We start from the raw sequence: 56,149 nt of genomic DNA, 5'->3' as shown, positions 1-56,149 counted from the left end.
TCGGCGCTCCCGACGTCGCCTTCCCGCGGCTGAACATGTTCGCCTACTGGCTCTACCTGTTCGGCTCGCTCATCGCGGTCGGCGGCTTCCTCACCCCGGACGGGGCCGCCAGCTTCGGCTGGTTCGCCTACTCCCCGCTGTCGGACGCCATCCGCTCGCCGGGTGTCGGCGCCGACATGTGGATCATGGGTCTGGCGCTCTCCGGCTTCGGCACGATCCTCGGCGCGGTCAACTTCATCACCACGATCATCTGCATGCGCGCTCCCGGCATGACGATGTTCCGCATGCCGATCTTCACCTGGAACGTGCTGCTGACCGGTGTGCTGGTCCTGCTCGCCTTCCCGGTGCTCGCGGCGGCGCTGTTCGCGCTGGAGGTGGACCGGAAGTTCGGGGCGCACATCTTCGACCCGGCCAACGGCGGGTCGCTGCTCTGGCAGCACCTGTTCTGGTTCTTCGGCCATCCAGAGGTGTACATCATCGCGCTGCCGTTCTTCGGCATCGTCTCCGAGATCATCCCGGTCTTCTCCCGCAAGCCGATCTTCGGTTACATGGGTCTGATCGGCGCGACGATCGCGATCGCGGGTCTGTCGGTGACGGTGTGGGCGCACCACATGTACGTCACGGGCGGTGTGCTGCTGCCGTTCTTCTCCTTCATGACCTTCCTGATCGCGGTCCCCACCGGGGTGAAGTTCTTCAACTGGCTGGGCACCATGTGGAAGGGGTCACTGAGCTTCGAGACACCGATGCTCTGGTCGGCGGGCTTCCTGGTGACCTTCCTCTTCGGTGGTCTGACCGGTGTCATCCTGGCCTCGCCGCCGCTGGACTTCCACGTCTCGGACTCGTACTTCGTGGTGGCGCACTTCCACTACGTGGTGTTCGGCACGGTCGTCTTCGCGATGTTCGCCGGCTTCCACTTCTGGTGGCCGAAGTTCACCGGCAAGATGCTCGACGAACGGCTCGGAAAGATCACCTTCTGGACGCTGTTCGCCGGCTTCCACGGCACGTTCCTCGTCCAGCACTGGCTGGGTGCCGAGGGCATGCCGCGCCGTTACTCGGACTACCTGGCGGCCGACGGCTTCACCGCGCTGAACACGGTCTCGACCATCGCGTCGTTCCTGCTCGGCATGTCGATGCTGCCGTTCCTCTACAACGTCTGGAAGACGGCCAAGTACGGCAGGAAGGTCGAGGCCGACGACCCGTGGGGCTACGGCCGTTCGCTCGAATGGGCGACGTCCTGCCCGCCGCCGCGGCACAACTTCCTCACCCTGCCGCGGATCCGCAGCGAATCCCCGGCGTTCGACCTGCACCACCCGGAGATCGCCGCGCTCGACCAGCTCGAGAACACCGGTCACGGTGAGAAGGTCCTCTCCGGTGGCAAGGAGGCCGGCAAGTGAAGATCCAGGGCAAGATGTTCGTCTGGCTGAGCGCCTTCCTGCTCGCCGTGGCGGTCGTCTACGGTGTGTGGGCGAAGGAGCCGGTCGGTACCACGGCCCTCTTCCTGGCCTTCGGCCTGAGCATCATGATCGGCTTCTACCTGGGCTTCACCGCCCGGCGGGTCGACGTGGGTCCTCAGGACGACAAGGAGGCGGACGTCGCCGACGACGCCGGCGAGGTCGGGTTCTTCAGCCCGCACAGCTGGCAGCCGCTCGGCCTCGGCCTCGGTGGCGCGATCGCCTTCCTGTCCGTCGCCGTCGGCTGGTGGCTGATGTACTTCGCGGCACCGCTGGTCCTGCTCGGCCTCTGGGGCTGGGTCTTCGAGTACTACCGCGGTGAGAACCGCACCCAGTAGTACGCACCGGCAGTACGCATCAGCAGGACGGGCGACACGCGCAGGGCCCGGACACTCCGTCAGGAGCGTCCGGGCCCTGCGTCGCGTCTGCCGCAATGTGCATCACTCGTTCGAGTTATTCAGCGCGCCACAGTTGACGAGTCTCCCTAACGTGAGGTCATGAGACGTGATCCGCGAAACCGCACTGTCGTCGGCTGCGCGTTGCTGGTGACCGCCCTCGGCGCGGGCGTCACCGGCTGCTCCTCCGGCGCCGACCCGCTGTCCGCCGAGCCCTACGACGCGGCGGACCGGATCAGCTTCAGCGGTCCCTCCGAAGGGAAGAAGGCCGACCCGGACAAGCCCCTGGAGATCGTCACCGAGGACCCCGACGGGCGCATCACCGACGTCACGGCCGTGGACGCCGACGGCCGCCACGTGGCGGGCGAGCTCGCCGCCGACGGCAGCCGCTGGCACAGCACCTCCCCGCTCGTCGCCGACGCCGACTACACGGTCCGGGTCAGCACCGAGGACGAGGACGGGGCGCGGGGCCGCAAGGTTCTCACCTTCACCACCGGCAAGCCCACCGCCACCAAGAGCCTCGGTGTCGCCTTCGGCCCCGGAAAGGGCACCTACGGCGTCGGCCAGCCGCTCACCGCCGAGCTGACCGCGCCGGTCCGGGATCCCGTCCAGCGCGCCGTCGTGGAGCGCGGCCTGAAGGTGTCCTCCACGCCCGCGGTGGACGGCGCCTGGCACTGGGTGGACGACAAGTCGCTCCACTTCCGCCCGAAGGACTACTGGCCCGAGAACGCCACCGTCAGGATGCGCAGCACCCTGGAGGGCATCCGCATCGGAGACCGGCTGAGGGGCGGCAAGGCCGCGTCACTGACCCTCAGCACCGGCGACCGGGTCATAGCCGTCACCGACGCCGCCGCACACCGGCTGAAGGTCTACAAGAGCGGCGAGGAGATCAGGACGATCCCCGTCACCGCCGGCAAGCCCGGCTTCGAGACCCGCAACGGCGTCAAGGTCGTCCTCGGCAAGGAACGCCTCGTACGTATGCGCAGTACCAGCATCGGCATCGCCGAGGGCTCCTCCGAGTCGTACGACATGCCGGTCCACTTCGCCACCAGGGTGACCTGGAGCGGCGAGTACGTGCACGCCGCCCCCTGGTCCGTCGGCTCCCAGGGCTACGCCAACGTCAGCCACGGCTGCGTCGGCATGAGCACCGGCGACGCCGAGTGGTTCTTCGACACGTTCGGCCAGGGCGACCTCGTCGAGGTCGTCAACTCGGACGGCGAGACCATGGAACCGTTCGGCAACGGCTTCGGAGACTGGAACCTCAGCTGGGACCAATGGCGCGAGGGCAGCGCCCTGACGGGCGGCACCGGGGCCGGCCCCGCCCCCGAGGAGAAGGCACGCCTGCGTCCCCGGTCGGCATGATCCGCCGGACAGCTCCTAAGCGTTCAGGGAGTGCTTCTCCCGCAGCAGGGAGGCGAGGGCCGAGGCGAACTCCACCGGCTCCACCGGCAGCGTCACAGCGGCCTCCGCACGGCTCCAGGTGGCCAGCCAGGCGTCCTGGGGCCGGCCGATGAGCAGCAGCACCGGCGGGCACCCGAAGATCTCGTCCTTGATCTGCCGGCACACGCCCATGCCGCCCGCCGGCGTCGCCTCGCCGTCCAGGACGCAGACGTCGATCCCGCCCCGCTCCAGCTCCTTGAGGACGGCCGGGAGGGTCGCGCACTCCACGAACTCCACGACGGGCACGTCCGGGGCGGGCCGCCGGCCGGTGGCGAGCCGCACCTGCTCCCGGGTGCCGGAGTTGTCGCTGTAGACCAGCACCGTGGCGGTCGCCTGCATTGTTCCTCCACGCTTGTGAGGGGGCACGGCATCGTCGGGCACCAGTGGTGCCGATGGCGCGGATGCTACCCCTTCCGGCCGCTTGTCAACACTGGTTCGGACACCGCTTCGATGGGCCATCCGGGCAGTACAGGAGGGGCGGACACTCCGAACAGCACCCCCCGGGGTGAGGGCGGGATAAGCGACCGACATAATGTCGGCGTGGCGACAGCAACGACAGTAGACACCGGGCACGCGCACCCGTCGGTCAATCGACCGAACCTCACCAGCGTCGGAACCATCATCTGGCTGAGTTCCGAGCTGATGTTCTTCGCGGCCCTCTTCGCGATGTACTTCACCCTGCGATCGGTGACCGGCCCCGACTTCTGGTCGGAGAAGGCCGACACGCTGAACTTCCCGTTCGCGTTGACGAACACCACGATCCTGGTGCTCTCCTCCCTCACCTGCCAGCTCGGCGTCTTCGCCGCCGAGCGCGGTGACGTGAAGAAGCTCCGGGCGTGGTTCATCGTCACGTTCGTCATGGGTGCGGTCTTCATCGGCGGTCAGGTCATCGAGTACACCGAGCTGGTCAAGCACGAGGGCCTGTCCCTCTCCTCCGACCCCTACGGCTCGGTCTTCTACCTGACCACCGGCTTCCACGGCCTGCACGTGCTGGGCGGTCTCTTCGCCTTCCTGCTCGTCCTGGGCCGGACCTACGCGGCTCGGAGGTTCACCCATGACCAGGCGACGGCGGCCATCGTCGTGTCCTACTACTGGCATTTCGTCGATGTCGTCTGGATCGGTCTCTTCGCCACGATCTACATGATCAAGTAGGCGGACCCGAATCCGCGCGCTCGAAGAAGCGCACCTACCAGAAGCATCGACGCAGAAGATCCTGACACCGGGGTAATCCGTGAAAAAGCTCTCCGCACGACGACGCCACCCGTTGGCGGCGCTCGTCGTCCTGCTCCTCGCGCTGGCATGCACCGGGGGGCTGTACGCCGTGTTCGCACCCGCGAGCAAGGCGCAGGCCGACGAAACCGCCCAATCCCTCACCATCGAGGAGGGCAAGAAGCTCTACGCGGTCGGCTGTGCCAGCTGCCACGGCACCGGTGGGCAGGGCGCCAGCGACGGCCCGAGCCTGGTGGGCGTGGGCGCGGCGGCCGTCGACTTCCAGGTGGGCACCGGCCGTATGCCGGCCGCCACCTCGCAGGCCGCGCAGATTCCGCAGAAGAAGGTCGTCTACACCCAGGCCGAGATCGACCAGCTGGCGGCGTACATCGCCTCCCTGGGCGCCGGCCCGGCTGTTCCCACCGAGGAGCAGTACGGCCCCGAGGGCGCCGACATCGCCAAGGGCGGCGAGCTGTTCCGCAACAACTGCGCGCAGTGCCACAACTTCACGGGCAAGGGCGGTGCGCTCACGCACGGAAAGTACGCCCCGAACCTCGAGGACGTGGACCCCAAGCACATCTACCAGGCCATGCTCACCGGCCCGCAGAACATGCCTTCCTTCCCCGACGGTTCGCTGTCGGAGCAGAACAAGAAGGACATCATCGCCTACGTCAAGACGGTCAACAGCAGTGACAGCGTGAGCCCCGGCGGTATGTCGCTGGGCGGGCTCGGCCCGGTCAGCGAAGGCCTCTTCGGCTGGATCTTCGGCCTCGGCACCTGCATCGCCGTCGCCGTGTGGGTCGCAGCCCGGACCGCAAAGGCCAAGAAGTCATGAGTAGCCAAGAGACTCCCGAAGAGAAGATGCCTGCCGCGCAGGACACCCCGCACGGCGCGGTACGCGTCGCGGACGAGGAGAACCCGCTCGCGGACCCGGGCCTGCCGCCCCACGAGCACAGGATCCAGGACATCGACGAGCGGGCCGCCAAGCGGTCCGAGCGTACGGTCGCCCTCCTGTTCACGCTGTCGATGCTGGCCACCGTCGGCTTCATCGTCTCGTTCGTGACGATCCCGCACGACGAGTCGATCTACGTCTTCACGATCGGGCACATCAACGCGTTGAACTTCGCGCTGGGCCTGACCCTGGGCGTGGCACTGTTCACCATCGGCGCCGGCGCGGTCCACTGGGCCCGCACGCTGATGTCGGACCACGAGCTCACCGACGAGCGGCACCCGGTCTCCGCGCCGCCGGAGGTCCGTGCGCAGGTCATGGACGACTTCCGCCAGGGCGCGAAGGAGTCCGTGATCGGCCGGCGCAAGCTGATCCGCAACACGATGTTCGGCGCGCTGGCCCTGTTCCCGCTCTCCGGCGTGGTCCTGCTGCGCGACCTCGGGCCGCTGCCCGAGAACAAGCTCCGCCACACCCTGTGGGCCAAGGGCAAGCTGCTCATCAACATGAACACGGACGAGCCCATGCGGCCGTCCGACATCCTCGTGGGCTCGCTGACCTTCGCCAAGCCCGAGGGCCTGGACGAGCACGAGCACGGGTTCATGAACGAGATCGCCAAGGCCGCCCTGATGCTCGTCCGTATCGAGCCGGAGGACATCAAGGACAAGCGCGAGCTCGAGTGGTCGCACGAGGGCATCGTCGCGTACTCGAAGATCTGCACCCACGTCGGCTGCCCGGTCTCCCTGTACGAGCAGCAGACGCACCACGTGCTGTGCCCCTGCCACCAGTCCACCTTCGACCTTGCCGACGGGGCCCGGGTCATCTTCGGTCCCGCCGGTCACGCCCTGCCGCAGCTGCGCATCGGTGTGAACGACGAGGGCTATCTCGAAGCGCTCGGCGACTTCGAAGAGCCCGTCGGTCCTTCGTTCTGGGAGCGCGGATGAGTACTACGACCAGCACCACGAATCCGTCGGGCGCCGACCGGCCGGGCCGCTCCCGCGGAAAGGCCCCGGCCGGCGAACGCGTCGCCGACTGGGCCGACGGCCGGCTGGGGATCTACTCCCTGGCCAAGGCCAACATGCGCAAGATCTTCCCCGACCACTGGTCGTTCATGCTGGGTGAGATCTGCCTCTACAGCTTCCTCATCATCATCCTCACGGGTGTGTACCTGACCCTGTTCTTCCACCCGTCGATGAACGAGGTGGAGTACCACGGCAGCTACATCCCGATGCAGGGCCAGCTGATGAGCGAGGCGTACAAGTCGACGCTCGACATCAGCTTCGACGTCCGCGGCGGCCTGCTGATCCGGCAGATCCACCACTGGGCCGCGGTCGTCTTCATCGCCGGCATGTTCGTGCACATGATGCGCGTCTTCTTCACCGGCGCGTTCCGCAAGCCGCGTGAGATCAACTGGCTGTTCGGCTTCCTGCTGCTCGTCCTCGGCATGTTCACCGGCTTCACCGGTTACTCGCTCCCGGACGACCTGCTCTCCGGTACCGGTGTCCGGTTCACGCAGGGCGCGATCCTGTCCGTGCCGATCGTCGGCACGTACATCTCGATGTTCCTGTTCGGCGGAGAGTTCCCGGGGGACGACTTCGTCGCCCGGTTCTACTCGATCCACATCCTGCTGTTGCCGGGCATCATGCTCGGCCTCGTGGTGGCGCACCTGATCCTGGTCTTCTACCACAAGCACACGCAGTTCGCGGGCCCGGGCAAGACCAACAACAACGTCGTGGGCATGCCGCTGCTGCCGGTGTACATGGCGAAGGCCGGAGGCTTCTTCTTCCTGGTCTTCGGTGTGCTGGCCGTCGTCTCGGCGATCGCCACGATCAACCCGATCTGGAACATCGGCCCCTACCGGCCGGACATGGTCTCCACCGGAGCCCAGCCCGACTGGTACATGGGCTTCGCCGAGGGTCTGGTCCGTGCCATGCCCGGCTGGGAGATCAACTTCTGGGGTCACACGCTGGCCCTGGGCGTCTTCGTCCCACTCGTGATCTTCGGAGTCTTCCTCGGGGCGATCGCGCTCTACCCGTTCATCGAATCCTGGGTGACCGGGGACAAGCGCGAGCACCACATCCTGGACCGGCCGCGCAACGCCCCGACCCGGACGGCGTTGGGTGTCGCCTGGGTCACCGGCTACATGGTCACGCTGATCGGCGGCGGCAACGACATCATCGCCACGCACTTCAACCTCTCGATCAACGCGGTCACCTGGTTCGTCCGGATCGGGTTCTTCGTCGGACCGGTCATCGCGTTCGTCGTCACCAAGCGGATCTGCCTCGGCCTCCAGCGCCGGGACCGGGACAAGGTGCTGCACGGCCGTGAGTCGGGCATCATCAAGCGCCTGCCGCACGGTGAGTTCATCGAGGTCCACGAGCCGCTCAGCCAGGAGCAGCTGCACACCCTCACGGCGCACGAGCAGTACGAGCCGGCCGAGATCGGCCCGCTCGTCGACGAGAACGGTGTCGAGCGCAAGGTGAAGCCGCTGGAGAAGCTGCGCGCCAAGCTCAGCAAGGGCTACTACGGCGAGGAGTCCCAGATTCCGAAGCCGACCGTCGAGGAGTACAAGGAGATCACGAGCGGCCACGGCCACCACTGATCCCCTCACCGCCTCAACCGCCCTCCCAGGCAACCGAGTCGCCACACGACTGCGAAGGGCCCCCGTCCGAGGACCGGACGGGGGCCCTTCGTCGTGCCCCGGGATCGATAGGGTGGGGGCGAAACCCCCAGCCATCCGTCCGTCGAAGACCCATCCGTCTGTCGAGGACGTCGAGGACCCAGGAGCGGCCGATGAGCGCTGTGACCCCCGCAGGAGGCGACACCGCGGCGGGCCGCTCCTGGCCCGCCCTGCTGAACGGCCTGCTCGACGGCCACGACCTGTCCGCCGACGACACCGCCTGGGCGATGGACCTGATCATGCGCGGTGAGGCCACCGACGCGCAGATCGCCGGATTCGCCGTGTCCCTGCGGGCCAAGGGCGAGACCGTCGAGGAGATCACCGGCTGCGTCCGGGCGATGTACGACCACGCCATCGGCATCGAGGTGCCCGGCGAGACCGTCGACATCGTCGGCACCGGCGGCGACGGCGCCAAGACGGTGAACATCTCCACGATGTCCTCCATCGTCATCGCCGGCACCGGGGCGAAGGTCGTCAAGCACGGCAACCGGGCCGCCTCCTCCGCGTCCGGCGCCTCCGACGTCCTCGAGAAGCTCGGCGTCAACCTGGAGCTGACCCCGCAGCGGGTCGCCGAGGTCGCCGAGGAGGCCGGGATCACCTTCTGCTTCGCGGTGAAGTTCCACCCGGCGCTGCGCCATGTGGCGGCGGCGCGAGGACAGCTGGGCATCCGGACGGTGTTCAACTTCCTCGGCCCGCTGGCCAACCCGGCCCGGGTCCGGGCCCAGGCCGTCGGGGTCGCCGACCCGAGGATGGCCCCGATCATGGCCGGCGTGTTCGCCGGGCGCGGCCACTCCTCGCTGGTGTTCCGCGGAGACGACGGCCTCGACGAGCTGACCACCACCGGCCCCTCGACGGTGTGGGTGGTCCGGGACGGCAAGGTGACCGAGGAGCGCTTCGACCCGCGCGACGTCGGCATCGAGCCCGTACCCCTGGAGGCCCTGCGCGGCGCCGACGCCTCGTACAACGCGGAGGTCGCCCGGCGGGTGCTGGACGGCGAGCACGGCCCGGTGCGGGACGCGGTGCTGCTGAACTCGGCGGCGGCGCTGGTGGCGCTCGAGCCGGGCACGGGGACGCTGGCGGAGCAGATCCGGGCCGGGATGGCCAGGGCCGCCGAATCGATCGACTCGGGCACCGCCCGGCGGGTTCTGGAGCGCTGGGTGCTGGTCAGCAACGCGTGAGCCGCGTACGAGCGGTACGGCAGGTGTGAGAGCGCGGTCCGGTCCGTCCAGGATCCGGACCGCGCCTTGCGCGTGCCGCGGGCCCGTGTGGCAGGATGTGGGACCAGGTCATGAGCGACAGCCATCAGGCCCCGGCCGGCTGTCCGGCAACCCTCCGTCCGTGGCGGGGTGCCCCGGGTGAGGACCAGGCCGTGAGCAGCAGGGCTCGCGGCAAGCGCGGGCCCCTCGCACTCGATCGAGTGAGACACCAGGGGTCCTGGTCGTTCGAGGGAGCCTTCCGTTGAGCAAGCGAATGCGTTAGGGCGCTTCTGACGGGCCTTTCCAGGCCGCAGAGCCCCGCCTCCGCAGATTCCTCTCCACCTTCTCCCACGCTCGAGCCGTGTGCGCTCGCGTGGTGGTTCCGCCTGCTGTCACGGGAGTCCAGCCATGTCTGTTTCCACCCTTTCCGCCGTTTCCTCTCTTTCCTCTCTTTCCGCTGTTCCCGCTGTTCCCGTTGTCCCCGCCGCCGATGCCGTCGCCCCGTCCGGCTGCGCCCCGCTGCCCGTGCTCGGCCGGGACGTCACCGTTCCGCTCGTCACCGGCGGGGAGGTCGCCTACGCCGCGCTCGACTACGCCGCCAGCGCCCCGGCGCTCCAGCGCGTGTGGGACGACGTGGCCGCGTACGCGCCGTACTACGGCAGCGTCCACCGCGGCGCCGGGTACCTCTCCCAGCTCTCCACCGAGCTGTTCGAGAACGCCCGCAGGACCGTCGCCGAGTTCCTCGACTGCCGTGAGCAGGACCAGGTGGTCTTCACCCGGTCCACCACCGACTCGCTCAACCTGCTGGCCGCCGCCCTCCCGGACGACTGCCAGGTCTTCGTCTTCGAGACCGAGCACCACGCCGCCCTGCTGCCCTGGAACGCCGCCCGCGTCACCTTCCTCGACGCCCCGGACAGCCCGGAGCAGGCCGTACGGTCCCTGGAACACGCCCTCGCCGCCCGCGCCTCTTCCCCGAGCTCTCGGCTTCGCTCGAGCGGGGGAGGCCCCAATGGCCCCGCCCTGGTCTGCGTCACCGGCGCGTCCAACGTCACCGGCGAGCTGTGGCCCGTACGGGAGCTGGCCGCCGTCGCCCACGCGCACGGCGCCCGGATCGTCCTGGACGCCGCCCAGCTCGCCCCGCACCGCGCGGTGAGCCTGCGCGAACTGGACGTCGACTGGGTCGCCTTCTCCGGGCACAAGCTGTACGCCCCGTTCGGCGCCGGCGTCCTGGCCGGCCGCGCCGACTGGCTGCGGGCGGCCGAGCCCTACCTCGCGGGCGGCGGCGCCAGCCGCAAGGTCGCCCGGCGCGAGGACGGGGGAGTGGACGTCCAGTGGCACGACGGCGCCGCCCGCCACGAGGCCGGCTCGCCCAACGTCATCGGCGCCTATGCCGTCGCCTCGGCCTGCAAGGCACTCGGCGAGGCCGGGTTCGGTGCGCTGGCCGCCCGTGAGGAGCGGCTGATCCGCACCGTACGGGACGGACTCGCGGACGTGCCCGAGGTGCGGTTCCTGTCCCTGTTCGGGGACGGCGCGCCGCGCGTCGGGGTGCTCTCCTTCGTCGTCGACGGCTGGAACGGCTCCCACTTCGCCGCGGCCCTCTCCGCCGAGTACGGCATCGGCGTACGGGACGGACTGTTCTGCGCCCACCCGCTGCTGCGCGTCCTGCTCGGCGCCGGCCCGCAGGACCGGGGCGAGTGCGGTGCCCCCGGGGCGGCGCCCGGTGAGACGTCCCTCGACGCGATCCGCGTCAGCTTCGGCGCGGGCACCCCCGACGAGCACGTGGAGCGCTTCGTCCGCGCCGTCCGCGAGCTCGTGCGCGACGGCGCCCGCTGGAGCTACCGCACGGTCGACGGCCGCTGCGTGCCGGACACCTCCGCCTGAGCCCCGGTCACCTGCCCCGGTACGTGCGTCCCCCGTGGCCCCCTCTGCCGTACCGGGCGGTCCGGGCGCCCCGGGCCGGCCCGCTCAGCTGTCCAGGCCGATCGCGAACGCGGCCTCCAGGTCGTGCTGCGAGTACGTACGGAACGCCACGTGCGTGTCCGTGCCCTCCACCCCCGGGATCTTGTTGATCCGGCCCGGGATGACCTCCGCCAGGTCCTCGTGCTCCCTGACCCGGACCATGGCGATCAGATCGTAGGTGCCGGTGACGGAGAAGACCTCGCTGACGCTGTCCAGAGCGGCGATCCGCTCCGCGATCTCGGGGATCCGGTCCACGCTGGTCTTGATGAGGACGATCGCGGTGATCACTGCTGGTTCTCTCCCTCGGGGGCCGGAGCTGGGGCTGTTCCCACTGTAGTCGCCGCTGTGAACCGCACCCACGCCCAGCAGAAGCCCAGCACGAAGCCCACCAGGTGGGCCAGGTACGCCACCCCCGGCCCGTCGGAGGCCCGTCCCGCCGCCAGCCACTGCAGCGCCGCCCAGAACGGCAGCACCACCCAGGCCGGGAAGCGCACCGGCAGGAAGAACAGGAACGGCAGCAGACTGGTCACCCGCGCCCGGGGGAAGAGGAAGAGGAACGCGCCGAGGACCCCCGAGATCGCCCCCGAGGCACCGACCAGGGACTGCGTCGCGTCCGCGTTGGCGGCGGCGTACCCGAGCAGGGCGAGGTAGCCGCAGCCGACGTAGAACAGGAAGAACCGCAGATGACCCATCCGTGCCTCGGTCATCGTCCCGAAGACATGGAGGAAGAGCATGTTGCCGAGCAGATGCACCCAGTTGCCGTGGACGAACAGGGCCGTGGCGGGAGTGAGGACGCTCCAGAGGGATCCTTCGAACACGTCTGCGGGGATCACGCCCCAGTGGCGGAAATAGCCGCGCTGCGCGGCGAGCAGCTCGTCCCCGGTCCCGTACCCCGGATCGAGCCCCGACGCCGGCCCGATCAGGAAGACCAGACAGCATGCGGCGATGAGGGCGCGGGTCACCGGTGCCGACGGGTGCTTCAGTGCCCCGGCAGCCGTCGCGCCCCAGTTGCGGATCATGGACACAGAGCATGACGCAACCGGACGCAACCGTACAGACCGCCTCGCCGCCGTGGACGGGCGGGCGGCGAAGACCTCCCAGGCCGTAGGGTTACGTGCCACACGCGCCGGGTGCCCGGCGCGTCACGGATACTGGAAGGAAGGCGAACAGCCACGATGACGGTTCCCCTGCCCACTGCCTCGACGCGGTGGCGCTGCACCCTCTGCGGCAACCTCACCCGGTTCGACGTGACCCGCTCGTCCAAGGTCGTGGAGTACGTCCACCTCGACCTGGCCGGGGAGCCGAAGGTCGAGGAGCGCGAGGTCCTCGGTGAGACGATCGAGTCGGTGCGGTGCCGCTGGTGCAACGCCGTGGACCAGGTGGAACTCGTCGACAGGCCGGGCGCCGGCTCCTGAGTGGAGCGGGCCCCGCCCAGGGGACCCCGTAGGCGGGGTCGGACACAGGCATGGGGATGTGACGGATGGTGGAGACCGCGGACGGAGGGCCGAAGGACGGCGCCGCTGAGGTGTTCGACCGTCCGCTGCCCGACGGCGTGCGCCGCCGGGTCGTCCAGATCGTCTCCGACGGCTTCGGCCGACTGACCGTCTCCGAGCTGCCCGCCCAGCTCAGGCAGTACGCCCGGTTCACCCCGAGCCGCCGCGCCAAGTTCGCCGGCAACGCGATGGCCGCCGCCCTGGAGACCGATCCGCTGTTCCGCCAGCGCATCGGGGAGCAGCTGAGAGAGGCCCAGCCGGAACTGGCCGGCGTCCTCGGATCAGGCTCCCCGCCCCCGGCCGCGGACCCGCTGGACGTGGCGGCCGCGGCCTACGTCATGCGGCCGCCCGGCTGGGTGAAACTGGTGACCGCCGCCGGCGAGGAGGCCCAGCGGGCCGACGCCGAGCGCGCCGACGAGGAGACCCGGGCCGAGCTGGAACGGCTGCGCGGCGAACTCGCCCGCGCCCGCGAGCACACCAGGGCCGAGACCGAGCGGCTGCGCACCGACCTGGAAGCGGCCAGGAAGGAAGCGGACTCCCTGCACCGCAAGCTGCGGTCCGCGCTCAGCGACGTCAAGCGCGGTGCGGCGGCGCTGCGCAAACTGCAGGGAGAGATGGACGCCGTCCGTGCCGACGGGCAGGCCCAGGTGTCCGCCGCCGAGAGCGAGTCCCGGCGGCTCAAGGCACGCCTCGGCGAGTCCGAGGCCGCCCTCGAAGCCGCCCGCCGGGCCGCCCGTGAGGGCCGCAGCGTGGAGGACATGAGGGTACGGCTGCTCCTGGACACCGTGCTGGACGCCGCCCAGGGGCTCCGTCGCGAGCTCGCGCTGCCTCCCGTGTCCGTCCGGCCCGCCGAGACCGTGGACGCCGTCGAGCCCGGCAGCATGACCCCCAAGGACATCGCCGCCCGCGCGCTGTCCGAGGACGACCCGGCCATCCTCGACCAGCTGCTGGCGCTGCCGCAGGCGCATCTCGTCGTCGACGGCTACAACGTCACCAAGACCGGCTATCCCCAGATGCCCCTGGAGAAGCAGCGCCTGCGGCTCCTGGGCCAGCTCGCCCAGCTCGCCGCGCAGACCGGCGCCGAGGTCACCTGCGTCTTCGACGGGGCCGAACTGGCCGCCCCCGTCCTGCTCGCGCCGCCACGCGGGGTGCGCGTGCTGTTCTCCAAGCCGGGTGTCACCGCCGACGAGCTGATCCGCCAGCTGGTCCGCGCCGAGCCGCCGGGGCGGCCCGTCATCGTCGTCTCCACCGACCGCGAGGTCGCCGACGGCATCGCCCGCGCGGGCGCCCGCCCGGTCGCGTCCGCGGTCCTGCTGAGGCGCTTCTCCCGGGCGTAGGCCGCAAAGCGAGCTACGCCCCCATCCGGAACGTACGCCCCATCCGTAACGCATCCGCCGATTGACCGAATTGGCGCGATAGTGGCGCGACGTAGCGTCATCCCGACGTCACTGCAGGTGAGTTGATGGCAAAGAAACCCGATGTGGCCGAGAATTCACGTCCGGGGATTTGAACTGATCACAAGAGAATCACTAGGGTCAGGCCTCGAACCTCCGCTCGGTCGATCGTTCACATGGGGTGGCGACGGCGGAGGCCCCGCCCACCGGCGTGTCGGTAGGCGGCTGGAGGAAGAAGGAGCTCGCCTCCGTGGCGTCCCACCGTCGTCCCAAGCAGCCGAACCGGGCACGTGTCACTGTGCTCACCACCGCTGCCGCAGCTGCCGTCGTCCTGAGCTCGCAGGCCGCCAACGCGGCCCCCAGCGAGAAGCCGAGCAAGGACGAGGTGAAGGCCAAGGTCGACAAGCTCTACGAGCAGGCTGAGCAGGCCACCGAGAAGTACAACGGCGCCAAGGAGAAGCAGGAGAAGCTCCAGAAGGAGATCTCCACGATCCAGGACAACGTCGCCAAGGGCCAGCAGGACCTCAACGAGCTGCGTGACGACCTCGGCTCGATGGCCAGCGCCCAGTACCGCAGCGGCGGCATGGACCCCTCGATCCAGCTCTTCCTCTCCGCGGACCCGGACGACTACCTCGACAAGGCGTCCGCCCTCGACCAGTTGAGCACCCAGCAGGTCGACGCGCTGAAGGAGATCCAGGAGAAGCAGCGCGAGCTCGCCCAGCAGCGCTCCGAGGCCTCCGGGAAGCTCGAGGACCTCGCCTCCACCCGCACCGAACTGGGCAAGAAGAAGACGGAAGTCCAGAGCAAGCTCGGCGCCGCGCAGAAGCTGCTCAACACCCTCACCGCCGAGGAGAAGGCGCAGCTCGCCGAAGAGGAGGACCGCGCCACCCGCGCCAGCGAGCGGGAGGTCCTCAAGGCCACCAACACCGACACCGGCAGCTCCGCCCCGGTCGGCAGCGGCTCCGGCCGCGCCGGTGCCGCCTTCGCCGCCGCCCAGAGCAAGCTCGGCTCCCCGTACGTCTACGGTGCCACCGGCCCGTCCTCCTACGACTGCTCGGGCCTCACCTCCTGGGCCTACGCCCAGGCCGGCGTCGCCATCCCGCGCACCTCCGAGGCACAGACCGGCGCGGGCACCAAGATCTACTCGGTGAGCCAGCTCCAGGTCGGCGACCTGGTCTTCTTCTTCAACGACCTGCACCACGTGGGTCTCTACGCGGGCAACGGCCAGATCATCCACGCCCCGCGCAGCGGCACCGTCGTCCGCTACGAGTCGATGAACACCATCGGCGGCCCGTTCATGTTCGGCGTCCGCGTCTGACGCTGCGTCGCGTGCCCCCGTTCGGGGGAATCGCGGCACCGCCGACCGGCCCCACGCCCCGCCTGTGACCTGCGTCAGAGGCGGGGCGTCACGGTGCGTGGCCGCCGAGGCCGTTGGTTGCCCGCCCGTCCCACGGCTACTGTCTCCCGCGTTTCTTGTCCGTCAGCGGAAGGAGCGCGGTTCCCCGTGGGGTCCCATCGCCGCCTTGCACCGTCCCCCGGCCCCGGCCGGGGCACCACCGTCACCGTCGGTCTCCTGTCCGCGGCGGCAGCCGCCCTCGGAGCCGTACCGGCCACGGCCACCCCGCACGAAGACCCCAGGGCCACGGTGGACCGCCTCTACGAGGAGGCCGAGCGGGCGACCGAGGCGTACAACAAGGCCGACGAGCGCGCGGACACCCTGCGGGGGGAGGCCAACGCGGTCCAGGACGAGATCGCCCGGCAGCAGGAGCGCGTCAACACCATGCGGGAGTCGCTCGGTTCGCTGGCCGGCGCCCAGTACCGCTCCGGCGGGCTCGACCCGTTCCTCGCGCTGCTGTTCTCCGACGACCCCGAGGACTACCTCGAGCGGGCCTCGGTGCTCGACCGCCTCACCGCCCGCCAGGCCGGTGAGCTGAGGCAGCTCCAAGAGGCTGTGCGCTCCCTGGACCAGGACCGCGCGGAGGCCTCCCGCAAGCTGGGCGAGCTGGACCGCAGCCGCAAGGCGGTCGCCGCCCACAAGAAGACCGTCGAGCGCAAACTCGCCCAGGCACGGCGGCTGCTCAACGCCCTCCCCGACGACGAGCGCGCCGCACACGGGCGGAGCGCCCGCTCCGGCCGCGGCGGCCTGCCCGTCCCGGACGGCGCCACCGCCGTCTCCGGCCGTGCGGCGGACGCCGTCGCCGCCGCCCGCTCCGCCCTCGGCAAGCCCTATGTCTGGGGCGCCAACGGGCCCTCCGGCTTCGACTGCTCCGGCCTGATGCAGTGGTCGTACGCGCAGGCGGGGATCGCCCTCCCGCGCACCTCGCAGGCCCAGCGGCACGCGGGCACGCAGGTCCCGCTCGCCCAGGCCCGGCCCGGCGACCTGGTCGTCTACCGGCCCGACGGCAGCCACGTCGGCATGTACATGGGTAACGGCCAGGTGATCCACGCCCCTTACCCCGGCGCACCCGTGCGCTACGACCCGGTCGGCATGATGCCCGTCTCGTCGGTCACGAGGGTCTGAAGCGGGGCGGGCGGGCGCGAGGGCCGAAGGGGGCGGTCGGCCGGAGGGTCCCGGCCGGGGTGGTGCGGCCGTGCGGTTCCGGGGCGGGTGCGGCCACGGTCCGGCGGGGGTGGCCGGGTACGAGGTCCGACGGGGGCAGGGGGTGCGGGGTTCCCGGCCGTGGTGGTCTGCCGAGGCGGTCTGACCCCAGCGGTCCGGCGGCCGTACCCTCACAAGGGTGGCTGGTCGAAGGCGGGCGCCCGGGGTGCCGGTGGAGGTGGGGCAGTGTCTGCTGCTCGTCGCCCTGCTCATCGTCCTGGTCGCGTGCGGTCAGGGGCCGGCCGTCGACAGCGTCCGCGCCGAGGTGCAGGCGCTGCTCGACCGGCGGGCCGACGCCGTCCTCGGCCGTGACGCCGCCGCCTACGCCCGTACCGGCACCCGGGCCGGGTACGACAGCCTGCGCGAGGTGCCCCTGGCCGACTGGAGCTACCGGGTCACCGACGTGCACCGCACCGGCGACACCGTCACCGCCGGCGCCGACCTCGGCTACCGCGTCGAAGGCTACGACCCGGCCCCCGTCACCGCCGCCCGCACCCTGCGCCTGAGCCGGGACGAGGACGGCCGGTGGGCCGTCGACTCCGACCGGCCCGCCGGGAAGTCCGGCCGCCAGCTGTGGGACCAGGGCACGGTGCGCGCCGTACACGGCGAACGGAGCCTGGTGCTCGGCGTCGGCCAGCCCGGCGCGAAGCTGCGCGACTACGCCGCACTGGCCGACCACGCGGTACCCGCCGTGTCGGACGGATGGGGACCCGACTGGGCGCGGCGCGTCGTCGTCCTGGTCCCGGGGTCCCTGGAGGACATGGCAGGGCTGCTGGGCTCGCCCGCCTCCTCCTACCGGGGGATCGCGGCCGTCACCACCGGCGAGACCGGCGCCGGCGCGCAGGCGCCCGCGGACCGCGTCATCGTCAACCCGGACGCCTTCGGAATGCTCGGCGACCCGGGCCGGCAGGTCGTCGTCACCCACGAGACCACCCATGTCGCGACCCGCGCCCACACCACCGCCGCGACCCCGCTGTGGCTGTCGGAGGGCTTCGCCGACTGGGTCGGCTACCGGGACGGCGACCGCCTCCCGGCCGAGGCGGCGCCGGAACTCGCCCGCGCGGTGAGCCACGGCGAGGTGCCCACCGGGCTGCCGGCCGACGACGACTTCGGCTTCACCGACGACGCCGACGGCCTCGCCCGCGCCTACGAGAGCGGCTGGATGGCCTGCCGGCTCATCGCCGAGCGCTGGGGCGAGGAACGCCTCGGTGCGTTCTACCGGGCGGTGGGCGCGCACGGGCAGCGGGACGGTGCGGTTCAGGACGCGATGCAGCGGGTCCTCGGCACCACCCCGGAGGAGTTCACCGCGGGGTGGCAGAACTACCTGCGCGAGCAGTTCGGCTGAGGCACAGGGGCCAGGACCAGGGGCGGGGCCAGGGGCGGGATCAGGGGGAGACCGGGGCCTTCGCGGTGCGGGCCGCCGGAGCGGGGACCGGGGCGGCCGGGAGCCCGGGCGTGACCGTCGAGCGCCACAGTGTGCGGGCGGCGAGGAAGGCGGCCGCCACCAGCAGGCCGTTGCGCACGAACAGCAGGGTGACGCCGAGCGCGTCACTGGCCACCACGTGCCCGAACCACACCGGGAACTCGAGCACCGTCACGAACGACGCGACCAGCACCAGGGCCACCGGCCACCGCATCCGGCTCTCACGACGGCACAGGCAGACCGCGGCGAGCCCGACCAGCCACACCATGTACTGAGGGCTGATCACCCGGCTGGTGGTGGTGAACATCAGCACCGCCACGAACGCGGCGTCGACGAAGGTGTGCGCCTCGAAACGGCGGGCCAGCAGCCGCCACAGCAGCAGCCAGGCCAGCGCCGCCCCGCTCAGGAACATCGCGCCCGCGCTGACCCACTCCACGTACGGGCCGAGGAACTCCACCGAGCCGTAGTTCAGCAACACCTCGCCGTCCCAGCCGTGGTGCCGGGCGACGTGGAAGACCAGCGCGCCCAGCGACTCCACCTCCGTACCCCGGTCGCGCTGGAACCCCAGGAACGCGAACGCACCCGGCATCAACGCCGCGAACACGGCCGCCACACCGACCCCGGTCACCACGGCGGACACCCACGCGGAACGCCGGCGGACACCGAGCAGCAGCATCGCCGGCCACACCTTCAGCAGCGCGCCGAACGCCGCCAGCGCCCCCAGCAGCCGGGGATGCCGGGTCCCGGCCAGCAGCGCGGCCACCGCCACCGCGGTCACCATCACGTCGTAGCGGGCGTACACCGTCGGCCCGAGCAGCGGCACGCCCGCCACCCACACCCAGGCACCGAGCCGGGTCCGGCCCGGCCGCCCGCCCGCGTACAGCAGCAGGGCCAGGGTGGCCAGGTCGGCGAGGAACACCAGGACGAAGAACGCGGTCGCGTACGGCAGGAACGGCAGCAGGCCGGGAGAGAGGATCGCCAGCGCCGCCGCGGGCGGGTACTGCCAGGTGACGTCGTCCAGCGGGAACGTTCCGGCGCGCAGGACCTCGTACCAGCCCTGGTAGATCACGGACACGTCGCTGGTGACGTCCGGGCCGGGGAAGACGATCACCTTCAGGACGCACAGCAGCAGCAGCGCTCTCGTCAGTCCCCACACCAGCAGAGGCCGGAACAGCGCCTGCCGGCGCACCGGCAGTCCGGCGGCGAGGGAGCCGCGCGAGCCCACCGTGTCCACCGCGTCCACCGCGTCCACCGCGTCCACCGTGTCCACGTGATCCCTGCCCGTCCGTGCGCGTCCGTGTGCGGCCCTGAAGGGGCCATGATGTCCCGCGCCCCGGTGAGATGCCACAGCGGCCCGCCGTGGCCGCGGCCGGAGGCACCGGTTCGGTAGGGTCTGCCTCGATGCACAAGACCTTGATCGTGACCAACGACTTCCCGCCCAGGCCGGGCGGTATCCAGGCGTTTCTGCACAACATGGCGCTGCGCCTCGATCCCGCACGGCTCGTCGTACACGCCTCGACCTGGAAACGCTCCGGGGAGGGCGTCCGGGCGACGGCCGCCTTCGACGCCGAGCAGCCCTTCACCGTCGTACGCGCCCGTACGACGATGCTGCTGCCGACCCCGCAGGCGACCCGGCAGGCCGTCGGGCTGCTGCGCGAACACGGGTGCACCTCGGTCTGGTTCGGGGCGGCCGCACCGCTCGGACTGATGGCGCCGGCACTGCGCAGGGCGGGCGCCGAGCGGATCGTGGCCACCACCCACGGCCACGAGGCGGGCTGGGCCCAGCTGCCCGCGGCCCGGCAGCTGCTGCGCCGGATCGGCGAGTCCACGGACACGATCACCTACCTCGGCGAGTACACGCGCTCGCGGACCGCCGGTGCGCTCACGCCCGAGGCGGCCGCGCGGATGGTGCAGCTGCCGCCCGGGGTCGACGAGAAGACCTTCCACCCCGGCTCCGGCGGCGACGAGGTCCGGGCCAGGCTCGGCCTGACGGACCGGCCGGTGGTCGTCTGCGTCTCCCGGCTCGTGCCGCGCAAGGGGCAGGACACGCTGATCCGGGCGATGCCCGCGATCCTCGCCGCCGAGCCGGACGCCGTGCTGCTGATCGTCGGCGGCGGGCCCTACGAGAAGGACCTGCGCCGGCTGGCGCACGACACCGGGGTGGCCGGCTCCGTACGTTTCACCGGCGCCGTGCCCTGGTCCGAGCTGCCCGCCCACTACGGTGCCGGCGACGTCTTCGCGATGCCGTGCAGGACCCGGCGCGGGGGACTGGACGTCGAAGGGCTCGGGATCGTCTACCTGGAGGCCTCCGCGACCGGCCTGCCCGTCGTCGCCGGCGACTCGGGCGGTGCTCCCGACGCGGTCCTCGACGGCGAGACCGGCTGGGTCGTCCGCGGCGACACCCCCGCGGAGTCCGCCGACCGCATCGTCGCCCTCCTCGCCGACCCCGAGCTCCGCCGCCGCATGGGCGAACGGGGCCGGGCCTGGGTCGAGGAGAAGTGGCGCTGGGACCTCCTGGCGGAAACCCTGAAGACCCTGCTGTAGACAAAAAACGGCCCCTCCGGCCGAAACCGGCCCCTCCGGCGTTCGAGGAGCGCGGGAGGAGCATGGGTCCGGGGGCAGTGCCCCCGGGGCCGGGGAGGGAAGGGACGGCGGGGGCAGGGGCGGAAAATCCCTACTTCGAGTAGATCGCCTCGACCTCGTGGGCGAAGTCCTTCGCCACCACGTTCCGCTTCAGCTTCAGCGACGGAGTCAGATGCCCCGAATCCTCCGTGAACTGAGAAGGCAGCACCCGGAACTTCCGCACCGACTCCGCCTTGGAAACCGCCGCGTTCCCGTCGTCCACGGCATCCTGGATCGCGGCCAGCAGCTCGGGGTCCTCGCTCAGCGACGCCGCCGTCGCCCCCTCCGGCTTCCCGTGCTCCGCCGCCCAGCGCCCCAGGAACTCCTCGTCGAGCGTGATCAGCGCGCCCACGAACGGCCGTCCGTCGCCGACGACCATGCACTCCGCGACCAGGGCGTGCGCGCGGATCCGGTCCTCGATCACCGCCGGGGCGACGTTCTTGCCGCCCGCCGTGACGAGTATCTCCTTCTTGCGGCCGGTGATCCGCAGATACCCGTCCTCGTCGAGGGTGCCGATGTCACCGGTGTGGAACCAGCCGTCGGCGAGCGCCTCCGCGGTCGCGGCCGGCTGGTTCCAGTACTCCTTGAACAGGTGCTCGCCGTGCAGCAGCACCTCGCCGTCGTCGGCGATGCGGACCACCGAGCCGGGCAGCGGCTGCCCGACCGTACCGATCTTCTGCCGGTCCCAGGGGTTGAACGTGGTGGCCGCGCAGGACTCGGTGAGCCCGTAGCCCTCCAGCACCGTGAAACCGATGCCGCGGAAGAAGTGGCCGAGGCGCTCGCCCAGCGGGGCGCCGCCGGAGATGGCGGCCTCGCCGCGCCCGCCGAGCACCGCGCGCAGCTTGCCGTACACGAGTTTGTCGAACACCTTGTACTTGATCTTCAGGCCGAGGGACGGCCCCGACGGCGTGTCCAGCGCCTTGCTGTACGCGATCGCGGTGTCCGCCGCCCTGTCGAAGATCTGGCCCTTGCCGTCGGCCTGGGCCTTGGCGCGCGCCGAGTTGTAGACCTTCTCGAAGACCCGCGGCACGCCCAGGATCAGCGTCGGCCGGAACGCGGCCAGTTCGTCGGTGAGCTGCTTGACGTCGGGGACACAGCCCAGCTTGATCGGCGCGATCATCGGCGCGATCTGCACCAGCCGGCCGAAGACGTGCGCGAGCGGAAGGAAGAGCAGGACCGAGCACTCGCCGGTCCGGAACAGGGGACGCAGCCGCTCCACGACGTTGCCGCACTCGGCGAAGAAGCTGCGGTGGGTGAGCACACAGCCCTTGGGACGGCCGGTGGTGCCGGAGGTGTAGATGATGGTCGCCGGATCGTCGGCCCCGGCGACGGAGCTGCGTTCCTCGACCGTCTCGTCGGTGACGTCCCGGCCGAGGCGGCCCAGCTCCTCGACCGCGCCGCCCTCACCGGCCTCGCCCGTACCGCGGTCGATCTGCCACACGTGCTTCAGCGTGGGCAGCCGGTCGCGCACCGAGTCGACCGTGGCCGCGTGACCGTCCGACTCCACCACACAGGCGGTGGCGCCGGAGTCGCCGAGGATCCAGGCCACCTGCTCCGGTGAGCTCGTCTCGTACACCGGCACCGTGACCGCGCCGGCGCTCCAGATCGCGAAGTCGAGCAGCGTCCACTCGTAACGGGTGCGCGACATCAGGGCGACCCGCTCGCCGGGCCGGATCCCGGAGGCGATGAGCCCCTTGGCGGCCGCCCGCACCTCGGCGAGGAAGGCGGTGGCCGTCACGTCCTGCCACACGCCACCGACCTTGCGGGCGACGACGGCCACATCGGGGTGCTGCGCGGCGTTTCTGCGGACTATGTCGGTCAGATTGCCGTCCGCAGGGACCTCGTACAAAGCCGGAAGGCTGAACTCGCGCAAGACTGCTGCTCCTCTTAGGGCGCCGGCGCCACGACGGTGTGCGATGCGACGACAGTGCGGTCCAAGGCTCGGGCGGGTGCTCAAAAATTCACCTGTTGAAATCCTGAGCACGACTGGACTGCCCGGACGTTACCCGCCGGTATGGCTGGAACGACAGGGGGTCCCGACGAGATGTTCGCTGCGTCACACAAGTGGGTGAACGGGTTGGTTGCCATCGCGCACAGTAGTCCACGCCCTTGAAAGGGAGCCAGTAACCGCAGGTAGGGCCGCCACTGTTCACAGGGGCCGCCCTCTGGCTACGCTTGATCGCCATGGCATCCACACCGGCCGGAAACCGCCGTACGCGCGTTCATGTGGTCAGCGACGTCCACGGCAACGCCCGCGACCTGGCCACGGCCGGTGAGGGCGCCGACGCCCTGATCTGCCTCGGCGACCTGGTGCTCTTCCTGGACTACGCCGACCACTCGCGCGGCATCTTCCCCGACCTGTTCGGCACCGAGAACGCCGACCGCATCGTGGAACTGCGCACCGCGCGGCGCTTCGAGGAGGCGCGCGCCTTCCAGGCCCGGCTGTGGGAGGGCATCGGCGCGGACCGCGCCGCGGCGATCCGGAAGGCGGTGCGGGGGCAGTACGCCGAGATGTTCGCCGCCTTCCCCACCCCTACGTACGCCACGTACGGCAATGTCGACATACCGGCCTTGTGGCCGGAGTACGCGGGGCCGGGCACCACCGTCCTCGACGGCGAGCGGGTGGAGATCGGCGGCCGGGTCTTCGGCTTCGTCGGCGGCGGACTGCGCACGCCCATGCGCACGCCGTACGAGATCGGCGACGAGGAGTACGCGGCGAAGATCGAGGCCGTCGGCGAGGTCGACGTGCTGTGCACGCACATTCCGCCGGAGGTTCCGGAGCTGGTGTACGACACCGTCGCGCGCCGTTTCGAGCGCGGCAGCCGCGCCCTGCTGGACGCCATCCACCGCACCCGGCCCCGGTACGCGCTGTTCGGGCATGTGCACCAGCCGCTGGTCCGTCGCATGCGGGTGGGGGCCACCGAATGCGTGAACGTGGGTCACTTCGCGAGCCGCGGCCGGCCCTGGGCGCTCGAGTGGTGAGGATGTCCCAGGTCGGGTGACGTGCCCCGGCGGGGTGCGCGATAGCCTTCCGCTGCACGGGCGTGCGCGTGGGCCGCGCACGGCGATCCGACCACGGCCCGCATCTGGAGGAGCCACGGCGATGGCGGAACACACCAGCTCGAGCATCACGATCGAGGCGGAACCGGCCGAGGTCATGGAGGTGATCGCCGACTTCGCCCGCTATCCGGACTGGACCGGCGAGGTGAAGGAGGCGGAAGTCCTCGCGACCGACGGCCAGGGCCGTGCCGAGCAGGTACGCCTCGTCATGGACGCCGGCGCGATCAAGGACGACCAGACCCTCGCGTACACCTGGGCCGGCGGGCACGAGGTGTCCTGGACGCTGGTGAAGTCCCAGATGCTGCGCTCCCTGGACGGCTCCTACCTCCTGAAGGCGGCCGGTGCGGGCACCACCGAGGTCACCTACCGGCTCACCGTCGACGTCAAGATCCCGATGCTCGGCATGATCAAGCGCAAGGCCGAGAAGGTCATCATCGACCGGGCCCTGGCGGGACTGAAGAAGCGGGTGGAGTCCGGCGAGGCGCCGGGGGCCGCGTAGCACCGGTCGCGGGGACAACGGCGCCGGTCGGACGCGGGTGCGTGCACCGGTACCGTTCATCCTCATGCGTACCCTCCTGATCACGGGCCCCGGTGGCAACGGACGTACCACCGTCGCGGCGGCCACCGCGCTCGCCGCCGCCCGCGCGGGCGCCCGCGTCCTGCTGCTCGGCACCGACCGGACGGACACGCTGGGAACGGTGCTGGGCACGCCCGTCGGCACCGCGCCCGCCGAGGTCGTCCCGGGCCTCACCGCACGACGGGTCGACGCCGGCGAGGACTTCCGCGCCGGCCTGGCCGCACTGCAGGAACGGGCCGCCTCGGCGTTCGACCTGCTCGGCGCGTCCCGGCTCGATCCCGAGGAGTTCGGCCCGCTGCCCGGCGCCGAGGAACTCGCCGTGCTGCGCGCCCTGCGGGACGCCGCGCTGTCGGACGTGTACGACCTGCTCGTCGTCGACCTGCCGCCCGCCGAGCGGGCCCTCGCCCTGTTCGCCCTCCCCGAGGACCTCCGCCGCGGCATGCGCAGGCTGCTCCCGCCCGAACGCCAGGCCGCCCGCGCCCTGCGCCCCGTGCTCGGCCGCCTCGCCGGGGTCCCCATGCCCGCGGAATGGCTGTACGGCACGGCCGCCCGGTGGGACGCCGAACTGGCCGCCGTCGAGGCCGTCCTCGCCGACCGGGACACCGCCGTACGGCTGGTCGCCGAACCCGGCCCCGCGGGCGCCGACGCCGTACGCACCGCGGGTCTCGGCCTCGCCCTGCGCGGACTGCGCACCGACGTGCTGGTCGCGGGCCGGACACTGCCCGAGAGCGTCGGGGACAGCTGGCTCGCCGGCCCGGTCGCCCAGCAGCGCAAGACGCTGGACGAGTGGCGCCAGACGTACGACGTCCACCCCGTCGCCCACCTGGGCCGCGACCCGCGCGGCCCGGACGACCTGACCGCGCTCGCCGTCCCGGGCGTGCCCGCCGCATCCGGCGCGTCCTGCGCACCCGGCGTCAAGGCGGGGCCCGCCACGGTGGGGTGGCCCGTCACCGACCGGCTCGCCGACGACGGCGTCCTGGTCTGGCACATCCCGCTGCCCGGCGCCCGGCGCGAGGAACTGGACCTGATCCGGCACGGCGACGAACTCGCCGTCACCGCGGGGCCGTTCCGGCGGACGGTCCCGCTGCCCTCCGCGCTGCGCCGCTGCACCGTCGACGGCGCGGCCCTGCGCGATGAGGAGCTGCGCATCCGGTTCCGGCCGGATCCGCGGCTGTGGCCGCGCACCCCGTGAAGCCGGTACCCCTGTTCGGGTACCGTCGGAAGGGCCGACCGTAGTCAGGAGTCCGTCATGAGCGAACAGCTCCCCCCGCCCGACGACACCGGGAACGCGCCCGTGGGCGATTCCGCGTCCGACGCGCGCACGGCCCCCACCGACGACGTACGGACCGTCGACGCGGACGCCTGGGCGACGGCGTGCGCCGAGGACCTCGAGGCGGAGAAGGCCCGCCGCCGCGCCCGGTACGGACCGCCCCCCGCCTCGGCCGCCGAGGAGCTGCGCAAGCTCGTCGACGTGGTCGCCGAGAAGTTCGACCAGCTCACCGGGGGCCGGTCACCGCTGTTCGGCGCGGTCGCCGGACCGGCCGCGCAGCAGATGGTGCGCCAGGTCGTCCAGCAGGCCAAGGAGGCCGTGGAACCGGTCGTCGAACGCAACCCGGACGTCTTCGACCACCTCGCCGCCGCCGGCAGCGAACTCCTCGCCGCCTACCGCTCCGCGGTCCAGGACCAGGAGCGCCGCTGGACCACCCGCGACCCCCGCCCCTGGGACCCGGACGCGGCCAAGGACACCTCCGACGCCAAGAACGCCAAGGACACTCCCGACGCCGAGGACACCCCCGACTCCGAGGGTCCCGAGGACGGGAGCCGGAAGCACGACCGCGGCAGCGACGGCGACGCGGGCGACGACCGCCGCCGCAACCGTGGCGACGAGCCCGGACCCGGCGGGGAACGCATCGACCTGGACTGAGGGTGCCCGATACCGGGAAGCCGGTGCCAGGGCCTCGGGTACCGTGGACGGTAGCGGGGCTCGACCGGAACTGAGGGATTCATGGGACTCACCATCGGCGTCGACATCGGCGGCACCAAGATCGCGGCCGGCGTGGTCGATGAGGACGGCAACATCCTCTCGGTCCACAAGGTGCCGACCCCGGGCACGCCCGACGGCATCGTGGACGCCATCGCCTCCGCGGTGGACGGAGCACGCACGGGGAACGAGATCGTCGGCGTGGGAATCGGTGCGGCCGGATACGTCAACCGCCAGCGCTCGACGGTGTACTTCGCCCCCAACATCGACTGGCGCCAGGAGCCGCTGAAGGAGAAGGTCGAAGCCCGCGTGGGTCTCCCGGTCGTCGTGGAGAACGACGCGAACGCGGCGGCCTGGGGCGAGTACAAGTTCGGCGCCGGCAAGGGCCACCGCAACGTCATCTGCATCACGCTCGGCACCGGTCTCGGCGGCGGCGTCATCATCGGCAACAAGCTGCGCCGGGGCCACTTCGGTGTGGCCGCCGAGTTCGGGCACATCCGGATGGTCCCGGACGGTCTGCTGTGCGGCTGCGGTTCGCAGGGCTGCTGGGAGCAGTACGCCTCCGGCCGCGCCCTCGTCCGGTACGCCACCCAGCGCGCCAACGCGACCCCGGAGAACGCGGAGACGCTGCTCGCCCTCGGCGACGGCACCCCCGACGGCATCGAGGGCAAGCACGTCTCCATGGCCGCCCGTCAGGGCGACCCGGTGGCCGTCGACTCCTACCGGGAGCTCGCCCGGTGGGTCGGCGCCGGCCTCGCCGACCTGGCCTCCCTCTTCGACCCCTCCGCCTTCATCGTCGGCGGCGGTCTCTCCGACGAGGGGGAACTGCTCCTCGACCCGATCCGCAAGTCGTACAAGCGCTGGCTGGTGGGCGGCAACTGGCGCCCGGTCGCCGACGTCCGGGCCGCCGAGCTCGGCAACAAGGCCGGCCTGGTGGGCGCGGCCGACCTGGCCCGGGAACCCGACCCCATCATGTGACGCCTCCTCACTCCGGCGCCGCCCGCCTGCTCCCTCCCCGGGACCACGGCGGGCGCCGTCGTCGAGGGGCGGGGGAGGAACCGGCGTATCTTGATCCGTATGGCGACGACTGGGCCACTGCCCGACTCCCGGACCGAGGCCGACGGTTCGGCCGTCATCAGGGTGCTGAGTTACAACGTCCGTTCCCTGCGCGACGACACCGACGCGCTGGCCCGGATCATCGGTGCGTGCGCGGCCGATCTGGTGCTCGTCCAGGAGGCGCCGCGGTTCTTCCGGTGGCGCAAGAAGCTGGCGCGGCTCGCGTCGCAGACCGGGCTGGTCGTGCTGTCCGGGGGTGCCACGGCCGCCGGGCCCGCGATCCTGTGCTCGCTGCGGGCGACCGTCGAGCGCACCGAGGACGTGCTGCTGCCGCTCACCCCGGGACTGCACCGGCGCGGCTTCGCCACCGCTGTCGTACGGTTCGGCGGTGCCCGGCTGGGCGTGCTGAGCTGCCATCTGTCGCTGGCGAAGGACGAGCGGTACGCGCAGGGCGGCATGCTTCTCGACCGGCTCGCCGGGATGGGCGTGGAGCACGCGGTCGCGGGCGGTGACGTCAACGAGCGGCCGGACGGCCGCACCTTCCGGTGGCTGGGCGACTCCCTCACGGACTGCTGGGCCGCCGAGCCCTGGGGCGGTGAGTACACCTCGACGCCCACCGCGCCGCATCAGCGCATCGACGCCCTGTTCGCCACGAAGGGCGTCGAGGTTCTGGGCTGCGGTGTCCCGCTCGACCAGCCGGGGGTGACCGAGGCCGACCTGAGGGCGGCCACCGATCACCTGCCGGTCCTGGCCGCGCTCAGAGTGCCGGCCGCGTAGTGTGCGTGGGCACGGTGGCCCGCTCTCAGACCACCGCGCCCCGGCCCGGATCGTCGTCCTCCTCGTCGTCGGTGCGCATCCGCATCACCAGGGTGGCGAAACCGCCCAGGAAACCGCCGATGCAGAGCGTGGTCAGCCACCAGGTCATCTCCCGGCCGAGCAGTATCGCCAGCAGGAGCAGCACCGGACCGCCCAGCACTCCCAGCCACGCGAACTTGGACGTGACGTCGGCCTCGGGAAGCGGCGGGGGCTCCGGCGGGACGAAGTGGCCCTCGTCGCCGTCGCCGTCGCCGTCCTCCTCCGACGGCTCGGACACGCTGTAGTCGCGCGGGCCGCCCACGCCCGGGGCGAAGGCGACCGAACCGCCCAGCGGCTTGACCGGCTTGTCCCCGGCCCGCGTCGGCGCCCCGTCGTCGGCGGCCTCGGTACGGGTGTCGGTGTTGGTGTCGGACTCCAGCAGTGCCAGATCCTCGACCGACTTGAACGGCTTGGCACCCGCCGGGTCCGGCGGTTCGTCACCGTACCCGGCGACGATCGCCTCCCACGCGGCATCCTCGTCGAACGGAACGGGCCGGCCCTCGTCCTCGGGACCCCGGCCGTCAGGTCCCTGGCCCGCACCTGCCTCGTGCGCCGCGCGCCCCTCCTGGTCCTCACGCCCTTCGCGGTCCTCGCGGTCCGAGTCGTGCTCAGCCACCTGTGGTCGTCCCTTCCTTGCCGAGACCGGGCTCCTTGACGGCGCCGGGTGCGAGCCGGCCGATGAACGCGGTGCTCTTCCGGAAGATCCGCTCCGCGTCGTAGTCCAACGTCGCCACGTGGTAGCTCTGTTCCAGCAGGACCTCCGTCACGTCGAGCGACGAGACGCGGCCGAGGATCCGGACCGAGTCGGCGGGCGGCACCACATGGTCCTGCGGGCTGTGCAGCAGCAGCAGCGGCTGGGTGACCTGGGGAAGCTCGCCGTCGAGCAGGCGCAGGAAGGTGCGCAGGGAGTGGGCCGCGTGCAGCGGCACCCGGTCGTAGGCCACCTCCGTGGCCGACGGGTCCGCGATGTCGCTCGCGATCCCCTTCGTCGTGGGGACCAGGTGGCGGGCCACGGGGAGCGCGTGCGCGGCCAGTCCGTGCACCCGGTTCGCCGGGTTGACGACCATGACCCCGCTCACCGCGTCGCCGTGCCGCGCGGCCAGGCGCAGGGCCAGCGCGCCGCCCATGGACAGACCGGCCACGAACACGCGCGAGCAGCGGTCCCGCAGCAGGCGCAGCTCGCGGTCCACCTCCGCGTACCAGTCCTGCCAGCCGGTGGCCCGCAGGTCCTCCCAGCGGGTGCCGTGCCCCGGGAGCAGGGGCAGCGAGACGGTCAGGCCGTGCTCGGCGAAGTGCTCCGCCCACGGGCGCAGCGACTGAGGCGAACCGGTGAAACCGTGGCAGAGGAGGACAGCGGCCTCCCCGCCCTCATGGCGATACGGCTCGGCTCCGGTCAGGAGCGGCACTTTCGGCCTCCCGGTCGTAAGAGTCGTCGAAGTCGTGGGCGTCGTGGAAAGGGTCGAGGAAGTCGACGGGCCGCACACGGGTTGCAGGACCTTCACCGTACGCGACCGCACCGACACCGACCAGGGCCGTCGGAGCCATTGACGGTGCTCCGGGTTAGGGTCTGTGCCACACGCACAGGAAGGCACTCGGTTGTTGTACGGCGCGATGAAGGTCACCGTCGGAGGGTCGCTGAAGCTTGCCTTCAGACCCTGGGTGGAGGGCCTGGAGCACGTCCCCGCGGAAGGTCCCGCCATCCTGGCCAGCAACCACCTGTCGTTCTCCGACTCCTTCTTCCTGCCGGCCGTCCTCGACCGCAAGGTCACCTTCATAGCCAAGGCCGAGTACTTCACCACACCGGGGGTGAAGGGCCGGCTGACGGCCGCCTTCTTCAGGGGCGCGGGCCAGCTCCCGGTGGACCGCTCCGGCGCGCGCGGTGCCGGTGAGGCGGCGATCAGGAGCGGCATGGAGGTCCTCGAACGCGGCGAGCTGTTCGGCCTCTACCCCGAGGGCACGCGCTCGCCCGACGGCCGTCTCTACCGCGGCAAGCCGGGCGGCCTCGCACGCGTGGCGCTCGCCACCGGCGCGCCCGTCCTCCCGGTCGCCATGATCGACACGGAGAAGGTCCAGCCGCCGGGGAAGGTCGTCCCCAAGCTGGTCCGGCCGGGCATCCGCATCGGCAAGCCGCTGGAGTTCAGCCGCTACGAGGGCATGGAGCACGACCGTTTCGTACTCCGCGCGGTGACCGACGCGGTCATGTACGAGATCATGAAGCTCTCCGGCCAGGAGTACGTCGACATGTACGCGACCGCCATGAAGCGGCAGCTCGCGGAGGCGGCGAAGGCCGGGAAGGACGCGGAGAGGGCCGCGAAGGCCGAGCTCGCCCGCGCCGAGAAGGAAGCACAGCGGGAGCGGACCGCCGAGCAGCGACGGTCCGCCCCCTAGAGCATGCGGACGGGGCGGGTCCGGGGCGAAGGCGGGGGAGGGCATGCCCAGGCGTGAGAGAGTCATGAGGATGTCGGTCGAGCAGCCGCTGTGGAGTGCGCTCGCCGGGTACCGGGTCCTCGCCACGGTGTACGCGGTCGGCCTGTTCGCCGCCGCCTACGAGCGGTTCGAGCGTCCCTGGCTCGCCGTCGCCTACTTCGCCCTGCTGACCGTGTGGACGACGGCCACCCTGCCCCGGGTCGCGAACGCCGCCCGCTGCACCAAACGCTTCCTCGCCGCCGACCTGACCGTCGCGCTCGCCGGCATCCTGCTCACCCCCGTCGCCGACGACCCGGCGCGGGTCGCGGCCGGCGGTCCGACGATGCCGTCGATATGGACCGCGGGCGCGGTGCTCGCCTTCGCCGTCAAGGGCGGCTGGCGCTGGGCCGCCCTCGCCTCCACCCTGGTCGCCGTCGCCAACCTGGTCGAGCGAGGCGGCCCCGCCCGCGACACCGTGCACAACGTGATCCTCGTCTGGGTCGCGTCCATCGCCATCGGCTACGTCGTCGAGGTCGCCCGCGCCTCCGAGCGCACCCTCGCCCGCGCCCTGGAGATCGAGGCCGCGACCAGGGAGCGGGAGCGGCTCGCGCGGGACATCCACGACAGCGTGCTCCAGGTGCTCGCGATGGTGCAGCGGCGCGGCGCGGTGATCGGCGGCGAGGCGGCCGAGCTGGGCCGGATGGCCGGCGAGCAGGAGGTGGCACTGCGCACCCTGGTCTCCGGCGGTCCGGTCCCCCTCCCCAGGGCGTCCGAGGACGCGGCCGGGGGAGCGGCGGCACGGGCCGTGGACGAGGCGCGGGACGGTCAGGACGGCACCGGCGGCGAACCCGTCGACCTGCGTGCCCTGCTCGCCCCGTACGCCGGCGCCCTCGTCAGCCTCGCCGAACCCGGGGCGCCGGTGCCGCTCGCGCCGGCCGCCGCGCGGGAGCTCACCGCCGCCGTCGGGGCCGCCCTGGACAACGTACGCAAACACGCGGGGGCACGCGCGCGCGCCTGGATCCTGGTCGAGGACGAACCGGACGAGGTGATCGTCACCGTCCGCGACGACGGGCCCGGCATCCCCGAGGGCCGGCTCGCCCGGGCCGAGGGCGAGGGGCGGCTCGGGGTGGTCCTGTCGATCCGGGGGCGGCTGCGCGACCTCGGCGGCAGCGCGGAACTGATCTCGGTGCCCGGCCAGGGCACGGAGGTCGAGCTGAAGGTACCCAAGGACAGTGCCGGCGAACGGGACGCACGGGGGAAGGCGGAGCAGCGATGACGACGGACGCAGGCGGAGAGACGGCAGGCGGGGAACCCGGAGGCGGGCGGGGGCCGGTGAGGGTGATGGTGGTCGACGACCACCCCATGTGGCGCGACGCCGTCGCCCGGGACCTGTCCGAGTCCGGCTTCGAGGTGGTCGCCACCGCGGGCGACGGCGACCAGGCCGTGCGCCGCGCCAGGGCGGTCGCCCCCGACGTCCTCGTCCTCGACCTGAACCTGCCCGGCAAGCCCGGCGTCCAGGTCTGCAAGGAGGTCGTCGCCGAGGATCCGGCGCTGCGGGTGCTGGTGCTCTCGGCGAGCGGCGAACACGCCGACGTGCTGGAGGCGGTGAAGTCCGGGGCCACCGGCTATCTGCTGAAGTCCGCCTCCACCCAGGAACTGCAGGACGCGGTGCGCCGTACGGCCGTCGGCGACCCGGTGTTCACCCCGGGCCTGGCCGGACTGGTCCTCGGCGAGTACCGCAGGCTGGCCTCCGACCCGGCAACCGCCCCGGAGAGCGGCGCGTCCAAGGCGCCCCGGCTGACCGACCGGGAGACCGAGGTGCTGCGCCTGGTCGCCAAGGGCCTCAGCTACAAGCAGATCGCCGAACGGCTCGTCATCTCCCACCGCACGGTGCAGAACCACGTGCAGAACACCCTCGGCAAGCTCCAGCTGCACAACCGCGTGGAACTCGTCCGCTACGCCATCGAACGCGGCCTCGACGACGAGTAGCACCGGCCAAACACCTTGAACCGTCCGGTGGTTGGCCTTTCCGGCCGGACCCGGCACCCGGGGTCCGAAACGCGCCGCTCCTGCCCCGTCCGGCCCAGGCGCATCCGCCCCCGGCCCCGTATATTCGCGCATGCGGCAGTCGCCGCGTACGGAAGCGTTCCCGGCACGACCCCCGGAGGGACCCTGTGGAGATCCTCGCGTTCGGTGTGCAGGCAGACGAGAAGCCCCTGATCGAGCGGGCCTTCGAAGGGCACCACGAGGTGCGCGGCCTGGACGTCTTCCTCAACGAGGACACCGTGCCCATCGCGACGGGCCACGAGGTGATCTCCACCAGCGTCAACTGCGACCTCGGCGCCGGAGTCCTGGAGAGCCTGGCGGCCGGCGGCACCCGGATGATCGCCCAGCGGTCCACCGGCTTCAACAACGTCGACCTGAAGACCGCCGGGCGGCTCGGCCTGACGGTCGCCCGGGTGTCGTACTACTCGCCCCACTCGGTCGCCGAGTTCGCCTGGGCCCTCGCCATGGCCGTCAACCGGCGTATCGTCCGCGCCTCCACCCGCACCCGCGACTTCGACTTCCGGCTCGACGGACTGATGGGCCGTGACATGCACGGCCGCACCGCCGGCGTCATCGGCACCGGCAAGATCGGCGAGGCCTTCACCCGGATCGCGCACGGCTTCGGCATGCGGCTGCTCGGCTGGGACGCCGCCGAGAACCCCGCCTGCCGGGACCTCGGCATGACCTACGTCCCCAAGGAACAGCTGCTCGCCGAGTCCGACCTGGTCAGCCTGCACGTTCCGCTGCTGCCGGAGACCCTCCACCTGATCGACGGGGCCGCCCTGCGGACCATGCGGGACGACGCGATCCTGGTGAACTCCAGCCGCGGCGGACTCGTCGACACCGCCGCCCTCGTCGCCGAACTGCGGGCGGGCCGCTTCACCGGTGTCGGACTGGACGTGTACGAGGCGGAGGCGGGCCTGTTCTTCCTCGACAAGTCCCTGGAGGCCATCGAGGACGACACCCTGGCCCGCCTCGTCACCTTCCCGAACGTGCTGGTCACGTCCCACCAGGCGTACTACACCGTGGACGCCGTCGGCCAGATCATCGACACCACGGTGCGCAACGTCCTCGACTACACCGAGGGCCGCCGCTCGGAGAACGTCCTGGTCCCGCGCAGCTGACCCATCAGCTCGGCGACGATCGCCGCGCCGTTCAGGGTGAGCACCGACTCGGGGTGGAACTGCAGCGCCGCGAACCGGGGTCCGCGCAGCGCGTGCACCTCGCCGTTCGCCGCGCGGCTGACCTCGACACCGTGCGCCGCCAGCTCCGCCGCCGCCCCGTCGTCGCAGCGCGCGACGAAGCTGTTGTAGAAGCCGACCGTCTCCGGCCGCCCGAACAGGTCGACCTCCGTCTGCGTCCCCTGGTACGGCACCTCCTTGCGGACGGTCTCCAGACCCAGCTCGGCCGCGATCAGCTCATGGCCGAGACAGACACCGAGGACGCCGTGCCGCCGGTCCGCCCCGAGCACCTCGGCGGTCAGAGCGCGCAGGAACCGCATCCTGGGATCCTGCGGGTCGGACGGGTCACCGGGACCGGGGCCCAGCACGACCGGGCCGTCGTGCCCGAGCACCAGCTCCCGCAGCCCGGGTTCGTCGTACCGGCGGACGGTGACCGCGAGCCCCGAGGCGCGCAGCACGTGCGCGAGCATCGCCGTGAAGGTGTCCTCCCCGTCGACGACCAGCGCATGACCCTCCAGCGCCCGGCCGGCCGGGCCGTCCGACGGCCGCTGCTCCCGCATCCGCAGCCAGAACGGGGCCAGCGAGGCCCGCCGCCCGTCCAGCGCCGCCCGCACCCGGGGGTCGTCCGCCAGCCGCGGCCGTACGGACTCCTCGCGCGGCCGCCCGGGGCGCACCCCCAGCGCGGCCAGCACCCCGGCCGCCTTCGCGTGGGTCTCGGCGACCTCGCCCGCGGGGTCGGAACCCCGCACCAGCGTGGCGCCGACCGGCACCCGCAGCCGTCCGGCCGCGTCGATGTCGGCGGTGCGGATGAGGATGGGGGAGTCGAGGGTCTGGGCCCCGACGGACCCTTCCCGCCCGCCGCCCGCATCCCGGCCGAGCAGCGCCAGCGCTCCCGCGTAGTAGCCGCGCCCACCGGACTCGTGCCGCTCGATCACCCGGCAGGCGTTCTGCACCGGCGACCCCGTGACGGTCGCGGCGAACATGGTCTCCTTCAGTACCTCCCGCACATCCAGCGAGGACCGGCCGCGCAGCTCGTACTCGGTGTGCGCGAGGTGCGCCATCTCCTTCAGCCGGGGCCCGACCACGACTCCGCCCATGTCGCCGACGGTGCACATCATCTTGAGCTCCTCGTCGACGACCATCGACAGCTCCTCGATCTCCTTGCCGTCGGCGAGGAACTCCAGCAGATGCCCGGGGGTCGGCCCGCCGGCCGGGTAGCGGTAGGTGCCGCTGATCGGGTTCATCACGACCGTCCCGCCGGACGCGCGCACATGGACCTCGGGGCTCGCCCCGACCAGCGTCCGCCCTCCCGCCTCCCGCCCGGTGTGCACCACGAACGTCCAGTACGCGCCCCGTTCGCCCGCCAGCAGCCGCCGGAACAGCGCCAGCGCGTCGGCCCGCCCGAACCCGGGGATCTCCCCCTCGTACGTCCGCCGGATCACGAAGTTGGCGCCCTCGCCCCGCCCGATCTCCTCCCGCAGCACCCGCCCGACGATCCCGGCGTACTCCTCGTCGTCGACGTCGAAGCCGCCGCCCTCCACCCGTACGTCGTGCGCGGGCAGCCGCGCCAGGGCTTCGGCGAGCGGGATCTCGTGGCGCTCCTCGGGGGTCAGCACCAGCAGCGGGGTGCCGTCGTCGCGCACGTCGAAACCGCGCTCCCGGATCTGCCGGAAGGGGATGAGCGCAAGCCCCTCGTCGGGCAGGTCCGCCAGGCGGTCACGGGAGGTGACGGGGCCGAGCAGCAACTCCACCACGGTGTCGTCGTGGCCGGGCGTGCGGCGGCGCAGCAGGGCGAACGGACGGGGATCGTCCAGCAGGCCGAGCAGGTCCACCGGGTGGTTCATCGGTCGGTTCATCGGTCGTGTTCCCTCGATACGGGAGGGCCGACCCGCGGGCGCCGCGCTGTCCGCGCACGCCGAAGGCCGCCCCTCGGGCGGCCTTCGCGAAGTCCTGCGTACGCGCTACGAGGTCAGTGGGCCGCCGGAGAAGCGGGCCACCACCAGTTCGGGGCGGAAGGGTTCTGGGCCGAACCGTTCCGGGTCGAAAGCGCGAACACGGGACGCACCCTAGCGCATGTCCCGCGCACGGCCACGGAACGTATCCCCCGTCTCACTTGCTGGTCATGGCCCGGAAGGCGCCGTCCCACCCCGTAATGTTGAGGCGTGACCGTGAACGCTAAGACCAGCCCGAGCGCTGGCAACACCTGGCGAGACCTGCCCGCGGCGCAGCAGCCCGAGTACCCCGACACCGAGGCTCTGCGCGCAGTGATCGCGGACCTCGAGTCGTATCCGCCGCTCGTCTTCGCGGGCGAGTGCGACCAGCTGCGCGCCCGGATGGCGTCCGTCGCCAAGGGAGAGGCGTTCCTCCTCCAGGGCGGCGACTGTGCCGAGTCCTTCGACGCGGTGTCCGCCGAGCACATCCGGGCCAAGCTCAAGACGCTGCTCCAGATGGGTGCCGTACTGACGTACGCCGCGTCCGTGCCCGTGGTGAAGGTGGGCCGGATCGCCGGCCAGTACTCCAAGCCGCGCTCCAAGTCGACCGAGACCCGCGACGGCGTGACGCTGCCCACCTACCGGGGCGACTCCGTCAACGGCTTCGACTTCACCGAGGCCGCCCGCGTCCCGGACCCCGAGCGGCTGAAGCGGATGTACCACGCCTCGGCCTCCACGCTGAACCTGGTGCGCGCCTTCACCACCGGCGGTTACGCCGACCTGCGCCAGGTGCACGCCTGGAACCAGGACTTCGTGAAGTCGTCCCCGTCCGGCCAGCGCTACGAGCAGCTCGCCCGGGAGATCGACCAGGCGCTGAACTTCATGCAGGCCTGCGGGGCCGAGCCGGAGGAGTTCAAGACCGTCGAGTTCTTCTCCTCGCACGAGGCGCTGCTGCTGGACTACGAGTCGGCGCTGACCCGCGTGGACTCGCGCACCGGGCAGCTGTACGACGTCTCCGCGCACATGGTGTGGATCGGCGAGCGCACCCGGCAGCCGGACCACGCGCACATCGAGTTCGCCTCGCGGGTCCGCAACCCCATCGGCATCAAGCTCGGCCCGACGACGACGGCCGAGGAGGCGCTGCAGTACATCGAGCGTCTCGACCCGGACCGCGAGCCCGGCCGGCTGACCTTCATCGTCCGCATGGGCGCGGACAAGGTCCGCGACAAGCTGCCCGAGCTGGTCGAGAAGGTCACCGCCTCCGGTGCCGCCGTCGCCTGGGTGACCGACCCGATGCACGGCAACACCTTCGAGGCGGCCTCCGGTCACAAGACCCGGCGCTTCGACGACGTGCTCGACGAGGTGAAGGGTTTCTTCGAGGTCCACAAGGAGCTGGGCACCCACCCCGGCGGCATCCACGTGGAGCTCACCGGCGACGACGTCACCGAGTGCGTGGGCGGCGGCGACGAGATCTTCGTCGACGACCTGCACCAGCGCTACGAGACCGCCTGCGACCCGCGGCTCAACCGCAGCCAGTCGCTGGACCTGGCGTTCCTCGTCGCCGAGATGTACCGGGACCAGTAACACCGCTCACCCGCCGAAACGGCTGGGGGTGGGGCACGGATCACACAGGATCCGTGCCCCACCCCACTTTTGTGCCCTTGGGGAGACAGGTAAGGTTAGGTTAGCCTCACCGATCAGGGGTCGGGACGGCACGACCCAGTACTACGTCGGGAGGTGAACCGCGTGTTCGTCTGCAGCTGCTTCGGGGTGACCGAGGAACAGGTGAGGAGTCACGCGGACGCCGGGGCCTGCACTCCTCGGCAGATCGCCTCCGCCTGCAAGGCCGGCACCGACTGCGGCGGCTGCGTGCGGCGCATCCAGGCGCTGCTCGGCCGTGGCGCCTGCCCCCGCCGACAGCTGGCCGACCAGGGCCGGCCGCTCCTCGCGACGGAGCTGCCCGAAGCCGCGTAAGGCCTGTCGGCCGCCGGCTAGCGGGTCGAGAACCCGCCCGTCCCCGGGCCCGAGGGGTCCGGCTGGGACTGCTCGATCACCGTCGACAGATACAGTGCCTCGCCCAGCTTCTCGATGAGTTCCAGCTGGGTGTCCAGGTAGTCGATGTGGTGCTCCTCGTCGGCGAGGATCGCCTCGAAGACGTTGGCGGACGTGATGTCGTTCTTGTGGCGCATGACCTCCACGCCCCGGCGCAGGCGGTCGATGGCCTCGATCTCGACCTCCCGGTCGGCCTGGAACATCTCCGTCACCGTCTGCCCGACCCGGACGTGGAAGAGCCGCTGGTAGTTGGGCAGGCCGTCGAGCAGCAGGATGCGGTCGGTGAGGACCTCCGCGTGCCGCATCTCGTCGAAGGACTCGGCGCGTGTGTACTCGGCGAGTTTGGTCCAGCCCTTGTGGTCCTGCAGCTTCGAGTGCAGGAAGTACTGGTTGATCGCGGTCAGCTCGGCGGTCAGCTGCTCGTTGAGGAATTCGATGACCTCGGGGTCGCCCTGCATCGCGGAGGCTCCTTCCACACGAATGTACGGGCCAGGTGTGCCGCATGATTCCACCGGTGGAGAAGATCGTCCAGTAAGCATTGACTTAGTAAGTAAGGGCATGCTTGCAGCTATTCGGTGTGGATTGCCCGGCTTCGTAGGGCCCCGGTCCGATGCGTCACGCCGGGTCTGTCAGGATGGAAGCATGGGTCAGCCGGCGGAACGCGAATCGGGGGAGCGCGCAGCGGAGGAAGGGGCACGGTTCGAGCTTCCGCCGGGGCAGCGGCTGCAGAAGGGCTGGCCGGTCACGCACTACGGGCCGGTGCCCAGGTTCCGGGCCGAGCGCTGGGATTTCAGGGTGTTCGGCGCCACCGCAGGCGGCGACAAGCACTGCTGGAACCATGAGGAGTTCACGGCCCTGCCGTACCGCAGCGTCGTGGCCGACCTGCACTGCGTCACCAAGTTCAGCATGCTCGGCGCCGAATGGGGCGGCGTTCCGGCGCGCACCCTCCTGGAGCTCGTCCCGCCCGCGCCCGACGTCACCCACGTGATGGTGTGGGCCGAGTACGGATTCAGCTCCAACCTGCGCCTGGCGGACTTCTCGTCCGAGCGGACCCTCTTCGCCACCCACAAGGACGGTGAGCTGCTGACCGCCGAGCACGGGTTTCCGCTCCGTCTGGTCGTTCCCCATCTGTACGCCTGGAAAGGGCCCAAATGGGTCCGCGGAGTGGAGTACATGACCGACGACCGCCGCGGTTTCTGGGAGGAGCGCGGCTATCACAACGTCGGCGACCCCTGGAAGGAACAGCGCTACTCGTACCAGGAGGAGCCCGGGGACGGCCCCGAGCCCTGAGCCGGTCCGGCGCGCGTCCGCCAGGAGCGCGAGAGCGGGACGGGCGGGCGGACCGGGTGGGCTACGACGACTCCCGGAGCTTCTTCAGCCGCTCCACGTCCGCCGCGTGGCCCTCCTTGCCGCCGGGCGTCTCGATGATCAGCGGTACGCCCTCGGTCGCGGGGTGCGTCATCAGGGCGCGGAACGGGTCCTCACCGATGTGGCCGTCGCCGATGTTCGCGTGGCGGTCCTTGTGCGCGCCGACCACATCCATCGAGTCATTGGCGTGGATCAGTCTCAGCCGTCCCTCGCCGACCGTGTCCACCAGCAGGTCCAGCGTCCGGTGCATCCCGCCCGGCTCGGCCAGATCGTGGCCGGCCGCGAAGACATGGCAGGTGTCCAGGCAGACGCCCAGCTTCGGATGGGCGTCCAGCACCTCGAAGTACGGCCCGAAGTCCCAGGTCCGCGAGCAGAGGGAGGAGCCCTGGCCGGCCGTCGACTCCAGCAGCACGAACGGGTCGTCGTCATGGGTGAGCTCGTCGAGCAGCGGCAGCAGATACTCCCGTACCTGCGCCAGCGCCACCGACCGCTCGCGTCCGCCGGTCGCGCTGCCGGTGTGGACCACCACGCCCAGGGCCCCGATCTCGCGCCCGCGCCGCAGCGAGTGCCGCAGCGACTCGGCGGACCGTTCGGCGGTCGCCCGGGTGTGGGACCCGAAGTTGATCAGGTACGGGGCGTGCACGTACGCCGGGATCGCCTCGGCCGCGCACGTCTCGCGGAAGGCCTCGTCCTGCTTCGGGCTGCCCACCGGCGTCGCCCAGCCGCGCGGATTGGCGACGAAGACCTGCACGGCCTCCGCACGCAGCTCACGGGCGTAGGACAGGCCGACGGAACGCAGGCCGCCGGCCACGGGGACATGACCGCCGACCGGGTTGCGGACGGGGCCGGACAGGTGACTCTTCACCCGTCCAGGGTGTCATGCGTACGTCCGGCGGCCGTCGGCGGACCGGGGGATCAGCGGATCCTGAGGGTGATCGTCGAGCCCTCGGGGGCGGTGTCCCCGCCCGCCACGGACTGCTCGTCGACGGTGTCGCCGAACAGTCCGAGCAGCCCGCGGTCCTCCTCGACCCGGAACCCGGCCGCCTCCAGCGTCCTGGTGGCCTCGTCCACGCTGTCGCCGACCACGTCGGGAACCTCGATCAGCTCGGGGCCCTTGGACAGCGTCAGCGTCACGGTGTCCCCCTCGACGGCCTCACTGCCCGCCTCCGGGCTCTGCCGGGCCACCCGGCCCGCGTCGTGTTCGGAGGTGATCCGCCCGGTGGCGACCTCCACCTCGAGGCCGGCCTCCTCCAGCTCGGCGCGCGCGCCCCGAAGGTCCTCGCCGGTCACCTCGGGGATGTCCACCGGGTTGCCCTTGCTCACGGTGAGCGCCACCGCCGAGCCCGCACGGACCTCGGTGCCCCCGGCCGGCCCGGTGGAGATCACGGAGTCCTTGGCCACGTCCTCGCTGAACTCCCGGGTGACCATGCCGGGCTCCAGGCCCACGTTCCTCAGCGCGGACCGCGCCTCGTCCAGCGCGACGCCGTCCACATCGGGCACCTTCACGGTCTTCGGCCCCTTGGAGAGGGTCAGCGAGACCGAGTCCGTGCCGCGGATACGCTCGCCCGCCTCCGGGTCCGTACTGATCACCGTGCCCCGATCCACGGAGTCGCTGTAGGCCTCCTCGACCTGCCCGACGCCCAGCCCGGCCTCCGCAAGCCGGTCCCGGGCCTCCCTCTCGGTCTTCGCCAGCAGCGGCGGGACCTTGGTGAACTGGCCCGAGTTGATGTACCAGACGCCCGCTCCGGCCCCGAGGACCAGCAGCACCACGACGACGAGCGCCATCGGGCCGCGCCGCAGCGCCGGAGCGAGCCGCCCCGGACCGCGCCGGGGCGGCAGCGGCGCCGGGGACTGGAGCCGGCTGGTGCGGTGGTCCGTGTCCTCGTTGACGGGCAGCGGGCGGGGCACCGTCAGCGCGCGCGGGATGACGCTCGTACGGTCATCGGCGTTGTGGTGCTCCGACGACAGCGCCTGCGGCGGAGCCGCGTCCAGCTGCGCCGCGTCGAGGCCGCCGCGGGCCCCGCGGACCTGCGCGAGCAGCGCCACCGCGTCGTACGGGCGGACCTCCGGGTTGCGCGCGGTGGCCGACGCGACCAGCTCGTCCAGCGCGTACGCCATACCGGGCACGGCGGCCGACGGCGGCGGCACGTCGTCGTGCAGATGCTTGTAGAGCACGATCGCGGGGGAGTCGCCCTCGTGCGGCCGCTCACCCGTCAGCATCTCGTAGAGCAGGATGCCGCACGCGTAGACGTCCACGCGGGGATCGGCGGTACCGCTCTCGACCTGCTCCGGCGCCAGGTAGGAGACCGTGCCCAGTACGGTGCCGGTGGTGTTCGTCACCGTGTCCACGCCCCGGACCAGGCCGAAGTCGGCGACCTTGACCCGGCCGTCGTCCCCTATCAGCACGTTCTCCGGCTTCATGTCCCGGTGTACGAAACCGGCGCGGTGGGCGGCGCCGAGCGCGGCCAGCACCGGCTCCAGTATGTCCAGCGCGGCCCGCGGCTGCAGCGCCCCGCGCTCGCGCAGCACGTCCCGCAGGGTGCAGCCGGCGACGTACTCCATCGCCAGATACACGTACCCCCGGTCGGTGCCCTGGTCGAAGACCTGGACCACGTTCGGATGGGCCAGGCGGGCCACCGACTTCGCCTCGCGGATGAACCGGTCGACGAAGGAGCCGTCGGCGGCGAGCGCCGGGTGCATCACCTTGAGCGCGAGCACGCGGTCGAGACGGGTGTCCACGGCCCGGTAGACCGTGGCCATCCCGCCGACCGCGATACGCGCCTCGACGCGGTACCGGCCGTCGAGCACCTGCCCGACCAGAGGGTCCTGAAGGGTCGTGTCCACGCAGGCGAGTCTACGAGCAGCCGCCGACACCCCCCACCGCTTCGTCGCGGATCGCACCGCGACTGCGGCCGACCTGTGACGCAACCCACGCACACGGCGCGGCAGCCGCCGACGGCGACACACCCCCGCGAGGAGCCTCCACCTCCCGACCGGCTGGAAACGGATGGTGCGCGGGTGGGAGAACCCTCAGAACGCGGGCCGCTCCGGATCCAACACCGCGAGGCCCTCCGCGGGAGACGACGCCTCGGCGAAGTGCCGCCGCGGAATCCGCCCCGCCCGCCGCGCCAGCCGCCCCGCCTCGACCGCACCCCGCATGGCGGCAGCCATCAGCACCGGTTCCTGCGCCCGCGTCACCGCGGAGGCGAGCATCACCCCCGCGCACCCCAGCTCCATCGCCAGCGCCGCGTCCGACGCCGTACCGGCACCCGCGTCCAGAATCACCGGTACACGCGCGTGCTGCGTGATCAGCTCGAAGTTGTGCGGGTTGCGGATGCCGAGTCCCGACCCGATCGGCGACCCGAGCGGCATGATCGCCGCACAGCCGACGTCCTCCAGCTTCCGCGCCAGCACCGGATCGTCATTGGTGTACGGCAGCACCGTGAACCCGTCGTCGACCAGGGTCTCCGCCGCCTCCAGCAGCTCGATCGGATCCGGCAGGAGGGTGCGCTCGTCGGCGATGACCTCCAGTTTGACCAGATCGGTGCCGAGCGCCTCCCGCGCGAGACGCGCGGTGAGCACCGCCTCACCGGCGGTGTAGCAGCCCGCCGTGTTCGGCAGCACCCGGATGCCCAGCCGGTCCAGCACCGACAGGACCGAGCCGTGCACCGAGGCGTTCACCCGACGCATCGCGACGGTCGTCAGCTCCGTCCCGGACGCCACCAGCGCCCGCTCCAGCACCTCGAGGCTGGGCGCACCGCCGGTCCCCATGATCAGCCGGGACGTGAGGGACGTACCGCCGAGAACGAACGGATCGTCGGCCATGGTCAGCCTCCTTGGACGGCGGTCAGGACTTCCACCCGGTCCCCCTCGGAGAGGGACGTGAGCGGCCACTGCGCACGCGGGACGACGGTCTCGTTGAGGGCGGCGGCCACCCCGGAGGGAGCAGAGGTCAGGGTGGCGACCAGCGCGTCGAGCGCCGTACCCGGAGCCACCTCGCGCGGCTCCCCGTTGACGCAGACGGAGACGGTGCCGGTCCGGCCGGCCGGGACCTTCGCCGGATCGTTCATGCGGGCTGCTCCGTGAGTGCGGCGGCGGTGAACCGCCGGGGAGTGAAGGGGCGGGCCTCGGCCGGGAGTTCACCGGTGGTCAGAACCTCGGCCAGGGCGTCGCCGGTGACCGGCGTGAGCAGCACGCCGTTGCGGTGGTGCCCGGTCGCGAGGACCAGCCCCGCCAGCGCGGACGGACCGAGCAGCGGCGCGTTGTCCGGGGAGCCGGGGCGCAGCCCGGCCCGGGTCTCGGTGAACGGCAGTTCGGTGATCCCGGGGACGAGTTCGTGGGCGTCGCGCAGCAGTTCGTACACCCCGCCCGCGGTGACGGTCGTGTCCCAGCCCTGTTCCTCGCTGGTCGCCCCGATCACCAGCTCGCCGTTCTCGCGCGGCACCAGGTACACATGGCTGCCGCGCACCACCGCGCGTACCGTCCGGCTCAGGAGCGGACCGAACCGGTCCGGCATCGCCAGCCGGACCACCTGCCCCTTCACGGGACGTACCGGAGGCCGTACCTCCGCCGGGATCCCCGCGAGCCGCCCGCTCAGGCTGCCCCCGGCGAGCACCACCTGTCCGGCGCCCAGAGCGGTGCCGTCGGCGGTGACCACGCCCGTGGCCCGCTCCCCGCTGACGGTGAGCCGCTCGGCCCACGCGCGGTGCAGGACCACGCCCGCCCGCTCGCAGGCAGTCACCAGCGCGGCCGCCAGGCGCCGGGGGTCGATCTGGTGGTCGCCGTCCACCCGCAGCCCGCCGCGCACCCCCGGGGCGAGCATCGGTTCCAGGCGCCGGCAGTCCCGCCCGGACAGCCACTGCGAGTCGAGCCCCGACTGCTGCTGCAGGACGTGCAGTTCGCGCAGATGGGCGCGGTCGTCGGCGTCCAGTGCGACCGCGAGTGTGCCGCAGCGGCGGTAGCCGAGGTCGTGGCCGGTGGCCTCGGTGAGCTCGGCGGCGAAGTCGGGGTAGCGGCGCGCGGAGGCGAGATTCAGACCGAGCAGGGTCTGCTCGCCGTAGTGCAGTTCCGTGACGGCGGCCAGCATCCCGGCGGCCACCCGGGCGGCACCGGCGCCCGGTTCGGGGTCCAGCACGGTCGTGGCCAGCCCGCGCTGTGCGGCCCGCCAGGCCGTGACCAGGCCGATGATCCCGCCCCCGACGACGAGGACGTCCGGAGAACGTCCCGGGGCGTGCGGGGTGCCCGGGGCGTCCGGGGTACCCGAGGCACCTGAGGTGTGCGTGGGCGACATGGGCGTCCAGCCCCTCCCTTCGCCGGCATGACCCGGATCAGGTTCATACGGTCGGAGGCCGCCAGCCTCCCTCTCAGCCCGGTGCGTCCGGACTCCCGCGCGTGTTCTACGGTGGCCAGCCTAGCCCTCGAACAATGCCGGAACAACGAACGCGTAGGGAGCCTTCACATGGCCGGTTCGCTCGACGGCCTAGTCCTCTCCCCGGTCGCCGACCAGGCGCCGGGGCAGGTCGGTGCCCGCACCCGGTTCGTCTACCACGAGCGGGACGGCCGGATCTGGGCCGAGTACGCGGGCGGTGACGTCGTCCGCGGGCACCTGGTGGGCACCAGGGAAGGGGACCGGCTGGACTTCCGGTACGTGCAGCTGGGGCGGGACGGCACCACCTCGAGCGGACACTGCGCGTCGACGGTCGTGGAACTGCCCGACGGGAGGGTGCGGCTGGAGGAGACCTGGGAGTGGGAGTCGCAGCCGGGCAGCGGCACCAGCGTGGTGGAGCAGCTCACGACCCCCTGACCGGACCGGACCCTGGGACCGACCGGCCACGGGACGGGTGTCTATGGTGATCAGGTGAGCGAGCAGACGCAGGAACGAGGGTCGTCCGGGCCGCGGCGCGTGGTGGTGACGGGAGCCGGCATGGCCGGTGTGCAGACCGCCGTCGCCCTCCGCGAGCAGGGCTTCACCGGCGCCGTGACCCTCATCGGCGCCGAGCCCCACCAGCCGTACGACAGACCGCCGTTGTCCAAGGCCGTCCTGCTCGGGACGGCGGAGGACTCCGCCCTCGACGTCGACTTCGAGGCACTCGGCATCGAACTGCGGCTCGGCTGCGAGGTGTTCGGGCTGCGCCCCGCCGACCACGAGCTGGACACGGAGGCAGGGCCGGTCCCCTACGACGTCCTGGTCGTCGCGACCGGCGCCGAACCGGTCCGGCTGCCGGGCACCGAAGGGGTCCCCGGCGTCCACCTGCTGCGCACCCTGGACGACGCCGAACGGCTGCGGCCGGTGCTCGCGCGCCGGCAGGACGTGGTGGTCGTCGGCGCCGGCTGGATCGGCGCCGAGTTCGCCACGGCGGCGCGCGAGGCGGGCTGCGCGGTCACCGTCGTGGAGGCCGCCGCCCGCCCGCTGGCCGAGGCGCTGCCCGCCGAGGTGGCCGCCCCGATGACCTCCTGGTACGGCGACGCGGGAGTGGAGCTGCGGACGCACGCGCGCGTGGAGCGCGTCGAGCCGGGCGCGGTGGTGCTGGACGACGGCTCGCGGCTGGCCGCGGACGCCGTCGTCGTCGGGATCGGTGCCCGCCCCGCAACCGCCTGGCTGGCCGGCTCCGGTATCGAGCTGGGCCGGTACGGCGAGGTGGTCGCCGACGCCCGCCTGACGACCTCAGTGCCGGACGTGTACGCGGTCGGCGACTGCGCGTCCTTCCCCTCGGAGCGGTACGGCGAACGCCTGCTGGTGCACCACTGGGACAACGCCCTCCAGGGCCCGCGCACGGTCGCGGCGAACATCGCCGGGGCGGCCACCGGTGAGCCCCCGGCGGTGTACGACCCGGTGCCGTACTTCTGGTCCGAGCAGTTCGGACGCTTCGTCCAGTACGCCGGACACCACGCGGACGCCGACCGGACGGTGTGGCGCGGGGAGGCGGACGGACCGGCGTGGACGGTCTGCTGGCTCCGCGGGTCCCGGCTGGTCGCGCTGCTGGCCGTGGGCCGCCCCCGCGACCTGGCCCAGGGGCGCCGGCTGATCGAGGCGGGCACGGCGGTGGACGGGACACTGCTGGCCGACCCGGCGAGACCGCTGAAGTCGGCGAGGGCGGCGTGAGCGCCGGGTCCCCCGGTGCCCTCGTACTCCCTGCCCGGCCATCCGCCCGGGGTGAAACATCAGCCCAGGTGGAGGGGCCTGGCTTCCGACCGTCGGTGGCAGATGGCACGCTTGTCCCGTGACCGAGATTGACGCAAAGATCGATGCTCTCGTCCCCGCCTGGCTCACCCTGCCCGACATCGCCGAGATGCTCGGCGTCGAGGTGACGCGCGTCCGGCAGCTGGTCAAGGACGGCCAGCTCATCGCCGTACGCCGAGGTGAGAACCGCGCACTGCACGTCCCCGCCGCCTTCATCGACGGGGACAAGGTCGTCAAGGGCCTCTCCGGGACCCTGACGCTCCTGCGGGACGACGGCTTCACGGACGAAGAGATGCTGGACTGGCTCTTCACCCCCGACGAGAGCCTGCCGGGCACGCCCGCGCAGGCGCTGAGCGAGAACCGTGGCACGGAGGTGAAGCGCCGCGCCCAGGCGCTCGCGGTCTGACCCCGGGACGTGCCCCGGGGCGGACCGCCGGGACCCGCACGCGCGCCGGTACGCACATCCGTGCCGGTACGCGCACTTGTGCTCGTCCCCGCGCCCGTACCCGTACCCGGACGTGAACCGCCACCGCCTCGACCGTCCCGGCGCCGCTCGTGCAGGGCGCCGGGACGAAGGCGTGGCAGCGGCGCCGGACGGGGCCCGATCGCGGCCGGGTCTCCCGGTCGCCGGGGCGGCGGCATAGGGTCCGTTGCGGCGTGTGCTCCGCCGGCCCCTGGTGGGCCGGGGCATCCGCCGACGACCCACCCGGGCCCGCCCCGCGCCGGCCGGGCCCGGCCGCCACCGACACACGGGGGACTCCCGCATGCCCGACACCGCCGCAGGCACGGCCCCGCGCGCCCGCCTCGCCGACTCCCTGGTCTACCTCTGCACCGACGCCCGCAAGCGGCAGGGCGACCTCCCGGAGTTCCTGGACGCGGTCCTGGCCGGCGGCGTCGACATCGTCCAGCTCAGGGACAAGGGCATGGAGGCCGCCGAGGAGCTGGAGCACCTGGCGGTTCTCGCGGACGCCTGCGCCCGGCACGGCAAGCTGCTCGCGGTGAACGACCGCGCGGACGTCGCCCACGCCGCCGGCGCCGACGTACTGCACCTGGGACAGGGCGACCTCCCCGTCCCCGCGGCCCGGGCCGTCCTCGGCGAGGACATCCTGATCGGCCGCTCCACGCACGCCGAGTCCGAGGCCGCCGCGGCAGCCGTGCAGGAGGGCGTGGACTACTTCTGCACCGGCCCCTGCTGGCCCACCCCCACCAAGCCCGGCCGCCACGCCCCAGGCCTCGGCCTGGTCCGGTACGCCGCCGCCCTCGGCACCGGCCGCCCCTGGTTCGCCATCGGCGGCATCGGCCTCGACAACCTCGACGAGGTGCTGGACGCCGGCGCCCGCCGGGTCGTCGTCGTACGGGCCATCACCGAGGCGGACGACCCGGGTGCGGCGGCGGCCGAGTTCGCGAGGCGGACGCGGCAGGCGGCAGGCGGCACCTGCCCCTGACAGTGTCCAAGGGGTGGACAACAAGTCGGCAATTCCGGCAAATCTCCCGCATCCGGTTGGGGAGACCGGCGCCCCCTGGCTAACCTGCCGGTATGGCCCTCGGAACCGCATCCGTCAGGACTGATCACGCGCGCACCGTGCGTGACATGCTCGCTGCCGGAAAGACGACGTACTCGTTCGAGTTCTCGGCGCCGAAGACGCCCAAGGGCCAGCGGAACCTCTGGAGCGCGCTGCGCAGGGTCGAGGCGGTCGCCCCGGACTTCGTCTCCGTCACCTACGGGGCCGGAGGGTCCACCCGCGCGGGCACGGTCCACGAGACCGAGCAGATCGTCGCCGACACCACCCTCACCCCGGTCGCCCACCTCACCGCGGTCGACCACTCCGTCGCCGAACTGCGCAACATCATCGGCCAGTACGCCGACGCCGGGATCCGCAACATGCTCGCCGTGCGGGGCGACCCGCCCGGCGACCCGACGGCCGACTGGATCCCGCATCCGCAGGGCCTGACCTACGCCGCCGAACTCGTCCGGCTCATCAAGGAGTCGGGCGACTTCTGCGTGGGTGTCGCCGCCTTCCCGGAGATGCACCCGAGGTCGTCCGACTGGGACGCGGACGTCGCGAACTTCGTCGACAAGTGCCGGGCCGGCGCCGACTACGCGATCACCCAGATGTTCTTCCAGCCCGAGTCATACCTGCGCCTGCGTGACCGAGTCGACGCGGCGGGTTGCGGGACGCCGGTGATCCCCGAGGTCATGCCGGTGACCAGCGTGAAGATGTTGGAGAGGTTGCCGCAACTCAGTAACGCATCGTTCCCGGATGCCCTGAAAGAGCGGATCCTCGCAGCGGCGGACGATCCGGCGGCGGTACGCTCCATCGGTATCGAGTTCGCCACGGAGTTCTGCGCACGGCTGCTGGCCGAGGGAGTGCCCGGACTGCACTTCATCACGCTCAACAACTCCACGGCGACGCTGGAAATCTACGAGAACCTGGGCCTGCACCACCCACTGCGGGCCTAGACCGGTCGCACCGGCATACGACACACTGCGTAGCGGCCACTGGGAGAGGGGCGTACATGGGCTGGACGGTCCTCTACATCGCGTTCGGCGTTGTCGCGTTGTGGCTGCTCGGCGAGGTGCTGCTGCAGTACAAGGCGCGCCTGCGCTGGCGGCTGCTCGCCTTCGCGGGCTTCCTGGGCGTCGTGCTCGGCGTGCTGATCCCGTCCGTCCCCGTCATCGGACTGGGCGCCATCGCCTTCGCGATCGGCCAGACCTACGTCACACTGTCGTTCCGCCGTGGCTTCGCGGAAGGCTGGGCGGTCAACGCCCCGCTGCTGTCCGCCGTCAAGGGGGGCCGCGGTGACCGCGGGCACCAGGACCCGGCCCCGGAGGTCCCCGACCCGGAGGCCACCGGCGACGGGTACGGCGACGAGGGCGCCGGCCGGCGCCGCGACCGGGACTCCTACGGAGCCGACGACGACTACGACCGCGACGACGTGTTCACGCCCGTGCGCGGCGAGCAGCAGGCGGCCGCCGGGACCACCGCCGTCTACGAGCCGCAGCCCATGCCCGACGACACCGGCTCGTACGGCGTCTACAGCGACAACGGGTACGGCACCCCCGCCCAGGACGACCAGTACGCGGCCACCGCCCAGAGCACCGACCAGGGCTACGACACCGGCCAGAACTACGCCTACGACTACTCCGGTTACGGCCAGCAGCAGGCCTACGACACGGGCCAACAGCAGCAGTACGCCGCCTACTCCGACCCGTACATCGGCAACCCGACCTACGACGGGACCTCGTACGACACCGGATACACCGACCAGCAGCAGTACGACCAGCAGGGCTACGGCGGCCAGGACCAGCAGGACCAGTACGGCGGCGAAACCCCGGCGGGCGGCCTGTGGGTCCCGCAGCAGCGCAGCACCGACGACCTGTACGGCGGCGAACTCCCGCAGGAGCAGCCGTACCCGTACCAGGACAACGGCCGGCAGGGCCAGACCCCCGGCAACGGGAACGACAGCGGGTACGACGAGCAGCAGTACCGCTACTGACCCGGCCCGGTCCGTCGCGGCCGCTCACCGGGATCCGCGGAACTCCGGTCCCTCCACGACCAGGCCCGCGACGAGCGCGCCCGACATCCCGGCGTGCGGGAGGCCCCCGCCGGGGTGCGACCAGCCGCCCACCGTCAACAGCCCCGGCAGACCGGTGCTGTTGGACGGGTGCAGCAGGCGCCCGCCCGCCGCGGCCAGTGCCGGGACCGGTACCGCTCCGCCCTCCGCGCCCGTCGCCCGCGCGATGTCGTCCGGGGTGCGGACCTCGCTGTGCAGGAGACGGTCGCGCAGGCCGGGTACGGCCCGCTCGGCGGCAGTGATCATGTTCCGCGCGTGCTCGTCCAGCGTCGGTCCCGCGGATCCCGCGGGCACTGTCGAGGTGAGGGTGACCGCCTCATGGTCCGCGTCGGGGACCAGGGCGGGGTCGTCGGGCCGCAGGACCGTGACCGTGGGGTGCGCGGGCAGCCCCGCGGGGGAGCCGAACAAGGACGCCAGCTCGGCCTCCCGGTCCAGGGTGTGCACGACCGTCCGGTGCGGTGTCCCCTCGGGACGTCCGCCGCGCAGTGCCAGCAGCACCGTCAGACGGCTCGCCGCCCCGGAGCGGCCCGGAACCTCGCCGTCGCTCCGCACCCCCGCCCCCCGCGTCAGCCGGTCCAGCACGCCGGGCGTCACCCCGGCGATCACATGATCCGCCCCGGCCACCGTCCCGCCCCGACCGCCACCACCGGCAGCGGAGCCGGAGTCCTGGGAGGCGCCCTCGGTGAACTCCACGCCCGCCGCCCGGCCGTCCTTCTCCAGCACCCCGGTGACCTCGGCGCCGAAACGGAACTCCACCCTGCGGGCCAGGCACCGCTCGTACAGCGCGCGGGCCAGCTCCCGCATGCCGCCGCGGACGTACCAGGTGCCGAAGGCGTGCTCCATGTACGGCAGCACCGCCGCGCTCGCCGGCGTGGACCGGGGGTCCAGGCCGTGCTCGAGCGCGTAACTCTCCAGCAGGGAGGTCAGCCGGGGATCGCGCAGCTCCCAGGCGGCGACCTCTGCGAGTGTGCCCGCCGTGCGCGTGCGCAGCAGCTTCCTGTGGGGGACGGCCGGGTAGGGCTCGCGGTCGGCCAGCACCTGCCAGTCGGGCCACAGCGGCTCCTCCAGGAGCGGCCTGCGGGTCCTGTCCCAGGTCTCGCGGGCCCGCACCAGGAAGTCGCCCCAGCGCCTGGCGGCGGCAGGTCCGAGGGCCGCGTCCAGGGCGGAGACGACACCCGCGCGGGACGCGTTCGGCAGCGGGACACGCGTACCGTCCGCGAACACGTGGTGCGACGACGGGTCGACCTGGACCAGCTCGACGCAGGACTCCAGTGGCTCCTTGCCCGTCTTCAGGAACAGGTCGCGGTAGACCGCGGGCAGCGGAAGCAGCCCGGGGCCGGTGTCGAAGGCGAAGCCCTCCCGCTCCAGCCGGCGCAGCGCGCCGCCGTACGTGTCCGTCCGCTCGTACACCGTCACCCGGTGGCCCGCGACGGCCAGCCGGGCAGCGGCCGCCATCGCGCCCAGCCCGGCGCCGATCACCGCAATCCGTGCCATGCCGGAGACATTACCCGCCGGTCACCGACAGACGTTTCCGGGCCGTCCGGGCCGTCCGGGCCGTCCGGGCGGGGCCGGTGGCCCGGGAACGTCGGCCGGCACCCGTCATCCCGCCGCGAGTGCGGTGGCGCGGCGACCCGCGGCCACGGCCAGGAGAGGGCGGTAGGCGGCGAGCTGCCGGGCCCGGTTGACGGTGAGGGCGCCGACCAGCTCGCCGTCGCGGTGGTAGGAGATCTCCAGACGCCGTCCGGGCAGGTCGTACTCGACGGTCTTCGCTTCGTCGGCGAGGTGCGGGAGCCCCAGTGAGCGGATGCGGTCACCGTACAGATCGGACCAGAACGAGGGCACCGTGACGGCGGGGCCGGGAGGGCCGCCGTCCCCGGCCGGGTGCAGCAGGACGCGGGCCGCGGCGACGGCGTGCTCGGCCGCCGCGCTCCAGTGCCCGAGATGGACGGTGCCGCCGGCCAGGGGGTGCGGACGGCGGGAGGCGTCGCCGACGGCGACGACGTCCGGCACCACCGTGCCGTCCTCGGCGAGGGCGCGGCCGTGCCGGTCGCAGACGACCGCGCCGTCCAGGAGCAGTCCGCTGCCGTGCAGCCACGCCGTGTGCGGGACGGCGCCCAGGGCCAGCAGGACCACGGTGGCCGGGACGTGGGTGCCGTCGTCCAGACGGGCTCCGGTGACGCGGTCGGTGCCGGTGAAGGACCGGACCGTGGTGCCGGTACGCAGATCGACACCGGCCTCCTGGTGCAGCCGGGCGACGAAGCCTCCGGCGACGGCCCCGATGCCGCGGGCCATGGGGAGTTCCCCGGTCTCGACGAGGGTGGTGGGCACCCCCAGCCCGGCGGCGGTGGCGGCGACCTCGGAGCCGAGGAAACCGGCGCCGACGACGAGCAGCCGGGCGCCGGGCGCGGTGAGGTCCCGGCGCAGGGCGCGTGCGTCGCCGAGGGTGCGCAGGGTGCGGACGCCGCGGGGTACGGGCGCGGGCCACGGACGGGCCGCGGCGCCGGTGGCGATCACCAGGCCGTCCCAGCCCACCCGGCTGCCGTCGGCGAGGACGAGCTCCCGGCCGGCGAGCCGGAGCGTGATGGCGGGTACACCTGTCCGCAGTTCGACGTCGAGGCCGTCGGTGGGGGACAGGGCGATGTCGTCGAACTCCCGGGTTCCGGCCAGGAACTGCTTGGACAGGGGCGGGCGGTCGTAGGGGGCGTGGGGCTCGTCTCCCACCAGGGTCAGCCGGCCGTCGAAGCCCTGTTCGCGCAGGGCCCTCGCGGTGCGGGAGCCCGCCAGGGACGCGCCGACCACGACCATGTGACGTGCACTCATGCGACGACCCCCGTGTCGTGGAGGGTGATGGCCTTGACGGGGCAGACGGCGGCGGCCTCCCGGACGGCGGCCCGGACGGCCTCGCCCTCGAAACCCTCGGGGACGTCCTGCCGGACGAGGAGGCTGTCGTCCTCGTCGAAGGAGAAGTGGTCGGGGGCGGTGAAGACGCACTGGCCGTGGCTTTCGCAGCGGTTCGTGTCGACGTGGATGCGCATGGATCACTCCTGGTCGGTGGCGGCGCGGGAGCGGGGGCTTCGGGCGGCGCCCCGGCTCCCGTCGGGGAGGGGAGGGTTGAAACGGGAGAGGACGGGTGCGCTCCAGCCCGCGGGCAGGGTGCCGGGGAGCTCGACGACTTCGGTGACGGTGAACTCGACCGAACGGCCGGTCCCGGCGGACTCCGTGGCACCGGCGTCCCAGACGATCTCCGCGGTACCGGCGAGGTGCAGGGTGTCGCCGGTCCGGTAGTCCGGGACCACCAGGCCCGCCCTGGGATTGACGAGGAGGTTGCCCAGGGTGAGGAACATCGCGTTGCCGGTGTAGTCGGGCCAGCGGAGCCGGGTGGGCGACAGCACCCGGAGGAAGCCCGGATGTCCGCCGCGGTGGGATGCGTCGGCCCGGCCCTGTGCGTCGGCGGTGGCGATGAAGAAGGTGTCGGTGTCGCCGAGAAAGCGCTGCTGGCCGGGGTCGAGCCGGTCGCTCCGGCGGGCCGGGGGCCGCGGGGCCGGCCCTTCGGCGTCCGTCCCGGGCGGGGTGCGCTTCTGGATGTACTTGGGGCAGTTGGCGACCACCTGGTCGAGGCTGACCAGCAGTCCGCCGTCGTGGGGGCGCGCCGTGCCGTTCATGCGCATGCGCCGCCGGGTGGCGGCCTCGATGGCGAGCATCCCCAGGTGGACCGGCCGCTCCAGGACGGGGGCCAGGGGATCCTCCGGGGCAGGACGGGCCGCCACGGACAGGCTGTGCTCGTCCGGGATCCGGAGGAATCCCTCCGGACCGGTGAGCAGGGTGGCCCGGACAACCCCGTGGCCGTCGGCCGACCCGAGGACCAGCAGACGCTGCCGGGCGAGGAAGTCGGCGGCGACGGGGGGCACGGTGGTGCGGATCGCGCGTCCGGAGACGTCCGCCTCTTCCCGGAGGGCGGCGCGCCGCTGGACCTCGCGCTCGCCATGGTGATAAGGGCCGGTCACGGTGGTCGCTCCTCAGGGGCATGGTCGGACGGGAGGGCGGGACGGCCGCCGGTCGGGGACACGACCGGCGGCCACCCGGCTGTACGGCGGATCAGAAGAAGCCGCAGGTGGGGGCGGCGACGACGGGGGCGGGGGAGGAGTCGGCACCGGTCGGGGCGTAGATCTCGAGGCGGATGCCGTCGGGGTCGGTGAAGAAGATGCCGCCGGAGGCGGCGCCCTCGCCGTGGGGGACGACGCCGTCGTACTTGAACTCGGCGGCCATGTCGCGCAGTACCTCCTCGGCCGCGCGGACCTCCTCGATGGTCTCGACCTGGAAGGAGAGGTGGTGCAGGCCGGCCGACCCGGGGGCGTACCCGCTCTCGCCCTGCTGCCAGAGGGTCACCATGAGGCGGCCCTCGCGACCGAGGAAGGCGAAAGCGCGGTCAAGGTCGCCGCCCTCCGCCTGGATCTCGAAGCCGAAGACCTTCCGGTAGAAGTCCAGGGAACGGTCCAGGTCGGTGACGTTCAGGCCGATGTGGCCGGTCTGCAGGGCGGCGGGTACGGCAGAAGCGGACATGACGGATACCTCCAACGCGGCGCCCGGGACCTCCCCGGACTAACCGTCGTCAGTGACAATAAGGGTTAGAAAGGGGAGGGGCAACTTCCTATGCCGCGGTAGCCGGTTAGAGTGGGGGGTGGCAGCCGAACGAAGGAGCGCGCGTGGGCACAGGCACGGGAAACACCACCACCCCTCCGCCCGCCGCCGCCGGCGCCGACCCCAGGCCGCTCCGGGGCGAGCCGCTCAGCCTGGACCTGCTCAACACCCGGTGGGTCGAGAACGGAGTCGCGCACGACCTGCTCGAGGACCCCGACGGGTTCGCCCGGTGGCTGGCCGACCACGCTCTGCCGGAGCCGGCCGGTGCCACGCCCGCGGCCCTGGCCGCCACCCGGGAAGCCCGAGACGCACTGGCGGCCGTCGTGGAGGATCCCGGCGACGAGGGCGCCCGGCAGGGGCTCAACACCGTTCTGGCACGCGGACGCGTCCTGCGCGCCCTCGGTCCCGACGGCCCCGTCGAGCAGGTCGAACCCGACGACCCCGCCTGGCTGACGGCCTGGCTGGCGGCCGCCGACTACCTGCGCCTGGTGGGCACCGCGCCCGACCGCGTCCGGGCCTGCGCCAACGACGAATGCGTCCTGCACTTCTACGACGTCTCCCGCAACGGCACCCGCCGCTGGTGCTCCATGTCCGGCTGCGGGAACCGTGCCAAGGCCTCACGGCACTATGCGCGCACTCGCCGGCACCAGGACCGAAAAGACGCGGAGAACCAGCAGTAGGCCGCCCCTCCCCGGGCGGGCCACTGCGGGAAACGGCGGAGCGGTGCGCTCCGCGCCGGTCACCCGAGCAGGGGCGCCGGAGTCGGTTCCCGTGGTGAACACCTCCGCAGTGCCTGACACGCGCGGCGTCAGGGGCGGGCAGTGCCGCCGGCCGGGGTGTGACCGGCAGGCGGGGCCACAGGGTGGAGCGGTGCCTCCCGCAGCCGGTGTCCCGGCAGCCCGCGGGCAGGCAGCCGCCCCGGTCCGGGGGCCCGGGCGCACGCCGGCCCCTCCGTTTCCCGCGAGGAATCCGTACGTGGCTTCGCGCCGGACCTCGTGACGGAACTGCCCGGGAGGTCCACGTCGGGGCTCCGGCGGGCCGGGGCTCTGTCCGCGGCCACCGACGCACCCGCCCCGGGTGCCGCCGCCCCCGTCGCGGCGAGCAGCCGGCGACACGGCGCTGTGAGGGCGGGTGCGCAGGGCTGAGTACCCGTACCCAGCCCTCGGGATGAGTACCCGCGCGGATGGGCGCGAACTGCGGAAACGAGAGAGTGGAGACCACGGAGAGGGGGCACGGCCCCGGGACCGGCGACACGGGGTGCCGGAACGGTCCGGGCCCGCGATCCGCTCCTTCCGCCGGTGTCGTCGGCGGGAGCGAGGCACGGGGGAGCCGGAACCCGGGGGACGACCGCAACGGGGGTCCCGCGGGGGGACGTACGGGGGGAGCACGGAAGGCGCCGGTCCGGCGGTGGCCCGCGGGGGACGCGGCCACCGCC

54 protein-coding genes and 2 riboswitches (1 of these 56 cut by a window edge) are annotated in these 56,149 nt (G+C 72.2%); of the genes, 35 read left to right on the top strand and 19 right to left on the bottom strand.

The genetic code is table 11. From position 1 onward, the window contains the following. From ctaD to ACFWVE_RS19100, 3 genes are all read left to right on the top strand, one after another. On the top strand, positions 1-1,394 hold the 3' portion of the coding sequence (ctaD, locus tag ACFWVE_RS19110; protein WP_384015375.1) for a cytochrome c oxidase subunit I. The gene continues 343 nt to the left of window position 1, outside the view; 1,394 of the gene's 1,737 nt are visible here — the last part of the coding sequence; its start codon lies off the left edge, out of view; its stop codon occupies positions 1,392-1,394. Next, positions 1,391-1,789, top strand: coding sequence for a cytochrome c oxidase subunit 4 (locus ACFWVE_RS19105; RefSeq protein WP_384015372.1), 399 nt, complete (start codon positions 1,391-1,393; stop codon positions 1,787-1,789). Before ctaD ends, ACFWVE_RS19105 begins: the two co-directional genes overlap by 4 nt. A gap of 159 nt (positions 1,790-1,948) precedes the next feature. Further along, positions 1,949-3,208, top strand: a complete 1,260-nt coding sequence (locus ACFWVE_RS19100; protein WP_384015369.1) for an Ig-like domain-containing protein — start codon at positions 1,949-1,951, stop codon at positions 3,206-3,208. Positions 3,209-3,223: 15 nt separating this feature from the next. Here the strand turns inward: ACFWVE_RS19100 and ACFWVE_RS19095 are convergent, their stop codons facing one another. Beyond that, on the bottom strand, positions 3,224-3,625 hold the full coding sequence (locus tag ACFWVE_RS19095; protein ID WP_384015366.1) for a hypothetical protein: 402 nt from the start codon (positions 3,623-3,625) through the stop codon (positions 3,224-3,226). A 201-nt stretch (positions 3,626-3,826) separates the two neighbouring features. Between ACFWVE_RS19095 and ACFWVE_RS19090 the strand changes: the two genes are divergently transcribed. From ACFWVE_RS19090 to ACFWVE_RS19065, 6 genes are all read left to right on the top strand, one after another. Further along, positions 3,827-4,438 (top strand): heme-copper oxidase subunit III, encoded by a 612-nt coding sequence (locus tag ACFWVE_RS19090; protein ID WP_266072024.1) that lies wholly within the window; start codon positions 3,827-3,829, stop codon positions 4,436-4,438. Positions 4,439-4,517: 79 nt separating this feature from the next. Beyond that, on the top strand, positions 4,518-5,330 hold the full coding sequence (locus tag ACFWVE_RS19085) for a c-type cytochrome (protein ID WP_384015363.1): 813 nt from the start codon (positions 4,518-4,520) through the stop codon (positions 5,328-5,330). Further along, positions 5,327-6,385 carry a Rieske 2Fe-2S domain-containing protein gene (locus ACFWVE_RS19080; RefSeq protein WP_384015360.1) on the top strand — a complete coding sequence of 353 codons (1,059 nt, stop codon included), beginning with the start codon at positions 5,327-5,329 and terminating at the stop codon, positions 6,383-6,385. Before ACFWVE_RS19085 ends, ACFWVE_RS19080 begins: the two co-directional genes overlap by 4 nt. Further along, the gene (locus ACFWVE_RS19075) at positions 6,382-8,043 is read left to right on the top strand and encodes a cytochrome bc complex cytochrome b subunit (protein ID WP_384015356.1); all 1,662 of its coding nucleotides are present in this window, start codon (positions 6,382-6,384) and stop codon (positions 8,041-8,043) included. The genes ACFWVE_RS19080 and ACFWVE_RS19075 overlap by 4 nt, the downstream gene beginning before the upstream one ends. A 191-nt stretch (positions 8,044-8,234) precedes the next feature. Then, complete coding sequence (gene trpD / locus ACFWVE_RS19070; RefSeq protein WP_384015353.1) at positions 8,235-9,299, top strand: anthranilate phosphoribosyltransferase; 1,065 nt, start codon at positions 8,235-8,237, stop codon at positions 9,297-9,299. A 106-nt stretch (positions 9,300-9,405) separates the two neighbouring features. Next, positions 9,406-9,522, top strand: a riboswitch (SAM riboswitch). A 203-nt stretch (positions 9,523-9,725) separates the two neighbouring features. Beyond that, positions 9,726-11,198: an aminotransferase class V-fold PLP-dependent enzyme gene (locus ACFWVE_RS19065; RefSeq protein WP_384015350.1), complete on the top strand. Its 1,473-nt coding sequence runs from the start codon at positions 9,726-9,728 to the stop codon at positions 11,196-11,198. Positions 11,199-11,282: 84 nt separating this feature from the next. On the opposite strand, the gene ACFWVE_RS19060 is transcribed toward ACFWVE_RS19065, so the two are convergent. Both ACFWVE_RS19060 and ACFWVE_RS19055 read right to left on the bottom strand, forming a co-directional pair. After that, complete coding sequence (locus ACFWVE_RS19060) at positions 11,283-11,564, bottom strand: Lrp/AsnC family transcriptional regulator (RefSeq protein ID WP_257849471.1); 282 nt, start codon at positions 11,562-11,564, stop codon at positions 11,283-11,285. Next, the gene (locus tag ACFWVE_RS19055) at positions 11,561-12,295 is read right to left on the bottom strand and encodes a rhomboid family intramembrane serine protease (RefSeq protein ID WP_384015347.1); all 735 of its coding nucleotides are present in this window, start codon (positions 12,293-12,295) and stop codon (positions 11,561-11,563) included. The genes ACFWVE_RS19060 and ACFWVE_RS19055 overlap by 4 nt, the downstream gene beginning before the upstream one ends. A gap of 156 nt (positions 12,296-12,451) precedes the next feature. Between ACFWVE_RS19055 and ACFWVE_RS19050 the strand changes: the two genes are divergently transcribed. The 5 genes from ACFWVE_RS19050 (at position 12,452) to ACFWVE_RS19030 (ending at position 18,107) form a co-directional block, all read left to right on the top strand. Next, positions 12,452-12,691, top strand: coding sequence for a hypothetical protein (locus ACFWVE_RS19050; protein ID WP_042165845.1), 240 nt, complete (start codon positions 12,452-12,454; stop codon positions 12,689-12,691). Positions 12,692-12,756: 65 nt separating this feature from the next. Next, positions 12,757-14,106, top strand: coding sequence for an NYN domain-containing protein (locus tag ACFWVE_RS19045; RefSeq protein WP_384015344.1), 1,350 nt, complete (start codon positions 12,757-12,759; stop codon positions 14,104-14,106). 307 nt (positions 14,107-14,413) lie between these two features. Next, on the top strand, positions 14,414-15,481 hold the full coding sequence (locus ACFWVE_RS19040; RefSeq protein WP_384015341.1) for an NlpC/P60 family protein: 1,068 nt from the start codon (positions 14,414-14,416) through the stop codon (positions 15,479-15,481). 186 nt (positions 15,482-15,667) lie between these two features. Then, on the top strand, positions 15,668-16,684 hold the full coding sequence (locus ACFWVE_RS19035; RefSeq protein ID WP_384015338.1) for an NlpC/P60 family protein: 1,017 nt from the start codon (positions 15,668-15,670) through the stop codon (positions 16,682-16,684). A 217-nt stretch (positions 16,685-16,901) separates the two neighbouring features. Next, a complete protein-coding gene (locus ACFWVE_RS19030; RefSeq protein WP_384015336.1) occupies positions 16,902-18,107 on the top strand; it encodes a hypothetical protein in 1,206 nt (401 codons plus the stop codon). 40 nt (positions 18,108-18,147) lie between these two features. Here ACFWVE_RS19030 and ACFWVE_RS19025 read toward each other — a convergent pair whose 3' ends face one another. After that, positions 18,148-19,380, bottom strand: a complete 1,233-nt coding sequence (locus ACFWVE_RS19025; RefSeq protein WP_384015388.1) for a glycosyltransferase 87 family protein — start codon at positions 19,378-19,380, stop codon at positions 18,148-18,150. A gap of 206 nt (positions 19,381-19,586) precedes the next feature. On the opposite strand from ACFWVE_RS19025, the gene ACFWVE_RS19020 reads away from it, so the two are divergent. Further along, positions 19,587-20,729 (top strand): glycosyltransferase family 4 protein, encoded by a 1,143-nt coding sequence (locus ACFWVE_RS19020; protein ID WP_384015333.1) that lies wholly within the window; start codon positions 19,587-19,589, stop codon positions 20,727-20,729. Between the two features lie 130 nt (positions 20,730-20,859). Here ACFWVE_RS19020 and ACFWVE_RS19015 read toward each other — a convergent pair whose 3' ends face one another. Next, positions 20,860-22,680 (bottom strand): AMP-dependent synthetase/ligase, encoded by a 1,821-nt coding sequence (locus tag ACFWVE_RS19015; RefSeq protein WP_384015330.1) that lies wholly within the window; start codon positions 22,678-22,680, stop codon positions 20,860-20,862. A 311-nt stretch (positions 22,681-22,991) separates the two neighbouring features. On the opposite strand from ACFWVE_RS19015, the gene ACFWVE_RS19010 reads away from it, so the two are divergent. From ACFWVE_RS19010 to ACFWVE_RS18985, 6 genes are all read left to right on the top strand, one after another. Then, complete coding sequence (locus ACFWVE_RS19010) at positions 22,992-23,789, top strand: metallophosphoesterase (RefSeq protein WP_384015327.1); 798 nt, start codon at positions 22,992-22,994, stop codon at positions 23,787-23,789. A gap of 121 nt (positions 23,790-23,910) precedes the next feature. Further along, a complete protein-coding gene (locus tag ACFWVE_RS19005; RefSeq protein WP_384015324.1) occupies positions 23,911-24,366 on the top strand; it encodes an SRPBCC family protein in 456 nt (151 codons plus the stop codon). 64 nt (positions 24,367-24,430) lie between these two features. Next, positions 24,431-25,636 (top strand): ArsA family ATPase, encoded by a 1,206-nt coding sequence (locus ACFWVE_RS19000; protein WP_384015321.1) that lies wholly within the window; start codon positions 24,431-24,433, stop codon positions 25,634-25,636. 57 nt (positions 25,637-25,693) lie between these two features. Further along, positions 25,694-26,368: a DUF5304 domain-containing protein gene (locus ACFWVE_RS18995; RefSeq protein ID WP_384015319.1), complete on the top strand. Its 675-nt coding sequence runs from the start codon at positions 25,694-25,696 to the stop codon at positions 26,366-26,368. Positions 26,369-26,449: 81 nt separating this feature from the next. Beyond that, the gene (locus ACFWVE_RS18990) at positions 26,450-27,403 is read left to right on the top strand and encodes an ROK family glucokinase (protein WP_383812499.1); all 954 of its coding nucleotides are present in this window, start codon (positions 26,450-26,452) and stop codon (positions 27,401-27,403) included. A 99-nt stretch (positions 27,404-27,502) separates the two neighbouring features. Next, positions 27,503-28,258, top strand: coding sequence for an endonuclease/exonuclease/phosphatase family protein (locus ACFWVE_RS18985; RefSeq protein ID WP_384015315.1), 756 nt, complete (start codon positions 27,503-27,505; stop codon positions 28,256-28,258). A gap of 25 nt (positions 28,259-28,283) precedes the next feature. Here ACFWVE_RS18985 and ACFWVE_RS18980 read toward each other — a convergent pair whose 3' ends face one another. Then, entirely contained in the window at positions 28,284-28,952 is a 669-nt protein-coding gene (locus tag ACFWVE_RS18980) for a hypothetical protein (RefSeq protein ID WP_384015313.1), read from the bottom strand. Continuing rightward, positions 28,945-29,742 carry an alpha/beta hydrolase gene (locus tag ACFWVE_RS18975; RefSeq protein ID WP_384015311.1) on the bottom strand — a complete coding sequence of 266 codons (798 nt, stop codon included), beginning with the start codon at positions 29,740-29,742 and terminating at the stop codon, positions 28,945-28,947. Before ACFWVE_RS18975 ends, ACFWVE_RS18980 begins: the two co-directional genes overlap by 8 nt. Before the next feature lie 205 nt (positions 29,743-29,947). Here ACFWVE_RS18975 and ACFWVE_RS18970 point away from each other — a divergent pair, with 205 nt between their 5' ends. The 4 genes from ACFWVE_RS18970 (at position 29,948) to ACFWVE_RS18955 (ending at position 33,912) form a co-directional block, all read left to right on the top strand. Beyond that, complete coding sequence (locus ACFWVE_RS18970) at positions 29,948-30,724, top strand: lysophospholipid acyltransferase family protein (protein ID WP_384015308.1); 777 nt, start codon at positions 29,948-29,950, stop codon at positions 30,722-30,724. A gap of 43 nt (positions 30,725-30,767) precedes the next feature. After that, entirely contained in the window at positions 30,768-32,018 is a 1,251-nt protein-coding gene (gene macS, locus ACFWVE_RS18965; protein ID WP_384015305.1) for a MacS family sensor histidine kinase, read from the top strand. Beyond that, the gene (locus ACFWVE_RS18960; RefSeq protein WP_384015302.1) at positions 32,015-32,731 is read left to right on the top strand and encodes a response regulator; all 717 of its coding nucleotides are present in this window, start codon (positions 32,015-32,017) and stop codon (positions 32,729-32,731) included. Before macS ends, ACFWVE_RS18960 begins: the two co-directional genes overlap by 4 nt. Positions 32,732-32,916: 185 nt before the next feature. Next, a complete protein-coding gene (locus ACFWVE_RS18955; protein ID WP_384015299.1) occupies positions 32,917-33,912 on the top strand; it encodes a 2-hydroxyacid dehydrogenase in 996 nt (331 codons plus the stop codon). On the opposite strand, the gene ACFWVE_RS18950 is transcribed toward ACFWVE_RS18955, so the two are convergent. Next, positions 33,864-35,825, bottom strand: a complete 1,962-nt coding sequence (locus ACFWVE_RS18950; RefSeq protein ID WP_384015296.1) for an anthranilate synthase family protein — start codon at positions 35,823-35,825, stop codon at positions 33,864-33,866. The two genes, ACFWVE_RS18955 and ACFWVE_RS18950, sit on opposite strands and share 49 nt — an antisense overlap. Before the next feature lie 306 nt (positions 35,826-36,131). Between ACFWVE_RS18950 and ACFWVE_RS18945 the strand changes: the two genes are divergently transcribed. Then, positions 36,132-37,484, top strand: a complete 1,353-nt coding sequence (locus ACFWVE_RS18945) for a class II 3-deoxy-7-phosphoheptulonate synthase (protein WP_384015294.1) — start codon at positions 36,132-36,134, stop codon at positions 37,482-37,484. A 153-nt stretch (positions 37,485-37,637) separates the two neighbouring features. Further along, positions 37,638-37,874, top strand: coding sequence for a bacterioferritin-associated ferredoxin (locus ACFWVE_RS18940; RefSeq protein WP_384015292.1), 237 nt, complete (start codon positions 37,638-37,640; stop codon positions 37,872-37,874). A gap of 17 nt (positions 37,875-37,891) precedes the next feature. Here ACFWVE_RS18940 and bfr read toward each other — a convergent pair whose 3' ends face one another. Beyond that, a complete protein-coding gene (gene bfr, locus ACFWVE_RS18935; RefSeq protein ID WP_384015290.1) occupies positions 37,892-38,410 on the bottom strand; it encodes a bacterioferritin in 519 nt (172 codons plus the stop codon). A gap of 184 nt (positions 38,411-38,594) precedes the next feature. On the opposite strand from bfr, the gene ACFWVE_RS18930 reads away from it, so the two are divergent. Next, entirely contained in the window at positions 38,595-39,242 is a 648-nt protein-coding gene (locus tag ACFWVE_RS18930; protein WP_384015287.1) for a sulfite oxidase-like oxidoreductase, read from the top strand. Positions 39,243-39,303: 61 nt separating this feature from the next. Here ACFWVE_RS18930 and ACFWVE_RS18925 read toward each other — a convergent pair whose 3' ends face one another. The 5 genes from ACFWVE_RS18925 to thiO all read right to left on the bottom strand — a co-directional run bounded on the left by ACFWVE_RS18925 (position 39,304) and on the right by thiO (position 44,610). Beyond that, positions 39,304-40,185 (bottom strand): deoxyribonuclease IV, encoded by an 882-nt coding sequence (locus ACFWVE_RS18925; protein WP_384015284.1) that lies wholly within the window; start codon positions 40,183-40,185, stop codon positions 39,304-39,306. A 50-nt stretch (positions 40,186-40,235) separates the two neighbouring features. Further along, positions 40,236-42,164: a Stk1 family PASTA domain-containing Ser/Thr kinase gene (gene pknB, locus ACFWVE_RS18920; protein WP_384015282.1), complete on the bottom strand. Its 1,929-nt coding sequence runs from the start codon at positions 42,162-42,164 to the stop codon at positions 40,236-40,238. A 186-nt stretch (positions 42,165-42,350) separates the two neighbouring features. Next, positions 42,351-43,145: a thiazole synthase gene (locus tag ACFWVE_RS18915; RefSeq protein WP_384015279.1), complete on the bottom strand. Its 795-nt coding sequence runs from the start codon at positions 43,143-43,145 to the stop codon at positions 42,351-42,353. Positions 43,146-43,147: 2 nt separating this feature from the next. Next, the gene (thiS, locus tag ACFWVE_RS18910; RefSeq protein WP_384015276.1) at positions 43,148-43,390 is read right to left on the bottom strand and encodes a sulfur carrier protein ThiS; all 243 of its coding nucleotides are present in this window, start codon (positions 43,388-43,390) and stop codon (positions 43,148-43,150) included. Beyond that, entirely contained in the window at positions 43,387-44,610 is a 1,224-nt protein-coding gene (thiO, locus tag ACFWVE_RS18905; RefSeq protein ID WP_384015273.1) for a glycine oxidase ThiO, read from the bottom strand. Before thiO ends, thiS begins: the two co-directional genes overlap by 4 nt. Further along, positions 44,608-44,719, bottom strand: a riboswitch (TPP riboswitch). (Overlaps the previous gene by 3 nt.) A 59-nt stretch (positions 44,720-44,778) precedes the next feature. Here thiO and ACFWVE_RS18900 point away from each other — a divergent pair. From ACFWVE_RS18900 to ACFWVE_RS18875, 6 genes are all read left to right on the top strand, one after another. Beyond that, a complete protein-coding gene (locus ACFWVE_RS18900; protein WP_384015271.1) occupies positions 44,779-45,123 on the top strand; it encodes a hypothetical protein in 345 nt (114 codons plus the stop codon). Positions 45,124-45,177: 54 nt separating this feature from the next. Then, positions 45,178-46,422, top strand: coding sequence for an NAD(P)/FAD-dependent oxidoreductase (locus ACFWVE_RS18895; RefSeq protein WP_384015268.1), 1,245 nt, complete (start codon positions 45,178-45,180; stop codon positions 46,420-46,422). A gap of 118 nt (positions 46,423-46,540) precedes the next feature. Further along, complete coding sequence (locus tag ACFWVE_RS18890; RefSeq protein WP_384015266.1) at positions 46,541-46,906, top strand: Rv2175c family DNA-binding protein; 366 nt, start codon at positions 46,541-46,543, stop codon at positions 46,904-46,906. A 358-nt stretch (positions 46,907-47,264) separates the two neighbouring features. Beyond that, positions 47,265-47,945: a thiamine phosphate synthase gene (thiE, locus tag ACFWVE_RS18885; protein ID WP_384015263.1), complete on the top strand. Its 681-nt coding sequence runs from the start codon at positions 47,265-47,267 to the stop codon at positions 47,943-47,945. Between the two features lie 92 nt (positions 47,946-48,037). Continuing rightward, entirely contained in the window at positions 48,038-48,961 is a 924-nt protein-coding gene (gene metF / locus ACFWVE_RS18880) for a methylenetetrahydrofolate reductase [NAD(P)H] (RefSeq protein ID WP_384015260.1), read from the top strand. 56 nt (positions 48,962-49,017) lie between these two features. Beyond that, on the top strand, positions 49,018-49,998 hold the full coding sequence (locus tag ACFWVE_RS18875) for a hypothetical protein (RefSeq protein ID WP_384015258.1): 981 nt from the start codon (positions 49,018-49,020) through the stop codon (positions 49,996-49,998). A gap of 24 nt (positions 49,999-50,022) precedes the next feature. On the opposite strand, the gene ACFWVE_RS18870 is transcribed toward ACFWVE_RS18875, so the two are convergent. From ACFWVE_RS18870 to ACFWVE_RS18850, 5 genes are all read right to left on the bottom strand, one after another. Beyond that, entirely contained in the window at positions 50,023-51,570 is a 1,548-nt protein-coding gene (locus ACFWVE_RS18870; protein WP_384015255.1) for a phytoene desaturase family protein, read from the bottom strand. Positions 51,571-51,675: 105 nt separating this feature from the next. Then, entirely contained in the window at positions 51,676-52,896 is a 1,221-nt protein-coding gene (locus ACFWVE_RS18865; RefSeq protein ID WP_384015252.1) for an NAD(P)/FAD-dependent oxidoreductase, read from the bottom strand. Beyond that, a complete protein-coding gene (locus ACFWVE_RS18860) occupies positions 52,893-53,111 on the bottom strand; it encodes a ferredoxin (RefSeq protein ID WP_384015249.1) in 219 nt (72 codons plus the stop codon). The genes ACFWVE_RS18865 and ACFWVE_RS18860 overlap by 4 nt, the downstream gene beginning before the upstream one ends. Before the next feature lie 3 nt (positions 53,112-53,114). Continuing rightward, entirely contained in the window at positions 53,115-54,080 is a 966-nt protein-coding gene (locus ACFWVE_RS18855; protein ID WP_384015246.1) for a pyridoxamine 5'-phosphate oxidase family protein, read from the bottom strand. A 91-nt stretch (positions 54,081-54,171) separates the two neighbouring features. Then, positions 54,172-54,636 (bottom strand): VOC family protein, encoded by a 465-nt coding sequence (locus ACFWVE_RS18850; RefSeq protein WP_384015243.1) that lies wholly within the window; start codon positions 54,634-54,636, stop codon positions 54,172-54,174. Between the two features lie 143 nt (positions 54,637-54,779). Here ACFWVE_RS18850 and ACFWVE_RS18845 point away from each other — a divergent pair, with 143 nt between their 5' ends. Further along, positions 54,780-55,394 carry a CGNR zinc finger domain-containing protein gene (locus ACFWVE_RS18845; RefSeq protein ID WP_384015241.1) on the top strand — a complete coding sequence of 205 codons (615 nt, stop codon included), beginning with the start codon at positions 54,780-54,782 and terminating at the stop codon, positions 55,392-55,394. Positions 55,395-56,149 lie beyond the last annotated feature (755 nt).

The organism is Streptomyces sp. NPDC058632, assembly GCF_042717095.1.
Taxonomy (GTDB): Bacteria; Actinomycetota; Actinomycetes; order Streptomycetales; family Streptomycetaceae; genus Streptomyces.
Note: the sequence above shows the minus strand (reverse complement) of the source record. Positions and strands in the feature narration are given on the sequence as shown.

Coding starts and splice junctions, on each gene's coding strand:
- ACFWVE_RS19095 (WP_384015366.1), bottom strand. CDS start 3,625: ATGCAGGCGACCGCCACGGTGCTGGTCTACAGCGACAACTCCGGCACC.
- ACFWVE_RS18950 (WP_384015296.1), bottom strand. CDS start 35,825: ATGAACCGACCGATGAACCACCCGGTGGACCTGCTCGGCCTGCTGGAC.
- ACFWVE_RS19000 (WP_384015321.1), top strand. CDS start 24,431: ATGCGTACCCTCCTGATCACGGGCCCCGGTGGCAACGGACGTACCACC.
- ACFWVE_RS18900 (WP_384015271.1), top strand. CDS start 44,779: ATGGCCGGTTCGCTCGACGGCCTAGTCCTCTCCCCGGTCGCCGACCAG.
- metF (WP_384015260.1), top strand. CDS start 48,038: ATGGCCCTCGGAACCGCATCCGTCAGGACTGATCACGCGCGCACCGTG.
- ACFWVE_RS18865 (WP_384015252.1), bottom strand. CDS start 52,896: ATGAGTGCACGTCACATGGTCGTGGTCGGCGCGTCCCTGGCGGGCTCC.
- ACFWVE_RS18990 (WP_383812499.1), top strand. CDS start 26,450: ATGGGACTCACCATCGGCGTCGACATCGGCGGCACCAAGATCGCGGCC.
- ACFWVE_RS19010 (WP_384015327.1), top strand. CDS start 22,992: ATGGCATCCACACCGGCCGGAAACCGCCGTACGCGCGTTCATGTGGTC.
- ACFWVE_RS18850 (WP_384015243.1), bottom strand. CDS start 54,636: ATGTCCGCTTCTGCCGTACCCGCCGCCCTGCAGACCGGCCACATCGGC.
- ACFWVE_RS18875 (WP_384015258.1), top strand. CDS start 49,018: ATGGGCTGGACGGTCCTCTACATCGCGTTCGGCGTTGTCGCGTTGTGG.
- thiE (WP_384015263.1), top strand. CDS start 47,265: ATGCCCGACACCGCCGCAGGCACGGCCCCGCGCGCCCGCCTCGCCGAC.
- thiS (WP_384015276.1), bottom strand. CDS start 43,390: ATGAACGATCCGGCGAAGGTCCCGGCCGGCCGGACCGGCACCGTCTCC.
- ACFWVE_RS19065 (WP_384015350.1), top strand. CDS start 9,726: ATGTCTGTTTCCACCCTTTCCGCCGTTTCCTCTCTTTCCTCTCTTTCC.
- ACFWVE_RS19005 (WP_384015324.1), top strand. CDS start 23,911: ATGGCGGAACACACCAGCTCGAGCATCACGATCGAGGCGGAACCGGCC.
- macS (WP_384015305.1), top strand. CDS start 30,768: ATGCCCAGGCGTGAGAGAGTCATGAGGATGTCGGTCGAGCAGCCGCTG.
- bfr (WP_384015290.1), bottom strand. CDS start 38,410: ATGCAGGGCGACCCCGAGGTCATCGAATTCCTCAACGAGCAGCTGACC.
- trpD (WP_384015353.1), top strand. CDS start 8,235: ATGAGCGCTGTGACCCCCGCAGGAGGCGACACCGCGGCGGGCCGCTCC.
- ACFWVE_RS18960 (WP_384015302.1), top strand. CDS start 32,015: ATGACGACGGACGCAGGCGGAGAGACGGCAGGCGGGGAACCCGGAGGC.
- ACFWVE_RS19045 (WP_384015344.1), top strand. CDS start 12,757: ATGGTGGAGACCGCGGACGGAGGGCCGAAGGACGGCGCCGCTGAGGTG.
- ACFWVE_RS18915 (WP_384015279.1), bottom strand. CDS start 43,145: ATGGCCGACGATCCGTTCGTTCTCGGCGGTACGTCCCTCACGTCCCGG.
- ACFWVE_RS19100 (WP_384015369.1), top strand. CDS start 1,949: ATGAGACGTGATCCGCGAAACCGCACTGTCGTCGGCTGCGCGTTGCTG.
- ACFWVE_RS18970 (WP_384015308.1), top strand. CDS start 29,948: ATGAAGGTCACCGTCGGAGGGTCGCTGAAGCTTGCCTTCAGACCCTGG.
- thiO (WP_384015273.1), bottom strand. CDS start 44,610: ATGTCGCCCACGCACACCTCAGGTGCCTCGGGTACCCCGGACGCCCCG.
- ACFWVE_RS19020 (WP_384015333.1), top strand. CDS start 19,587: ATGCACAAGACCTTGATCGTGACCAACGACTTCCCGCCCAGGCCGGGC.
- ACFWVE_RS19050 (WP_042165845.1), top strand. CDS start 12,452: ATGACGGTTCCCCTGCCCACTGCCTCGACGCGGTGGCGCTGCACCCTC.
- ACFWVE_RS18995 (WP_384015319.1), top strand. CDS start 25,694: ATGAGCGAACAGCTCCCCCCGCCCGACGACACCGGGAACGCGCCCGTG.
- ACFWVE_RS18870 (WP_384015255.1), bottom strand. CDS start 51,570: ATGGCACGGATTGCGGTGATCGGCGCCGGGCTGGGCGCGATGGCGGCC.
- ACFWVE_RS19080 (WP_384015360.1), top strand. CDS start 5,327: ATGAGTAGCCAAGAGACTCCCGAAGAGAAGATGCCTGCCGCGCAGGAC.
- ACFWVE_RS18985 (WP_384015315.1), top strand. CDS start 27,503: ATGGCGACGACTGGGCCACTGCCCGACTCCCGGACCGAGGCCGACGGT.
- ACFWVE_RS18930 (WP_384015287.1), top strand. CDS start 38,595: ATGGGTCAGCCGGCGGAACGCGAATCGGGGGAGCGCGCAGCGGAGGAA.
- ACFWVE_RS19055 (WP_384015347.1), bottom strand. CDS start 12,295: ATGATCCGCAACTGGGGCGCGACGGCTGCCGGGGCACTGAAGCACCCG.
- ACFWVE_RS18860 (WP_384015249.1), bottom strand. CDS start 53,111: ATGCGCATCCACGTCGACACGAACCGCTGCGAAAGCCACGGCCAGTGC.
- ACFWVE_RS19075 (WP_384015356.1), top strand. CDS start 6,382: ATGAGTACTACGACCAGCACCACGAATCCGTCGGGCGCCGACCGGCCG.